This window comes from Streptacidiphilus sp. MAP12-33, assembly GCF_041261265.1.
Taxonomy (GTDB): domain Bacteria; phylum Actinomycetota; class Actinomycetes; order Streptomycetales; family Streptomycetaceae; genus Streptacidiphilus.
In genome coordinates, this window is record NZ_JBGCCA010000015.1 from 110,601 (window position 1) to 167,509 (window position 56,909).

Annotated in this window: 52 protein-coding genes and 1 pseudogene (2 of these 53 cut by a window edge); 25 read left to right on the top strand and 28 right to left on the bottom strand. The window is 71.9% G+C overall.

Annotated features, from left to right (window positions below):
• The 4 genes from ABH931_RS17050 to ABH931_RS17065 all read right to left on the bottom strand — a co-directional run.
• On the bottom strand, positions 1-133 hold the start of the coding sequence (locus tag ABH931_RS17050; RefSeq protein WP_370114018.1) for an SGNH/GDSL hydrolase family protein. Its footprint begins 674 nt before the window's first position; 133 of the gene's 807 nt are visible here — the first part of the coding sequence; it begins with the start codon at positions 131-133; its stop codon lies beyond the left edge, outside the window.
• Between the two features lie 180 nt (positions 134-313).
• Positions 314-730, bottom strand: a complete 417-nt coding sequence (locus tag ABH931_RS17055; RefSeq protein WP_370114020.1) for a YjbQ family protein — start codon at positions 728-730, stop codon at positions 314-316.
• A 59-nt stretch (positions 731-789) separates the two neighbouring features.
• Positions 790-2,124: an MFS transporter gene (locus ABH931_RS17060; RefSeq protein WP_370114022.1), complete on the bottom strand. Its 1,335-nt coding sequence runs from the start codon at positions 2,122-2,124 to the stop codon at positions 790-792.
• Between the two features lie 84 nt (positions 2,125-2,208).
• On the bottom strand, positions 2,209-2,577 hold the full coding sequence (locus tag ABH931_RS17065) for a BlaI/MecI/CopY family transcriptional regulator (RefSeq protein ID WP_370114024.1): 369 nt from the start codon (positions 2,575-2,577) through the stop codon (positions 2,209-2,211).
• Between the two features lie 133 nt (positions 2,578-2,710).
• Between ABH931_RS17065 and ABH931_RS17070 the strand changes: the two genes are divergently transcribed.
• Both ABH931_RS17070 and ABH931_RS17075 read left to right on the top strand, forming a co-directional pair.
• On the top strand, positions 2,711-3,364 hold the full coding sequence (locus tag ABH931_RS17070) for a DedA family protein (RefSeq protein ID WP_370114026.1): 654 nt from the start codon (positions 2,711-2,713) through the stop codon (positions 3,362-3,364).
• A 17-nt stretch (positions 3,365-3,381) separates the two neighbouring features.
• The gene (locus tag ABH931_RS17075; protein ID WP_370114028.1) at positions 3,382-3,996 is read left to right on the top strand and encodes a phosphatase PAP2 family protein; all 615 of its coding nucleotides are present in this window, start codon (positions 3,382-3,384) and stop codon (positions 3,994-3,996) included.
• Between the two features lie 10 nt (positions 3,997-4,006).
• Here the strand turns inward: ABH931_RS17075 and ABH931_RS17080 are convergent, their stop codons facing one another.
• The 4 genes from ABH931_RS17080 to ABH931_RS17095 all read right to left on the bottom strand — a co-directional run bounded on the left by ABH931_RS17080 (position 4,007) and on the right by ABH931_RS17095 (position 7,722).
• Positions 4,007-4,639, bottom strand: a complete 633-nt coding sequence (locus tag ABH931_RS17080) for an MBL fold metallo-hydrolase (RefSeq protein ID WP_370114030.1) — start codon at positions 4,637-4,639, stop codon at positions 4,007-4,009.
• A gap of 32 nt (positions 4,640-4,671) precedes the next feature.
• On the bottom strand, positions 4,672-5,847 hold the full coding sequence (locus ABH931_RS17085; RefSeq protein WP_370114032.1) for an alpha/beta hydrolase family protein: 1,176 nt from the start codon (positions 5,845-5,847) through the stop codon (positions 4,672-4,674).
• Between the two features lie 130 nt (positions 5,848-5,977).
• Positions 5,978-6,301: a P-II family nitrogen regulator gene (locus ABH931_RS17090; protein ID WP_370114034.1), complete on the bottom strand. Its 324-nt coding sequence runs from the start codon at positions 6,299-6,301 to the stop codon at positions 5,978-5,980.
• Positions 6,298-7,722, bottom strand: a complete 1,425-nt coding sequence (locus ABH931_RS17095) for an ammonium transporter (RefSeq protein WP_370114036.1) — start codon at positions 7,720-7,722, stop codon at positions 6,298-6,300. Before ABH931_RS17095 ends, ABH931_RS17090 begins: the two co-directional genes overlap by 4 nt.
• Before the next feature lie 123 nt (positions 7,723-7,845).
• On the opposite strand from ABH931_RS17095, the gene ABH931_RS17100 reads away from it, so the two are divergent.
• Complete coding sequence (locus tag ABH931_RS17100; RefSeq protein ID WP_370114038.1) at positions 7,846-8,322, top strand: N-acetyltransferase family protein; 477 nt, start codon at positions 7,846-7,848, stop codon at positions 8,320-8,322.
• 150 nt (positions 8,323-8,472) lie between these two features.
• On the opposite strand, the gene ABH931_RS17105 is transcribed toward ABH931_RS17100, so the two are convergent.
• The 3 genes from ABH931_RS17105 to ABH931_RS17115 form a co-directional block, all read right to left on the bottom strand.
• Positions 8,473-9,567, bottom strand: a complete 1,095-nt coding sequence (locus ABH931_RS17105; RefSeq protein WP_370114040.1) for an ROK family glucokinase — start codon at positions 9,565-9,567, stop codon at positions 8,473-8,475.
• Positions 9,568-9,670: 103 nt separating this feature from the next.
• A complete protein-coding gene (locus ABH931_RS17110) occupies positions 9,671-11,236 on the bottom strand; it encodes a PucR family transcriptional regulator (protein ID WP_370114042.1) in 1,566 nt (521 codons plus the stop codon).
• Between the two features lie 254 nt (positions 11,237-11,490).
• Positions 11,491-13,515: a M3 family metallopeptidase gene (locus ABH931_RS17115; RefSeq protein ID WP_370114044.1), complete on the bottom strand. Its 2,025-nt coding sequence runs from the start codon at positions 13,513-13,515 to the stop codon at positions 11,491-11,493.
• A gap of 256 nt (positions 13,516-13,771) precedes the next feature.
• On the opposite strand from ABH931_RS17115, the gene ABH931_RS17120 reads away from it, so the two are divergent.
• From ABH931_RS17120 to ABH931_RS17150, 7 genes are all read left to right on the top strand, one after another.
• Entirely contained in the window at positions 13,772-14,677 is a 906-nt protein-coding gene (locus tag ABH931_RS17120) for a xanthine dehydrogenase family protein subunit M (RefSeq protein ID WP_370114045.1), read from the top strand.
• Complete coding sequence (locus ABH931_RS17125) at positions 14,674-15,162, top strand: (2Fe-2S)-binding protein (RefSeq protein WP_370114047.1); 489 nt, start codon at positions 14,674-14,676, stop codon at positions 15,160-15,162. Before ABH931_RS17120 ends, ABH931_RS17125 begins: the two co-directional genes overlap by 4 nt.
• The gene (gene pucD, locus ABH931_RS17130; RefSeq protein WP_370114049.1) at positions 15,159-17,516 is read left to right on the top strand and encodes a xanthine dehydrogenase subunit D; all 2,358 of its coding nucleotides are present in this window, start codon (positions 15,159-15,161) and stop codon (positions 17,514-17,516) included. The genes ABH931_RS17125 and pucD overlap by 4 nt, the downstream gene beginning before the upstream one ends.
• Positions 17,517-17,839: 323 nt before the next feature.
• Positions 17,840-19,315: an NCS2 family permease gene (locus tag ABH931_RS17135; RefSeq protein WP_370114051.1), complete on the top strand. Its 1,476-nt coding sequence runs from the start codon at positions 17,840-17,842 to the stop codon at positions 19,313-19,315.
• A gap of 81 nt (positions 19,316-19,396) precedes the next feature.
• Entirely contained in the window at positions 19,397-20,557 is a 1,161-nt protein-coding gene (locus ABH931_RS17140) for an XdhC family protein (protein WP_370114053.1), read from the top strand.
• Between the two features lie 123 nt (positions 20,558-20,680).
• Positions 20,681-23,077 carry an RICIN domain-containing protein gene (locus ABH931_RS17145; protein WP_370114055.1) on the top strand — a complete coding sequence of 799 codons (2,397 nt, stop codon included), beginning with the start codon at positions 20,681-20,683 and terminating at the stop codon, positions 23,075-23,077.
• 86 nt (positions 23,078-23,163) lie between these two features.
• On the top strand, positions 23,164-24,837 hold the full coding sequence (locus ABH931_RS17150) for a peptide-N4-asparagine amidase (RefSeq protein WP_370114057.1): 1,674 nt from the start codon (positions 23,164-23,166) through the stop codon (positions 24,835-24,837).
• Positions 24,838-24,890: 53 nt separating this feature from the next.
• On the opposite strand, the gene ABH931_RS17155 is transcribed toward ABH931_RS17150, so the two are convergent.
• The 3 genes from ABH931_RS17155 to ABH931_RS17165 all read right to left on the bottom strand — a co-directional run bounded on the left by ABH931_RS17155 (position 24,891) and on the right by ABH931_RS17165 (position 28,942).
• Positions 24,891-26,414, bottom strand: coding sequence for a glycoside hydrolase family 3 protein (locus tag ABH931_RS17155; protein ID WP_370114141.1), 1,524 nt, complete (start codon positions 26,412-26,414; stop codon positions 24,891-24,893).
• Positions 26,415-26,569: 155 nt separating this feature from the next.
• Entirely contained in the window at positions 26,570-27,445 is an 876-nt protein-coding gene (locus ABH931_RS17160) for a carbon-nitrogen hydrolase family protein (RefSeq protein WP_370114059.1), read from the bottom strand.
• 6 nt (positions 27,446-27,451) lie between these two features.
• On the bottom strand, positions 27,452-28,942 hold the full coding sequence (locus ABH931_RS17165) for an APC family permease (RefSeq protein ID WP_370114061.1): 1,491 nt from the start codon (positions 28,940-28,942) through the stop codon (positions 27,452-27,454).
• Between the two features lie 124 nt (positions 28,943-29,066).
• Between ABH931_RS17165 and ABH931_RS17170 the strand changes: the two genes are divergently transcribed.
• Complete coding sequence (locus tag ABH931_RS17170) at positions 29,067-29,708, top strand: TetR/AcrR family transcriptional regulator (protein ID WP_370114063.1); 642 nt, start codon at positions 29,067-29,069, stop codon at positions 29,706-29,708.
• Here the strand turns inward: ABH931_RS17170 and ABH931_RS17175 are convergent.
• From ABH931_RS17175 to ABH931_RS17215, 9 genes and pseudogenes are all read right to left on the bottom strand, one after another.
• Positions 29,698-30,447: an IclR family transcriptional regulator gene (locus tag ABH931_RS17175; protein WP_370114065.1), complete on the bottom strand. Its 750-nt coding sequence runs from the start codon at positions 30,445-30,447 to the stop codon at positions 29,698-29,700. The genes ABH931_RS17170 and ABH931_RS17175 overlap by 11 nt on opposite strands.
• An 85-nt stretch (positions 30,448-30,532) precedes the next feature.
• Positions 30,533-31,321 (bottom strand): VOC family protein, encoded by a 789-nt coding sequence (locus ABH931_RS17180; RefSeq protein WP_370114066.1) that lies wholly within the window; start codon positions 31,319-31,321, stop codon positions 30,533-30,535.
• Between the two features lie 134 nt (positions 31,322-31,455).
• Positions 31,456-32,916, bottom strand: coding sequence for a catalase (locus ABH931_RS17185; RefSeq protein WP_370114067.1), 1,461 nt, complete (start codon positions 32,914-32,916; stop codon positions 31,456-31,458).
• Positions 32,917-33,272: 356 nt separating this feature from the next.
• Positions 33,273-34,298: pseudogene (gene alc, locus ABH931_RS17190) on the bottom strand (allantoicase); the annotation flags it as partial.
• Positions 34,295-35,629 (bottom strand): allantoinase AllB, encoded by a 1,335-nt coding sequence (allB, locus tag ABH931_RS17195; protein WP_370114068.1) that lies wholly within the window; start codon positions 35,627-35,629, stop codon positions 34,295-34,297. The gene allB and the pseudogene alc, both read right to left, overlap by 4 nt.
• Before the next feature lie 267 nt (positions 35,630-35,896).
• On the bottom strand, positions 35,897-37,012 hold the full coding sequence (locus ABH931_RS17200; RefSeq protein WP_370114070.1) for a glycerate kinase: 1,116 nt from the start codon (positions 37,010-37,012) through the stop codon (positions 35,897-35,899).
• Between the two features lie 152 nt (positions 37,013-37,164).
• Positions 37,165-38,940: a glyoxylate carboligase gene (gene gcl, locus ABH931_RS17205; protein WP_370114071.1), complete on the bottom strand. Its 1,776-nt coding sequence runs from the start codon at positions 38,938-38,940 to the stop codon at positions 37,165-37,167.
• 2 nt (positions 38,941-38,942) lie between these two features.
• Positions 38,943-39,836, bottom strand: coding sequence for a 2-hydroxy-3-oxopropionate reductase (locus ABH931_RS17210; RefSeq protein WP_370114073.1), 894 nt, complete (start codon positions 39,834-39,836; stop codon positions 38,943-38,945).
• Between the two features lie 29 nt (positions 39,837-39,865).
• Complete coding sequence (locus tag ABH931_RS17215; RefSeq protein WP_370114075.1) at positions 39,866-40,720, bottom strand: TIM barrel protein; 855 nt, start codon at positions 40,718-40,720, stop codon at positions 39,866-39,868.
• A 121-nt stretch (positions 40,721-40,841) separates the two neighbouring features.
• Here ABH931_RS17215 and ABH931_RS17220 point away from each other — a divergent pair, with 121 nt between their 5' ends.
• The 7 genes from ABH931_RS17220 (at position 40,842) to ABH931_RS17250 (ending at position 46,091) form a co-directional block, all read left to right on the top strand.
• Positions 40,842-41,105: a thiamine-binding protein gene (locus ABH931_RS17220; protein ID WP_370114077.1), complete on the top strand. Its 264-nt coding sequence runs from the start codon at positions 40,842-40,844 to the stop codon at positions 41,103-41,105.
• A complete protein-coding gene (locus tag ABH931_RS17225; RefSeq protein WP_370114079.1) occupies positions 41,102-41,482 on the top strand; it encodes a helix-turn-helix domain-containing protein in 381 nt (126 codons plus the stop codon). The genes ABH931_RS17220 and ABH931_RS17225 overlap by 4 nt, the downstream gene beginning before the upstream one ends.
• Positions 41,483-41,607: 125 nt before the next feature.
• Positions 41,608-42,123, top strand: a complete 516-nt coding sequence (gene uraD / locus ABH931_RS17230) for a 2-oxo-4-hydroxy-4-carboxy-5-ureidoimidazoline decarboxylase (RefSeq protein ID WP_370114081.1) — start codon at positions 41,608-41,610, stop codon at positions 42,121-42,123.
• 53 nt (positions 42,124-42,176) lie between these two features.
• On the top strand, positions 42,177-42,491 hold the full coding sequence (uraH, locus tag ABH931_RS17235; protein WP_370114083.1) for a hydroxyisourate hydrolase: 315 nt from the start codon (positions 42,177-42,179) through the stop codon (positions 42,489-42,491).
• A 3-nt stretch (positions 42,492-42,494) separates the two neighbouring features.
• Positions 42,495-43,409, top strand: coding sequence for a factor-independent urate hydroxylase (pucL, locus tag ABH931_RS17240; protein WP_370114085.1), 915 nt, complete (start codon positions 42,495-42,497; stop codon positions 43,407-43,409).
• A 106-nt stretch (positions 43,410-43,515) separates the two neighbouring features.
• Positions 43,516-44,901 (top strand): 8-oxoguanine deaminase, encoded by a 1,386-nt coding sequence (locus ABH931_RS17245; RefSeq protein ID WP_370114087.1) that lies wholly within the window; start codon positions 43,516-43,518, stop codon positions 44,899-44,901.
• A 236-nt stretch (positions 44,902-45,137) separates the two neighbouring features.
• The gene (locus ABH931_RS17250; RefSeq protein ID WP_370114089.1) at positions 45,138-46,091 is read left to right on the top strand and encodes a zinc-binding alcohol dehydrogenase family protein; all 954 of its coding nucleotides are present in this window, start codon (positions 45,138-45,140) and stop codon (positions 46,089-46,091) included.
• A gap of 236 nt (positions 46,092-46,327) precedes the next feature.
• Here the strand turns inward: ABH931_RS17250 and aceB are convergent, their stop codons facing one another.
• Positions 46,328-47,950, bottom strand: coding sequence for a malate synthase A (gene aceB, locus ABH931_RS17255; RefSeq protein WP_370114091.1), 1,623 nt, complete (start codon positions 47,948-47,950; stop codon positions 46,328-46,330).
• A gap of 151 nt (positions 47,951-48,101) precedes the next feature.
• On the opposite strand from aceB, the gene ABH931_RS17260 reads away from it, so the two are divergent.
• Entirely contained in the window at positions 48,102-48,923 is an 822-nt protein-coding gene (locus ABH931_RS17260; RefSeq protein ID WP_370114093.1) for an IclR family transcriptional regulator, read from the top strand.
• Between the two features lie 18 nt (positions 48,924-48,941).
• Here ABH931_RS17260 and ABH931_RS17265 read toward each other — a convergent pair whose 3' ends face one another.
• Positions 48,942-49,619 (bottom strand): class I SAM-dependent methyltransferase, encoded by a 678-nt coding sequence (locus ABH931_RS17265; RefSeq protein ID WP_370114094.1) that lies wholly within the window; start codon positions 49,617-49,619, stop codon positions 48,942-48,944.
• A gap of 74 nt (positions 49,620-49,693) precedes the next feature.
• Between ABH931_RS17265 and ABH931_RS17270 the strand changes: the two genes are divergently transcribed.
• A complete protein-coding gene (locus ABH931_RS17270) occupies positions 49,694-50,689 on the top strand; it encodes a helix-turn-helix transcriptional regulator (RefSeq protein ID WP_370114096.1) in 996 nt (331 codons plus the stop codon).
• Here the strand turns inward: ABH931_RS17270 and ABH931_RS17275 are convergent.
• Together ABH931_RS17275 and ABH931_RS17280 are read right to left on the bottom strand one after the other, a co-directional pair.
• Positions 50,619-51,626, bottom strand: coding sequence for a MerR family transcriptional regulator (locus tag ABH931_RS17275; protein ID WP_370114098.1), 1,008 nt, complete (start codon positions 51,624-51,626; stop codon positions 50,619-50,621). The genes ABH931_RS17270 and ABH931_RS17275 overlap by 71 nt on opposite strands.
• Before the next feature lie 34 nt (positions 51,627-51,660).
• The gene (locus ABH931_RS17280; RefSeq protein ID WP_370114143.1) at positions 51,661-52,230 is read right to left on the bottom strand and encodes an NTP transferase domain-containing protein; all 570 of its coding nucleotides are present in this window, start codon (positions 52,228-52,230) and stop codon (positions 51,661-51,663) included.
• A 139-nt stretch (positions 52,231-52,369) separates the two neighbouring features.
• On the opposite strand from ABH931_RS17280, the gene moaA reads away from it, so the two are divergent.
• The 4 genes from moaA (at position 52,370) to ABH931_RS17300 (ending at position 56,340) form a co-directional block, all read left to right on the top strand.
• A complete protein-coding gene (gene moaA / locus ABH931_RS17285; protein WP_370114100.1) occupies positions 52,370-53,380 on the top strand; it encodes a GTP 3',8-cyclase MoaA in 1,011 nt (336 codons plus the stop codon).
• 178 nt (positions 53,381-53,558) lie between these two features.
• Positions 53,559-54,347 carry a hypothetical protein gene (locus ABH931_RS17290; RefSeq protein ID WP_370114102.1) on the top strand — a complete coding sequence of 263 codons (789 nt, stop codon included), beginning with the start codon at positions 53,559-53,561 and terminating at the stop codon, positions 54,345-54,347.
• A gap of 90 nt (positions 54,348-54,437) precedes the next feature.
• The gene (locus ABH931_RS17295; protein ID WP_370114104.1) at positions 54,438-55,211 is read left to right on the top strand and encodes a hypothetical protein; all 774 of its coding nucleotides are present in this window, start codon (positions 54,438-54,440) and stop codon (positions 55,209-55,211) included.
• 163 nt (positions 55,212-55,374) lie between these two features.
• A complete protein-coding gene (locus ABH931_RS17300; protein ID WP_370114106.1) occupies positions 55,375-56,340 on the top strand; it encodes a DUF2637 domain-containing protein in 966 nt (321 codons plus the stop codon).
• Here the strand turns inward: ABH931_RS17300 and ABH931_RS17305 are convergent.
• The gene (locus ABH931_RS17305) at positions 56,331-56,627 is read right to left on the bottom strand and encodes a hypothetical protein (protein ID WP_370114108.1); all 297 of its coding nucleotides are present in this window, start codon (positions 56,625-56,627) and stop codon (positions 56,331-56,333) included. The genes ABH931_RS17300 and ABH931_RS17305 overlap by 10 nt on opposite strands.
• Before the next feature lie 117 nt (positions 56,628-56,744).
• Here ABH931_RS17305 and ABH931_RS17310 point away from each other — a divergent pair, with 117 nt between their 5' ends.
• Positions 56,745-56,909, top strand: partial view of a TetR family transcriptional regulator gene (locus ABH931_RS17310; RefSeq protein WP_370114110.1) — the 5' end (the start) only. The gene runs 438 nt beyond the window's last position; only the first 165 of its 603 coding nucleotides appear in the window; the start codon lies at positions 56,745-56,747; the stop codon falls past the right edge of the window.

The following is a 56,909-nucleotide window of genomic DNA, read 5'->3' on the forward strand; positions in this document are numbered from 1 at the left end:
AGTAGGAGTCGCCGAGGGCGACGTAACCGCCGGTCGTGGCCTGGGCGCTCGGGGCCAGGGCAAGGCCGCCCGTGAGCAGGGCGCCTGCGGCGAGGGTGCTCGCCAGAAGTCGTCTGGGCGCGGGCATGCGCATGGAACCTCCACTTGTGGTGGTGGTGCTCGACTGTGGGGTGGGGCACAGGTGAACGCGCGTCACGCACTTGTGTACCAGTCGGTAACCACTGCGGGAAGTGTCCATGCCACAGTTGTGACACGAACGGCCGAATCCGCCGGGTTCTTTGACAGACCGTCGGGTGAATGTGCGTCAGACGGGTCAGCCGAGGAAGGAGAGACGCACGGTCCTGGTGGGGTTGTCGAGGTTGGTGTCGACCAGCACCACGGACTGCCAGGTGCCGAGTGCGAGGCGGCCGTCGACCACCGGCAGCGTGGCGTGCGGGGCGACCAGCCCCGGCAGGACGTGGTCGCGGCCGTGCCCGGGCGTGCCGTGCCGGTGGCGCCAGCGGTCGTCCGCCGGAAGCAGCTCGCGCAGCGCGGCCAGCAGGTCGTCGTCGCTGCCGGCCCCGGTCTCGATCACCGCGACGCCCGCCGTGGCATGCGGGACGAAGACGTTCAGCAGGCCGCCACCGCCCGCGGCCACCTCGTCGAGGAACGCCTGGCAGCGGTCGGTCAGATCGACGGTGGTCTCACGGTGCCCGGTCGTGAGGCGGAAGGTGCGCGTACTGAAGGTCATACGACAGGGTTCTACCGCACGTACGCTCGACGGCCTGTTCCCGACCCGCAGGCGAGGCGCTACCCGGCCAGGGAGCCACCAGGTGCGGCCGCACGGAAGTCGCGTGCGCCGACCAGCAGCAGCGTCGGGGCGAGCACCACCGCCGCCGCGCACAGAAGCGCGCCCCGAAGGCCCAGCACCGCGCCCAGCGCACCGCCCGCCAACAGGGCGACGAGCCTGGCGCTCGCTCCCATCGACCGGATCACCGCGTTCACCCGTCCACGGACCGCCGCCGGCGTGAGTTCCTGGCGCAGCACGCTGTTGGCGGCGTTGTAGGCGCTGGCGACCAGGATGAGCAGGGCCCACGCGGCACCGACCACCACCGGCCCGAGGGGGCCGGGCGGCGCGAAGGCGGGCGCCGCGAGGGCCGGGCCGTAGGCCGGCAGCGTGCCGGCCATGACGCGGGCGGGGCCGAAGCGGCGGATGAGCCGGACCGAGAGCCAGCTCCCCGGCACACCGGCCGCCACGGGAAGGCCGTAGACGATGCCGACGGCGAAGGCGGAGGCGTGCAGGTCCTGCACGAGGAACAGCATCTCAACGGCGACGGACAGCGACAGCGCGAAGGAGATCCCCGTCCCCGTCAGCGCGAGGACGCGGAGGCTCCGGTTCTCCCACAACTGCCGGACCCCGAAGGCCAGGTCCCGCCGGCCCAGGTGTCCACCCGTTTCGTCCGCCGCGGCGGGGTACCGGGGGTTGGGGCGCCTGACCGCCCCGAGCGTGGCCGCGCTGACCAGGAACGAGGCCGCGTCGACGAGCAGGGCCCGGCCCGCGCCGACCGCCGCCACCAGGACGCCGCCGATCGCGAAGCCCACCGTCAGCGCCCCGAACCTGCCCGTCCCCAGCTGGGCCGTCCCGGACACGCGGTGACGCTCCTCCAGCAGGTCCGGAAGGTGGCTCTGGAACGCGATCGAGAAGACGGAGTCGAACAGTCCCATCGCCAGCGCCGCGGCCAGCAGAACTGGGTAGGAGAGCTGCCCGGCGAGCGCGCCGACGGCGACCAGGCACGTCAGCAGCAGGCGCGCCAGGTCCGTGCCGATCATCAGCCGCCGTCGGCGCAGCCGGTCGACCAGGACGCCGAGCGGCAGCACGAACAACCCGGCCACCTGCTCGGCGGCCCGCAGGGCACCGTTCTGCCAGGCGGTGACGTGCAGCGTCTCGATCGCCAGCAGCGGCAGGGCCACCGAGCTGACCGCGTCACCGACGCTGCTCGAGCTCTGCCCCCACCACAGCAGCAGGTAGTCCCGGCTCCGACGGAGCGGCCGGTCGGCCTCGGGGCTCAGCTCGGCGCTCGACTCGGCGCTCGACTCGGTCCGCCGCTCGGCGGTGCTGCTGTGATGATCATGTCGCTCGGCCACGGCGAGGCATCCTGCCAGACGCCTCCGACACGCAGACGCCTCGGACACCCGGACGCCTCCGACACGCCGACCGCAGCGCCCGCGTCAGCCGCCCAGCAGGCGGCGCAGGTGTTCCTCGTCCTCGTCGCTGAGCCCGGAGACGAAACGGGCCAGCACGGCCTCGCGGTCCTGCTCCTTCTCCAGCTCGCTGCGCATCCGGCGCGCCGCGAGCCCGGGTGCGTCGGCGGCCTCGCGGGCCGGGGCGTAGGCGAAGGCGCGCCCGCTGCGGGACCGTTGGACGACCCCCTTCTCGTGCAGCCGCGAGAGGATGGTGTTGACGGTGGTCCGGGCCAGGCCGCCACCCAGCGCGCGCTGGATCTCGGCCGGCGTCATCGGGCCCGACGCGGCCCACAGGACGGAGAGCACACCCGACTCCAGCTCGCCCGGATGCCGCCGCTGCCCCTCCGTCGCCACCTCGGAACCACCTTTCGTCGTCTTCGCGATTCCACAGTCCCATCCACTACAGTGGCCGGAACGACTACACGTATGTAGACGATAAACGATTCGACGTGACCCCGTTGCCACTATCGCAGGAGGATCGAATCCCATGGCCCCGGACCCCACGGGCATGCACCAGCTCGCGGTGAACATCCTCGATGCGAACTCGCTGCTCGCCGCCTTCGGCGCGATCGGCATCATGGTCGTGCTCTTCGCCGAGACCGGCCTGCTCGTCGGTTTCTTCCTGCCCGGCGACTCGCTGCTGTTCACCGCCGGCCTGCTCTGCACCACCAGCAAGAACGGCGTGCACCTGAACCTCGGCGCGGTGCTGGTCTGCGCCGTCGTCGGCGCGCTGCTCGGCGCCCAGGTCGGCTACCTGATCGGGCAGAAGGGCGGCAAGGCGCTGCTCGCCCGCTCCAAGAACAAGCACCTGCTGCGGGGCGCGGAGCGCGCCGAGGAGATCCTGGCGAAGTACGGCTACGCCAAGGCCATCGTCCTGGCCCGGTTCATCCCGGTCGTGCGCACCGTCCTCAACCCGATGGCGGGCGCACTGAACGTGCCGGTGAAGACGTTCACGCTGTGGCAGGTCGTCGGCGGCCTGCTCTGGTCCGTCGGCGTCACGCTGGCGGGCTACGCCCTCGGCTCCAGCATCCCGAGCATCGACAAGTACCTGCTGCCGATCATCGGCCTGATCGTCGTCGTCTCCGTGATCCCGATCGGCCTCGAACTGCTGCGCTCCCGCAAGAGCGCCTCCGCGGAGTGACCACACCCTTGAGCACCGTGAACACCCTCGCACTGAACGGGGCCTCCGTCGACGGCGGCCTGTACACCTGGTTCACCCGGCAGGCGCAGAGCGCGCCGCACTGGCTGGACGACGTGGTCTCCTTCTACGCCACCATGGGCCTGGCCTTCTTCGCCCTGCTGATGGTCGCGGGCTGGTGGCAGGCCCGGCAGGCGCGCAGCGCCGCGGCGATGGCGACGGCGCTGGCGGTGCCGGTCGCCGTCGTCCTCGCCTACGTGGTGAACGACCTGCTCAAGAGCGTCTTCACCGAGGTCCGACCGTGCCAGGCGATCGCCCACACGGTCACCCTCCAGCCGTGTCCTGGCGTCGGTGACTGGTCCTTCCCCAGCAACCACGCCACCATCGCGGCTGCCTCGGCCGCGGCGCTGTGGGTGCTGGACCGCAGGCTCGGGATCGTCGCCTCGGTGCTGGCCCTGTTCATGGCCTTCGCCCGGGTCTGGGTCGGCGCGCACTACCCCCACGACGTGGTCGTCGGCCTCGTCGTCGGTGTCGCGGTCGCCGTGCCGGTGACGCTGGCCGCCCGCCGGTTCGCCCCGCCGCTGGTGGTGCGGCTGCAGAGCGGGATGCTCCGCCCCCTGCTGACGGCCGGCTGACGGCCCGCGCTCACAGTTCCACCGAAGCCCCCGGCTCCAGGCGCTCGTACGCCGTGCCGGGGGCGATCTCTTCCAGCGCGTAGGCGGCCGTGCCCAGCCCGATCGCGCTGAGCCCGCCGTCGTGCACGGCGAAGGCCCGCCGGGCGCCGACGGCGTTGGTGTAGTCGACCACCTCGCCGAGCTTGGACCAGGGCGCGTGCACCGGCAGCAGCAGCGTGCCGACCGGTTGCTCCGGGACGGTCAGCGCGTCACCGGGATGGAAGACGCCCTCGACCAGGAACCCGGTGTTGGGGACGCGCTCCCACTGCGGGTGCACGACCGCGTGCCACTCCCCGTGCGCCTGCACCTCGAATCCGCCGGCGGTGAAGGCGTCCCCGTGCCCCACGACGGTGACCCGGCCGCCGCCGACCCCGTCCAGTTGTGTGGCGACGGCTCCGACGGTCCACACGCGCAGCCCCGGATTGGCCTCCAGCGCGCCGCGGAGCGCGGCCTCGTCGAAGTGGTCCTGGTGCTCGTGGGTGATCAGGACGGCGTCGGCCCCGTCCATCGCCACCGGGTCGCTGAACGTCCCCGGGTCGATGACGAGGACCGCGCCGTCGCGCTCCAGGCGGACACAGGCATGGCCGAACTTGGTCAGCTTCATGATCACGAGCCTAGTCCCGGCCGCCCCGGGGTTCACTTCTTCTGGAAGACGACCTCCGGGTAGGCCGCGGAGGGTCCGTCGAACAGCGGCTGCGGTACGCCCTTCAGCTGGAGGTCGAAGAAGGCGGCCACATACGCCAGGGTGACGGCCGTCGACCGTGCCCCGGAGATCTGCGCCCCTGGGGTCGGGTAGCCGACCTCGTCCCCCAGGAGCGGCAGGTCGGTGAAGTTGAGGTGGGTCGCGCCGGTCACGGTCAGCCACCGCTTCCAGCCGTCCAGCTGCGGCCAGGCGTCGGACCAGCTGCCTTCGCCGCCGCCCACGGAGTGGTCGAGCGGGTTGCCCAGCAACAGGAACGGCCGGTGGTGGAGATCACCGGTCGGCAACCCGGCGACGATCGCGCCGTCCAGGTCCACCCCGGCCCGCACCCGCCGGTCGGTGGCCATCACCGGGATGGCGGCCATGCCCCCGAGGGAGTGACCGGCCATGCCGATCCGCCGCGCGTCGATGAGACCCGCGTGACGCCAGGCGGGCCGAGGGCCGGTGAGCTGGTCGAGGACGAAGGAGACGTCCTTGGCCCGGCTGTCGGCCGCGGTCACCGCGTCGAGGGGTCCGTCGCACACGGCGCAGGTGAGGGTCCGGCCGTCGGGGAAGGTCGTCCCGGAGTCCTCGTAGGTGTGGTCGACCAGCGCGACGACGTAGCCGTGGCTGGTCAAGCCCACCGCGAGGGCGGTGAGGGTCTGCCGGGGCAGACCGAAGCCCGGCGAGAGCACGACGAGCGGGTAGCGGCCTTGGTCCGGGCGGGCGTCGGTGAAGGCGTAGGTACGGGTGTCGGCGAGGAGCTGCGCGGGCAGGCCGGAGCCGGGCGCGCGCTGGTCCAGCAGCAACTGCGCCTCGGTCGCGTCCATGTAGGGCGCGGGCCGGCCGGTGCCACGCCGGGCCGGGTAGAACATGGACACCATGAGCTGGCGGGGCCCGGCGCTCGGCACCCAGGGGTCCTGGCGGTGCACGTCCACAAGGTGGAGCACGTCCTCGCCGACCGCGTACGGGCCGGTGGGCCGGGGCAGGGTGAGCTGGAGTGCGGCCCGCTGGGCGGACGGCGCGGCGACGGTCGCGGGCGAGGGGACGGCCTGGGCGGCTCCCACGGCGACGACCGGCAGAGCGAGGGCGAGGACGGCGGTCGCGGCCGCGGTACGGATCCTGGAGGTCATGCCGAGAAGGCTAGGCAGCCGCTGCGCCCCGGCCGTCGTCGTCCGGGCGGAGGCCGACCCTGGCTCCTCCCCGGGCTCCACGGAGTGTCACCCCGTAGTACTCAAGAGCCAGTTGGGCGTCCGGGCCGACTCACAGCGCCGCCTCGCCCCACTCCCGGGTACGGATCCGCACCGCCCGCTCCACGGGCGTGACCCAGACCGTCCCGAGCACGCCCGCGACGGCGATCACGTGAACGACGTCCGCCGCGTCCGCGTCCGCGGCGAGCAGGTCGAGGCGGATCGCGGGCTGTAACTCCACCCGGCGCCGCGTTCCCCGGTAGACCTCGTCGTGGACCCGCCCGACACCCCGGGCGAACACCGTGGTGACGGTGACGCCCGGGATGCCGAGGGTGCGCAGCGCCTCGTGGACCCGTTCGAAGCCCGAGGCGGGCAGCACGGCGGTGATCAGCTTCACGGCTCGGCGGCGGGTTCGGCCACCGGCCGGGTCGTCGGCTCGGCGACCACCGCCGCCTTCGCCTCCGACGCGCCGACCACGGCCAGACCCTCCTCGCTGGGGTACGCCTCCTCGTCGTGCACCGCGAGGTCGCCGATCTCCAGCACCTCGTCCGGGGCGCGGAGCTTCACGAACAGGCCGATGGCCCTGAGGATCACGAAGGTCATCAGCGCGTCCCAGACGATGATCGTCCCGGCCGCGCCGAGCTGCAGCAGCAGCTGCTTGGCGTGGCCGTGGAACAGCCCCGCGACAGAGAAGACGCTGCCGTCCTTGTTGTAGTAGACCGCCATCGCCGGGTCCGCGAACAGGCCCACCAGCAGGCCGCCGACGAGTCCGGCGACGCCGTGGGTGTGGACCACGCCGAGCGCGTCGTCCACCTTCTGCATGAACCTCAGCTTCCCCAGCTTGTTCCAGGAGAGCCAGACGATCACCGAGGCGATCAGACCCACCAGGATCGCGCCGACGCCGGTCACGAATCCCGCCGCCGGGGTGATCGCGACCAGGCCGACGATCATGCCGTTGATCGCGCCGAGGAACGTCGGCTTGCGCTGCGGACCGGCGAACATGTCCAGCAGTAGCCAGGTCAGCAGGGCCACCGCGGTGGCCAGGTTGGTGTTGAGCACGGCGGCGGCCGCGTTCTGGCCGCCGAAGTACATGTCGCCGCCGTTGAACCCGTTCCAGCCGAGCCAGAGGATGCCCGCGCCGATCGCCACCATCGGCAGGTTGTTCGGCACGGCCTTGGCCCGGTCCCGGGCCAGCCGGGGCCCGATCACCGCCGCCGCGACGAAGCCGGAGGTCCCGGCGGCGAGGTGGATCACGTACCCGCCGGAGTAGTCCAGCGCCCCGGCCTGCGCCCACCAGCCGCCGCCCCACAACAGGAAGGCGTTGACGGAGTAGACGATGCCGGACCAGAGCGGCACGAACAGCAGCCAGGCCTTGAAGTTCATCCGCCCGATCACGCTGCCGAGGAACAGCAGCGGCGTGATCGCCGCGAAGGCGAACTGGAAGTAGGCGAGCGTGGACTGCGGAAATCTGAAGTCCGGCATGGCACCGGTCCCGCTGACGAGCGGGATTCCCGCCTTTCCGATCTCGGAGCCCGCACTCGTGATCGTGCCGGGCTTTCCTACCGCCGAGTTCAGAATCCCGGGACCCAGGTGGAGTGGTGAGCCGAAGCTCATCTTGAACTCGTAGAGCACCCACGCCACCAGGACGATGGAGAAGGCGCTGAAGGCCATCAGCATGGTGTTGACGGCCCATTTGCGCTGAACAAGTCCGGCGTAGAGCACGGCGATGCCGGGGATGCTCATCAGGCCCACGAGCGTGGCCGCCACCAGCTGCCACGTGTTGTCGCCCGCGTTGAGCCAACTAGGGTAGGGAATCACGCGATCGTGCCTCCCGTCGTGGGAATCGTTTCTCCGGACGGTGGGCTCGCCGTGTTGCCCTGACGTTTCGTCAGCATTTCCCGACGGCAAAAACCTTCATCCGCAGGAGAGGAATCCGACCCGGTGATCCGTCCCGCCGAATCCACCGATCTCGCGGCCGTCGCCGCGATCTACGCCCACTACGTACGGGAAACCGTGATCACCTTCGACGAGAACCCGCCGAGCGTGGCGGACTGGGCGGCGAAGGCGGAGACCTTGTCGACTTTCCTGGTGGCCGAGATCGACGGCGAGATCGCCGGTTACGCGTACGTGAGCCAGTACCGTCCCAAGGCGGCGTACCGCCACACGGGCGAGGACTCGATCTACCTCGCACCGGGCCGCACGGGGCTGGGCCTCGGAAGCGCACTCCTCGACGCCCTGGTGACGGCGTGCCGGAAGACCGAGCTGCGGCAGTTGGTGGCGGTCATCGCCGACGGTGGGGATGCCTCGGTGGCCCTCCACCGCCGCCTCGGCTTCGAGCCCGTCGGCACGCTCAGGGCCGTGGGCTTCAAGCACGGCCGGTGGATCGACACCGCCCTGATGCAGTTGACCCTCTCCTAGGGCATCCGGGCCCTCAGCACGTCGTACCCGCAACCCGGTGACGACGGGTCGAAGCGGTCGCGCGCCCGGGGTGGGCGACGACGACCTCGACCTCGACCATGGCCGCCCTTGTCCAGGGGCGGCCGGCCGACGTCGCCGGCTTTACGGCGCTCAGCGCTCCAGCGGGGTCCACCACTGGGTGCGGCGGCGGCCGACGCCCGTGCGGGTCGCCGCGCGCTCCACGCGGGCGCGTTTGACCGTGCGGAAGCGGCGGGCGCGGCCGCGGGCGAGGTCGGCGGCGCCGATGAGGCCGGCGGTGTTGCCGAGGCGGGCCTCGAAGATGTCCGCCTGCGGGCGGAAGCCGCGGCCGGTGAGGTTGCGGCGGTAGGCCTCACGGGCCGGGCCGAGCAGCAGCTCGCCCGCCGCGGAGACGCCGCCGCCGATGACGAAGCGGCCCGGGTCGAGCGCGGCCGCGAGGTTGGCGAGGCCGAGGCCCAGCCACTGGCCGATCTCCTGCAGGAGCTCGACCGCGCACGGGTCGCCGTCCTGGGCGGCCTCGGTGACCAACGGGCCGGTGATCGCCGCGACGTCGCCCTCCACGCGGTCCAGCAGCGGCTGGGCCACCGGCGACTCCGCCGCCGCCAGCTCGCGCGCCTCGCGGACCAGCGCGTTGCCGGAGGAGTACTGCTCCCAGCAGCCCCGGTTGCCGCAGGGGCAGCGGTGGCCCCCGGGGACGACCGTCATGTGGCCGAACTCGCCCGCCATGCCGTAGCGGCCGCGCTCCAGACGCCCGCCGCGCACGATCGCGCCGCCGATGCCGGTGCCGAGGTTCACCATCACCAGGTGCTCCTCCCCCGCGCCCGCGCCGAAGCGCCACTCCGCCCAGGCGGCGGCGTTGGCGTCGTTCTCGACGATGACCGGCAGCTTCAGCCGGTCCGTCAGCGCCGCCTGGAGCGGCTCGTTGCGCCAGCTCAGGTGCGGTGCGAAGAGCACCCGTGCCCGCTGGGCGTCGACGAAGCCGGCGGCGCCGATGCCGACCGCGTGGACGTCGTGGCGGTCGGCGAGGTCGAGCACCAGCTCGGTGATGACGTCCTCGACGACCTTGGGGCTCTTGCTCTTGTGCGGGGTCTCGGTGCGCAGCTGCTCCAGGATCCGGCCCTCGCCGTCGACAACCCCGGCGGCGATCTTCGTGCCGCCGATGTCGATGCCGACGGTCGGCAGGCGCAGGGCCGTCCTGCGGACGTACTCGGCGTAGTCGCTGCTCAACTCGGGGTCCGATCCGATCCGTGTGCGCGCTGGTGGGTGGTCCCATCCTGCCGTCTGGAGGGTGCCCCGCGCGATTCGGGATCAGCTCGGGATCAGCCCGATATCAGCTCAGTTCGAGGGCGAGGAAGAAGTCCACCCGGTCCTCCAGGCGGGACAGGTCACGCCCGGTCAGCTCCTCGATCCGGCCGATCCGGTAGCGCAGCGTGTTGACGTGCACGTGCAGCGCCGCCGCGCAGCGGGTCCAGGAGCCGTCGTAGCGCAGGAACGCCTCCAGGGTGCGGACCAGGTCCGCCTGGTGCTCCAGGTCGTAGCCGATGACGCGGTCCAGCAGGCGGGAGCGGAAGGCGCGGCGCACCTCGTCGGGTACGGCGGCCAGCAGCAGCACGTGCGAGGCCAGCTCCTCCGGTCCGGCGACGCAGAGCCGGCCGAGGCGGGCGGCGGCGATCCGGCGGGCGTGCCGGGCCTCCTCCAGCGCGCCGCGCAGGCCGCCGACGCCGTCGGCGGGCGCGCTGACGCCGACGGTCAGCCGGCCCTCCGGGCCGAGGCCCGCCTCCAGCGGCGCGAGCAGCTCGGCGAGCACCTCGGAGGCGGTCGCCTCGCCCTGCGGCTGGGGCAGCAGCACGACGGCGGCGTCGCCGTCGTCGCCGACCAGCGCCCGGTCGTCCAAACCGGTGAGCGCCTCGGCGACGGCCTCGCGGGCCTCCCCCTCGGCGAGGGCCTGCCCCGCGACGGAGACCACGACGAACGTCTGCGGCAGCGGCAGCTCCGGCCGGTTGCTCATCGCGTGCGCAGCCTCCAGGGCCCGCAGCAGCTCGTCGGGGGCGGCGTCGCGCTGCAGCAGCGTGATCATCTCGTCGGCAAGGCGCGCGCGCAGCGTGCGGCCGTCGTCGCGGCGGACCCGCTCGGCGGAGACGAGCCGGGCCAGGTTCTCGGCGAGCTGGCGGCGCTTGGCGGTCCAGTCGGTGATGTCGCCCTCGACGGCAAGGAGCCACTGCGCGAGCGGCGTGCCGCCGGGCACCGGCAGCAGCGAGAACTGGCGGTCGCCGACGCGGGTGCGGCTGGCGGGCGTGCTGCGGCGGCGCTGGGCCTCCAGATGGGCCCGGACCAGCGCCTCCCGCTCGACGGCGTCGAGCCCGTCGACGGGCCCGGCGACGAGTCGGCCGGTCGGCGTGAGCACCCAGCTCTCCAGGTCGACGTCCCCGCCCAGGAGCTGCAGGACCGCGTCCAGTCCGGCGCCGCTGGCGGCGGAGACCAGCATGCGGTGGCGGTCCACGAGCGCGGAGAGGTCCGCGGCGCGGTCGGCGGAGACCTGCCGGTTGACGTACTCGGCGACGGAGCCGAAGGCGACGTCGTCCGGGACGGCGAAGAGCGGCAGGCGGTGCCGGTCGCAGGCGTCGACGAGGTCCTGCGGCACGGGCCCGACCTCCGCCTCCCCGGCGGCGAGGCCGGCGGCACCTCCGGAGGCCAGATGGCGCACGAAGCGCTCGGAGTCCTCCGGCTCGTACCGCCACAACATGCCGGTGAGGACGAGCTCCCCGCCGTGCAGGTACCGACTCGGATCCCGCAGGTCCGTGGTCATCACACCGGTCACCACACGGTCGAGCTCTTCGCCCCCCGCGAGCAGCCGCATCGGCGGTGCGGTGGGAGCGAGCAGCGCACCGATCCGCACGTCGGGTACCTCCGAAACTCGGCAAAAGGGATGGGCTTCCGGGAGACGGTACCCGACCCACCAGCGGCGCGAGGAATTGCTCCGAGCTGTGATTGCACTATCTCAAGGGGCGCGGGGAACTGCGCGAGCAACCGCCGTGTGCGGACGGCCCTGCTCGCCGAGCGACCCCCACGTGGGTGGCTTGTCGCACAGCCCCGCGCCCCTGACGTGCTACGACAACCTGCGGCAGCACACGTTGCAGCCCACTGTAGGTTCTAGCCCTCCAGTCCGCGCCGCTTCAGCAGCGGCTGGAGCTCCGGGGCGCGGCCGCGGAAGGAGGCGAAGGCGGCCATGGGGTCCACGCCGCCGCCGGGCGAGAGCAGGACGCGGCGGAAGATCTCGCCGCTCTCGCGGACGGAGCGCTCCGACTGCCCGAACCACTCCACCGTGTCCGCGTCCAGGACCTCGGACCAGATGTAGCCGTAGTAGCCCGCCGCGTACCAGCCCCCGGCGAAGACGTGCGCGAAGTAGCCCGTGCGGTAGCGCGGCGGGATGGACGGGTGGGCCAGGCCGTAGCCCTGGAGCGCCGCCGTCTCGAACGCCTCCGCGTCGACCTCGCCGCCGGGCGTCGCGCTGTGCCAGGCCCAGTCCAGCAGGGCCGCGGCCAGGTACTCGACCGTGCGGAAGCCCTCACCGAAGTTCTGCGCCTCGCGCACCCGCTCGACCAGCTCGGCGGACATCGGCTCGCCGGTCTCGTAGTGGCGGGCGTAGTTCTCGAGGACCTCGGGCCATTCCTGCCACATCTCGTTGACCTGGGAGGGGTACTCGACGAAGTCGCGCGGCACCTCCATCCACTGCGAGGGGTAGCGCACGTCGGAGAAGAGCCCGTGCAGCGCGTGGCCGAACTCGTGGAAGAGGGTCCGCACCTCGTCCCAGCTCAGCAGGGCCGGCTCGCCGGCCGGGGGCTTGGCGATGTTGAGGTTGTTGACCACCACCGGGCGCTGCCCGAGCAGGTCGGACTGCTCGACGACCGCGTCCATCCAGGCGCCGCCGCGCTTGGACTCGCGGGCGAAGAAGTCTCCGATGAACAGGCCGATCGGGCGGCCGTCCGCCTCCCGCACCTCGAAGACGCGCGCGTCGGGGTGGTAGGCGACCAGATCGGGCCGCTCCTCGAAGGTGATGCCGTAGACCAGGCCGGCGGCGTGGAAGACGCCGCGCCGCAGCACCGACTCCAGCTCCAGGTAGGGACGCATCTGCGCGCCGTCCACCGCGTAGCGCTCCTTGCGCACCTGCTCGGACAGGAACAGCCAGTCCGACGCGGGGACGCGGTCCACGCCCGCCGCCGCGGCCAGCGCCGTGCCCTCGCGGTCGGCGTTCGCGACGGCGGGGGCGACCAGGCCGCCCAGCATCGTCTCGACGGCCTCGGTGGTGCCGGCCGTCTGGTCGGCCACCACGTAGGCGGCGTGCGAGGGGAAGCCGAGCAGCGCGGCGCGCTCGGCGCGCAGGGCCGCGAGGCGGGCGGCGAGCGGACCGTTCTCCTGGACGCCGCGGCCCAGCGAGGCGTCGAGCAGGCGGGCGCGCAGTCCGGGGTCGGCGAGCGAGGCCAGCTCGCTCTGGTTGGTGAAGCTCTTCAGGCTGAGCACGTACTTGCCCGGGTGGCCGAGCGCCTTGGCGTTCTCCGCGGCGGCGGCGATCGCGCCGGCCGGGAGGCCGTCCAGCTCCTCGGCGGTGTCCAGGACGAGGGCGGCGGCGCGGGTGGCGGTGAACAGGTTCTGTTCGAAGGTGGTGCCGAGCGTGGCCAGCTCGGCGTTGAGCTCGCGCAGCCGGGTCTGGCCGGTCGCGTCGAGGCGGGCGCCGCCGCGGACGAAGCGCGTGTGCCAGTACTCCAGCAGCCGCAGGTCTGCCTGGTCCAGACCGAGCTCCTCGCGGCGCTCGTGGACGGCGTCGACGCGGGCGAACAGGGCCGGGTCGAGCTGGATGGCGTCGGTGTGCGCGGCCAGCCGCGGGCTGATCTCCGCGTCCAGCTCGCGCAGCGCGGGCGTGGAGTCGGACGCGGCCTTGTTGAAGAACACCAGGTGCACCCGGCGCAACAGCTGACCGGTGCGTTCCAGAGCGACCAGGGTGTTCTCGAAGTCGGCGGGCTCGGGGTTCGCCGTGATGGCCGCGATCTCGTCGAGCTGCTCGGCCATGCCGGCCTCGAAGGCGGGCAGGTAGTGGGCCTCCTCGATCTCCGCGAAGGGCGGGAGCGCGAAGGGAAGCGTGCTGGGCTGCCGGAACGGGTTCGTCGTGGGCTGAGTCACAGCCACGACACTACGCCCGGGGGTGGCAGCCCCGCGTCGCTCTTTCGCGCCAGGAGAACAGCCACCCGGCTCCATCCCCCCGCCGCGTTCCGTTCGCCGACCGTTGGAGAAAAGTACAGCCATCCGGGTGAGCTCAGCGGCGCGGCTCATGCCATCAGTGACTGACGGCACAACCCGTGCGACTTGTGTACTGCTCACACCTCCCCATGTACCTCCCCACGCAAAACTTGCCGTACCCACCGAAGGAGTCACCCGCATGGAGTTCCTGCGGCCCGCCACCTGGGACGAGGCACTCGCGGCGAAGGCCGAGCAGCCGTCCGCACTGCCGATCTCCGGCGGTACGGACGTGATGGTCGAGCTCAACTTCGACCGTCACCGCCCGTCCGCCCTGTTGGACCTGAACCGGATCAGCGAGCTGACCGCGTGGGAGTCCGGCCGTTTCGAGGGCCAGGAGGGCGAGGTGATCCGGCTCGGAGCCGCGGTCCCCTACGCCCGCATCACCCGCGAGCTGAGCCGGGAGCTGCCCGGTCTCGCCCTGGCCGGCAACACTGTCGGCTCCCCGCAGATCCGCAACCGCGGCTCCGTCGGCGGCAACCTCGGCGGCGCCTCGCCCGCCGGCGACGCGCACCCCGCGCTGCTCGCCGCCGGACGTGACGTCCTGGTCGAGGCCGAGTCCGTCCGCGGCACCCGGCTGATCCCGATCGACGAGTTCTACGTCGGCGTCAAGCGCAACAGCCTGGAGCCCGACGAGCTGATCCGCGCCGTCCGCATCCCCGTGGCCGACGGCCCGCAGCAGTTCTCGAAGATCGGTACCCGCAACGCGATGGTCATCGCGGTGTGCGCCTTCGGTCTCGCGCTGCACCCCAAGAACGGCACGGTCGGCACCGGCATCGGCTCCGCGGCCCCCACGCCGCGCCGTGCGGTCGAGGCCGAGGAGTTCATCGCCGGCGAGCTGGCCGAGCGCGGCCTGTGGGAGTCCGGCGCCCTGATCGGCCCGGCCGCGATCCAGCGCTTCGGCGAGCTGGTCACGGCCGCCGCGTCGCCGATCGACGACGTCCGCGGGACCGCCGCCTACCGCCGCCACGCGCTGGCGGTCATGGCCCGGCGGACCCTGACCTGGACCTGGAACGAGTACACGCAGTCCCTGAGGAGCGCAGCATGAGGGTGACCTTCACCGCCAACGGCCGCGAGGTCGAGGCGGACGACGTCTGGGAGGGCGAGAGCCTCCTGTTCATGCTGCGCGAGCGTCTGGGCCTGCCGGGCTCCAAGAACGCCTGCGAGCAGGGTGAGTGCGGCTCCTGCACCGTCTACCTCGACGGCGCCCCGGTCTGCTCCTGCCTGGTCGCGGCCGGCCAGGTGCAGGACCGCGAGGTCCGCACCGTCGAGGGCCTGGCCGACCCGGAGACCGGTCTGGACGACGTCCAGCAGGCCTTCGTCGACGCCGGCGCCGTGCAGTGCGGCTTCTGCACCCCCGGTCTGCTGGTGCAGTCGCACGACCTGCTGGAGCGCAACCCGCAGCCCAGCGACAACGACATCCGCGAGGCCCTCTCGGGCAACCTGTGCCGCTGCACCGGTTACGAGAAGATCATGGACGCCGTCCGCCTCGCCTCCGCCCGCAAGTGTTCGCACTCGGAGGTGTCGCAGTGAGCCAGATCCGTACGGAGAAGAACCTCCAGAACATCACCACCGCCCACCCGGACGGCATCGGCGGCTCGCCGCTGCGCCCGGACGGCATCCTGAAGGTCAAGGGCGAGTTCGCCTACTCCTCGGACATGTGGCACGAGGACATGCTCTGGGGCATGGCCCTGCGTTCGCCGCACGCCCACGCGCGCATCCTCTCCGTGGACACCTCCGAGGCCGTCAAGCACCCCGGCGTGTACGCGGTGATGACCTACGACGACATCCCCGGCGTCAAGTTCTACGGCCTGGAGATCAAGGACCAGCCGGCGCTGGCCACCGGCAAGATCCGCTACCACGGCGAGGCCATCGCCATCGTGGCCGCGGACCACCCGGAGACCGCCCGCCGCGCGCTCGCCAAGATCAAGGTCGAGTACGAGCTGCTGCCGACGATCACCACCGAGGAGCAGTGCCTCGACCCGGAGACCTACGGGTACGTGCACACCCCGGACGAGTACAAGGGCCACGCGTCCGGCAACATCGTCCACTCGCAGAAGGTGGTCTCCGGTCTCGGCGTCACCGACGAGGTGCGCGCGCTGGCCGACGTCGTCATCAAGGGCGACTACGTGGTCGGCATGCAGGACCAGGCCTTCCTCGGCCCGGAGTCCGGCATGGCGGTGCCCGCCGAGGACGGCGGCATCGACCTCTACATCGCCACCCAGTGGCTGCACGTGGACCGCGAGCAGATCGCGCCCGTCCTCGGCCTGCCGGAGAACAAGGTGCGCCTCACCCTCGCGGGTGTCGGCGGCGCCTTCGGCGGTCGCGAGGACCTGTCCATGCAGATCCACGCCTGCCTGCTGGCGCAGCGCACCGGCAAGCCCGTCAAGATCGTGTACTCCCGCGAGGAGTCCTTCTTCGGGCACGTGCACCGCCACCCGGCCAAGCTGACCTACGAGACCGGCGCCACCCGCGACGGCAAGCTGGTCTACTGCGACGCCCGGATCGTGCTGGACGGCGGCGCCTACGCCTCCGCCTCCCCCGCCGTCGTCGGCAACGCCGCCTCGCTGGGCATGGGCCCCTACGAGATCCCGAACGTCAACATGCTGGCGGTCGCGCTCTACTCCAACAACCCGTCCTGCGGCGCCATGCGCGGCTTCGGCGCGGTCCAGGCCTGCTTCGCCTACGAGGCGCAGATGGACAAGCTGGCCGCCGAGCTGAACATGGACCCGGTGGAGCTGCGCCAGCTCAACGCCGTGGAGCAGGGCTCGATCATGCCGACCGGCCAGGAGATCGACTCCCCGGCCCCGGTCGCCGAGCTGCTGCGCCGCGTCAAGGCGCTGCCGCTGCCGCCGGCCCTGGACACCACGCACCTCGACGTCCGTGACATCCCGGGCGCGCTGTCCAACACCTCGCACGGCGAGGGCATCGTGCGCGGCGTCGGCTACGCGGTGGGCATCAAGAACGTCGGCTTCTCCGAGGGCTTCGACGACTACTCCACCGCGCGGGTGCGCCTCGAGGTCATCGGCGGCGAGCCGGTCGCCATGGTGCACACGGCCATGGCCGAGGTCGGCCAGGGCGGCGTCACCGTCCACGGCCAGATCGCCCGCACCGAGCTCGGTGTCGAGCGGGTCACCATCCACCCCGCCAACACCGAGGTGGGCTCGGCCGGTTCGACCTCTGCCTCGCGCCAGACCTACATGACCGGCGGCGCCGTCAAGCTCGCGGCCGAGGCCGTGCGCAACGAGCTGCTGGCCCTGGGCCGCAAGCGCTACGGCTGGGACTACAACGACCTGTCGCTGGTCGGCGGCAAGGTCGTCTCCGCCTCCGCCGGCGCGCTGGTCCCGATCGCGGACCTGCTCGGCGACAGCGCCATCGACCTGACCCGCGAGCACCACCACCGCCCGACCGTCCCCTTCGACAAGGAGACCGGGCAGGGCTTCGGCCACGTGCAGTACACCTTCTGCGCGCACCGCGCCGTGGTGGACGTGGACGTGGAGCTGGGCCTGGTCAAGGTCGTCGAGCTGGCCGCCGCCCAGGACGTGGGCAAGGCCCTCAACCCGCTCTCCGTCGTGGGCCAGATCCAGGGTGGTTCCACCCAGGGCCTGGGCCTCGCGGTCATGGAGGAGATCGTCGTCAAGGACGGCAAGGTCAGGAACCCGTCCTTCACCGACTACCTCATCCCCACCATCCTGGACACCCCGCCGCAACCGGTGGACGTCCTCGAACTCGCCGACGAGCACGCCCCCTACGGGCTGCGCGGTGTCGGCGAGGCGCCCACCCTCTCGTCGACGCCGGCGGTCGTGGCAGCGATCCGAGCGGCCACGGGTCTCGCGCTGAACCGGGTCCCGGTTCGCCCCGAGCACCTGACCGGCACCGGCGAGTAAGGCCTGGACACAGGCCCACCGAACCACCCCGGGGCGAGGCACTCCATGTCAGGTCTTCCCGCGCCCCGCCCCGGGGTCGCACCACCAGCACCACCAGCCCCACCGCTCCACCCTCACAGCTCCACCCAGCACCGCCGCTCCACCTAGTGCAGAAAGTCTCCGATGTACCCCGCACCAACCGGCACGACGCCTTCGCCGAGGCACGTGAACCCCGGAAGCACCTGTAGAGAAGCGCGCCGCACCGTCCCCTGTTTCCCCGCCTAGAGGGTCACCCAGGCCGGCCGCTCCACCCCAACCCCCTTCGAAACTTGGGAGTGGAACCCGTGACCCAGATCTCCACGGAATCCAGCGTCTCTTCGGACCCCAACAGAGGGTCCGAGCCGAAGCCGAAGAACGCCATCGACGCGTTCTTCAAGATCTCTCTCCGAGGGTCCACCCTCGGGGGCGAGGTCCGAGGTGGTCTGACCACCTTCATGGCGATGGCGTACATCCTGCTGCTGAACCCGATCATCCTGTCCGTACCGGACGTGAACGGGGCCCACCTCAGCCACGCGCAGGTCACCACCGCCACCGCCCTCGCCGCCGCCGTCACCACGATCCTGCTCGGTGTGGTCGGCAACGCGCCGCTCGCCGCGGCCGCCGGGTTGAGCGTCTCCAACACCCTCGCAGCGGTGATGGTGCCTCATATCACCTGGCCCCAGGCCATGGGCCTCTGTGTCATCTACGGCGCCGCCATCGTGCTGCTGGTCGTCACCGGCCTGCGCGAGAAGATCATGAACGGCATACCGATGGCGCTCAAGCACGCCATCACCATCGGGATCGGCCTGTTCATCGCGCTGATCGGCCTGGTCAACGCCGGCTTCGTGTCCCGTGTCCCGGACGCCGCGCACAGCGAGACCCCGCTGCAGCTCGGCGTCAGCGACAACCTGCAGGGCTGGCCGGTGCTGATCTTCTCGATCACGCTGCTGACCATCTTCATCCTGCAGACCCGCAAGGTCCCGGGCGCGATCCTCATCGGCATCGTCTTCGGCACCGTGCTGTCGCTGATCCTCCAGGCCGCGCTGAACCTGCCGGACTCCGTCTGGGGCCTGTCGGTGCCGAAGTGGCCCGGCAACCCGGTCTCCTCGCCCGACTTCGGCCTCTTCGGCCACATCGACCTGTTCGGTGCGTTCGGAAGTCACGGCATGGGCGCGCTGAGCGCCGGCTTCGCGGTCTTCGCCCTGGTGCTGGCCGGCTTCTTCGACGCCATGGCCACCATCATCGGCATCGGCACCGAGGCGGGCCTGGCCGACGAGCAGGGCCGGATGCCGGGCCTGTCCAAGGCGCTGTTCGTCGACGGCACCGGCGGCATCATCGGCGGTGTGGCGGGTGCGTCCGGCCAGACGGTCTTCATCGAGTCGGCGACCGGCGTCGGCGAGGGGGCCCGCACCGGCTTCTCCTCGGTCGTCACCGGCCTGGTCTTCGCCGCGATGCTGTTCTTCACCCCGCTGGCCGGCATGGTGCCCGGTCAGGTCGCGGCGGCCGCGCTGGTCGTCATCGGCTCGATGATGCTGGCCCAGGCCCGCCACATCGAGTGGGCCGACCGCGAGGTGGCGATCCCCGCCTTCCTCACGATCGCGCTGATGCCGTTCACTTACTCGATCACTGCCGGTGTCGGCGCGGGCGTCATCGCCTACTGCGCCATCAAGGCCGGCCGTGGCCGCTGGCGTGAGCCGGGTGTGCTGATGTGGGGTCTGACGGCGGTCTTCCTCGTTTACTTCGCGCTGCATCCGATCAAGCTCTGGCTCGGGATCCACTGAGCCCCCGCCGGGCCGTTCCCCTCGTGGGAACGGCCCGGCACCATCCGTATCTCGACTTCGCTGTTGCAAGGAGCACCTCCGATGCAGGACATCGCCGAGCAGCTCGCCGCCTGGCACTCCGCCGGGCGCCCCTTCGCCGTGGCCACCGTCGTCGCCGTGTCCGGGAGCGCCCCGCGCGACCCGGGCGCCGCACTGGCTGTGGACGCGGACGGCGAGGCCGTGGGCTCGGTCTCCGGTGGCTGCGTCGAGGGCGCCGTCTACACGATGTGCGAGGAGGCGCTGGCGAGCGGCGAACCGGTGCTGCACCGCTTCGGCTACAGCGACGAGGACGCCTTCGCCGTCGGCCTGACCTGCGGCGGGATCATCGACGTCTTCGTCCAGCCGGTCCGTCCCGGTGCGGACGCGGGGCTGGACGCGGGCGTCGCCTACATCCACTCCGGCACGCCCGTCGCCCTGGTCCGCTGCATCAGCGGCCCGGCACACCTGCTCGGCGTGACGCTCGCCGTCACCGGCGACGCGCACCACGGGACGATCGACACCCCCCTGCTGGAGGCCGCCGCCGTCCGCCAGGCCCGCGCCATGCTGGACGCCGGCCGTACCGGGCAGCTCACCTTCGCCCTCGACGGCCGCCCGTGCGACCCGAACTCCGAGGCGGCGGCGGTCTTCTTCGTCGAGTCCTACGCGCCCGCCCCGCGCATGATCGTCTTCGGGGCGATCGACTTCGCGGGCGCGGTGGCCCGGGTCGGCAAGTTCCTCGGCTACGACGTGACCGTCTGTGACGCCCGTCCCGTCTTCGCCACCGAGCGGCGCTTCCCCGAGGCGGACCGGGTCGTGGTCGAGTGGCCGCACCGCTACCTCGACGCGGAGGCGGCGGCCGGCCGCCTGGACGCACGAACCGCGCTGTGCGTGCTGACTCACGACGCCAAGTTCGACATCCCGCTGCTGGAGCGGGCGCTGCGGATGCCGCTCGGCTTCGTCGGCGCCATGGGCTCGCGCCGTACCCACCACGACCGGCTCGACCGTCTGCGCGGGGTCGGCCTGACCGAGGTGGAGATCAACCGGCTGCGCTCCCCCATCGGCCTGGACCTCGGCGCCCGCACCCCGGAGGAGACGGCCGTGGCGGTCGCCGCCGAGATCGTCGCCCACCGTCGTGGCGGCGGCTGCCTGCCGCTCTCCGCCCACAACGGCCCGATCCACCACGACCACCGCGGGGCGGCCGAGGAGCCGCGCCGCATCGCGTGAGCGCGTGAACTCCTGATCTGACGGATTGACGCCTTGTCAATCCGTCAGCGCGTTGATGTCAGTGCCATTTCACATAACTATGGTACCGAGGCGTCGTCCCCCTTCCTCCGAGGAGAGACCTCCATGCCTCTCGCACGTACCCTGCCGGTGGCCCTCGCCCTGCTCAGCGCACCGGTCGTCGCCGTCAGCCCGGCGCAAGCCGCCACCGCCGACGGCGCGGTGAGCGGCAGCAGTTACACCATCAGCTCGCCCCTGACCGGGCAGTGCCTCGGGACCCGCTACGCGCAGCTCGGCGCGGGCACGGCCGTGGTCCGGGCCCGCTGCGAGGGCCTGCTGACCCAGCACTGGAAGCTGTGGCAGGTCAACGCCGACTCACCCGCCCGCTACATGCTCATCGACGTCGCGAGCCAGCGGTGCGCGGTGGTCTCCGGCGACGGGACGAAGGCCGGGGCACCGGTCACCACACAGGACTGCGGGAACGTGCCCGCCGCCGCGCAGTTCGAGCTGCGGCCTCTCGGCACCCGTCAGTACGCCCTGGTGGCACAGAGCGGCGGCCAATGCCTGACCTTGCCCTCCGGCACCGCGACCGAGGCCGCCCTGCGGCAGGAGCCCTGCGACGGCGGCCCGGGGCAACGCTTCGCGCTCACCGACGCCGACCCGCTGGAGTTCACCAACCCCGGTTTCGAGCGCGGGCGTTACGGCTGGACCTTCGGCGACCACACCGGCATCGGCACCAACTACCCGCACTCGGGCACGAGTGCGGCCTACCTCGACGCCGGCACCGGCTACACCGTCAGCCAGACGGTGACCGCGACGCGGGCCGGGTCCTACGACCTGTCCGCGTGGGTCGCCACCGGCGCTGCCGGCGGCACGCTCACCGTCGCCGTCGACGGCCGCACCGCGCAGACGCTCCCGCTCGCCGACCACTCGCTGTACGTGAAGTACACGGCGCCGTACCTGAAGGTGGTGCCGGGCGACACGGTCACGGTGACCATCGGCTCCTCGCCCACCGGCTGGGTCAACTTCGACGACGTCACGCTGGTGCCCTCCGCGCCGAACGACCCGCAGATCACCTCGTCCGACCCGACGGTCGTCTCCATGTTCGACTGGGCCAAGGTCAAGGCGAACAGCTGGGTCTCGGCGACCGGCGCGAACGGTGTCGTCAACATGGACGAGAACAACGTCGCGGGAGCCGGCACCGCCCCCTACGCGACGACCTACTGGGCGGGCTACCCGTTCCGCTCCGACTTCTACATCCGCGACTTCGCCCACCAGATGGTCGGCGCCCACCTGCTGGGCCTGGACGCGCAGAACAAGACGATGCTGCGCGCCTTCGCCGCCTCCGCCAACAGCACCAACGGCGACTTCCCGGTCTGGTCGGTCAACATGGACGCGAAGACCTGGGGCAACATCGACTACCACAGCCCGAGCTCCTTCGTCCGCGAGCTCCCGGCCCCCTTCGAGCTGGTCCAGAAGACCGCCGAGGCCTACGCCTGGACCGGCGACCAGGACTACCTGAAGGACCCGGTGCTGAACGGCTACGTGAAGAACACCCTCGGCCCCCTCATCACCCGCGAGACCGGCCCGCTGGCGGCAGGGCCGGTGCCGGTGCCGCAGGCGACGAGCAACGACATCTTCGCCGGGATCGCCAGCTACGCGGAGAACGGCAGCACGACGTACGCCGAGGCCGGCGACGAGCTCGCGTCCCAGTACCAGGCCTACCTCGGCGCGGCCGAACTCGCCGCCGCCAAGGGCCAGAAGGCACAGGCGGCCACCTACGCCAAGGACGCGACGGCGCTGAAGGCGTGGTTCAACTCCACCTGGAGCGTGGACCCGAAGAACCCCGGCGCGGTCGTCCACGCCTACGACACGGCCGGGAACCCGATCAGCGACTGGGGCTACGAGACCAGCGTGCTCATCCCGATGAAGAACCTGCTCGACCCGGGCCCGCGCCTGACCGACTACCTCTCCTTCATCGACCAGCAGGACTCCGGCCCGAACCGGTCCGTGAACGAGGAGGGCTTCACCTACCTCCCGGACGCGTTCTTCGCCGGCCACGACGGCGCGACGGCGTGGAAGTGGATGCAGAGCATCTACGCGAGCGTCGACCAGGTCCACGTCGGCGGCACCCTGCTGAACGGCGACTACCCCGAGATCCCGTTCACCCTGCTCTCCCAGACCGTCCAGGGCCTCCTCGGCGTCCAGCCGGGCCCGAACGCGTCCTCCCTGGTGACCGCCTCCCAGCTGCCCGCGTCCATCGGCTGGCTCCAGGTCGCCTCGATCCCGGTCGGCGACGGCACGGTGACCCTCCGCCAGGACGGCCGGACCCGCAGCTCCCTCACCAACACCGGCCCCACCCCCCGCCACTGGCAGGCCCGTTTCACCGGCGTCCACACCACGATCACCGTCAACGACGTCACCCGCCCGGCGCGGACCGTGACCGAGAACGGGTTGACCTACACGTACGCGGACGTCACGGTGGCTCCGGGCCAGACGGCCACCGTCGCGGTCAACGGGTAGACCCCGACGCCCTCTTGTGTCTCCCCGCGTAGGGGTGCCAGGGTTCCCTCCCGTACCACCCAGTCAAGATCGACGGGAGGGAACCCATGCGGATCGTAGGCATCCTCGGCGCAGCCGCGGTGCTCTGTGCGGCACTGCTCGGGTCGGGAACGGCCCAGGCCGACTCGCCGGGCATCGAGACCAACTACCAGAACCCGGTCACCGCGCTACCACCCATCAGCGCGCCCGACACTCCTCACTGCACGGTCACCGCCATGCAGAACGACTTCGGCAACACCATCTCCTCCCCCGCCTGGAGCGGCACGCTCACCCCGCCCGCCGCATGCGCGGGGCCGTGGAACAAGGTCGTGCTGACCTGGTCCGGCAGTGTGCAGGGCCGGCAGTACGACCGGCTCGCGGGCGTGTGGATCGGCGGGGCCGAGGTGCTGCGCACCAGCACGCCGGAGCCGACCACGCAGGGCATCAGCTGGTCGCTGCAGAAGGACGTCAGCGAGTTCATCCCGCTGCTGCGGCAGGCGCAGCCGATCGCGGTCTCGCTCGGCAACGTGGTCAACTCCACCTACACCGGCGTCTACCACATGAAGCTGACGCTGACGTACTACCAGGCCGACCGCCACCACCCGGCCGCGCGCACCGCCGACGAGGTGCTGCCGCTCTCCGCCTCGACCACCGACGCGGGCTGGACCTACCTCAACCCCGGCCAGTCCTCCTCCAGGACGGTCACGCTCCCGCGCAACCTCACGCACGTGAGCATGGAGGTCTACGCCCGCGGCGGCGGCTGCGACGAGCAGTGGTTCACCTCGGCGCCGGACGACCTGGCCGCCAAGTACCCCAACTACCTCTGCGGGGGCGGCCCGTACCGCGAGGTGCAGGTCTCGGTGGACGGACGGCCCGCCGGGCTCGCGCAGCCGTACCCGGTCGTCTACTCCGGCGGCATCGTGCCGACGCTGTGGCGGCCGATCCCGGCCGTGGACCAGTTCGTCACCCAGGCCTACGGGCTGGACCTGACGCCCTTCGCCGGGCTGCTGGTGGACGGCAGGCCGCACACCTTCACCGTCACCCCGTACGGCGCGGCCGACGGCTGGACCGTGGACTCGACGCTCTTCCTCGACACCGACCACCACGCCGCGCAGACGTCCGGCGCGCTCACCGAGGACACCCTCTCGCTGACCCCGAACGTCACCACGACGGAGACTCCGGGCGCCGGCGACCTCGTCAACGTGCGCGTCAGCGCGCACCGCGACTGGACCACGGCGGGCTGGCTCGACACCTCCGCCGGGCGGGTCCGCACCACAGTGAGCCAACACGCGAGCTACCTGAACACCGACGCGATCTCCGGCGGCGGGCAGCAGCAGGTCGTGGCGCAGCGCGAGCAGGGCGCCACCACCGTCACCACCGACCCGCAGCACGGCCGCGCCACGGCCACGCGCCACAGCTGGGACTACCCGATCACGGTGGACTCCGACGTGCCGGTGTTCACGGACGGGAACAACTACTCCCTGTCCGCCACCGTCCACCAGGGCCGCGTCATGACGGACAGCGTCCAGCAGGGCGACCACTGGCGGACCGTGGACTCGACCCGCGACGTCGTCGACGCGACCGGCGTGCTGGCCCGCACGAACGGCGTCGTCACCGCCGCCGACGGGCGCGACGCCGAGCACTGGAGCGGGACGACGGACACCGGCGCCTGCTACGACCACCTGATCCGCGCCGCGCACGGCTACGTGACGCAGGACCGGGTGAGCCACGACTGCGGCTGACTCCGGTCTCCGGTCTCTGCCCTCCCCCCGGAGGGCAGAGACCAGGGGCGCCGCTAGGCGGACCGCCGGGCGAGCAGGGTCTCCGCGGCGGCCACGCCCGAGGCGGTCGTGGCGCCGTGGGTGACGATGTGGACCGCGCCGGGGCGGGCCGTCCCCGGCAGGCCCATCTCGACCACGATGGCGTCGGGACGGGCCCGGACCAGCTCGTCCAGGGCGGCGCTCATCCAGGCAAGGCGCGAGGCGTCGCGGACGACCACGACGAGCGGACGGCCGACGGCGGGCTTCAGCACCAGCTCGTCCAGGACCGGACCGGCGGTGGCGAGCTGGTCCTCGTGGACGCGGACGAAGGTCGTTCCGGGCATCCGCTCACGCAGCGGCGTGGCGACGCCCCAGGGGGTCTCCTTGCCGATGGCCAGGTTGGTCGTCGGCACCAGCTCCACCACGTGCGGGGCGGCGGCGATCGGCAGGACCGAGTCGGCGGAGCCGGTGAGCCGGATCGCCCGGCGGGCGGCGGCGAAGCCGATGTCGCCGCGGATCGCGTCGGTCGGCACGGTCCGGCCGAGGGCGGTGGACCAGGCGGCGAAGGAGCGGACCCGCCCGGCCGCCTCGCGCAGCCGGCCCTCCGGCAGCCTGCCGTCGGCGACGGCGTCCAGCAGCGTCCCGGACAGCAGCGCGACCATGCCCTCGTCGGCCCGCTCGCCACCGGTGCAGACGGCGTCGCAGCCGGCGACGATCGCGCCGGTGGCCGCACCGCCGAGGCCGTACCGGTCGGCGACCGCGCCCATCTCGATCGCGTCGGTGACCACCAGCCCGTCGAAGCCGAGCTCGCCACGGAGCAGGTCGTTGATGATGCTCCGGCTGAGTGTCGCCGGGTGCTCCCGGTCGTAGGCGGGGACGAGCAGGTGACCCGTCATCACCACCCGCACGCCCGCCTCCAGGGCGGCGCGGAAGGGCGGCAGGGCGGTCGCCGCGATCTCCGCGACGGTGGCGTCGTAGCTGGGCAGGCCGTGGTGGGAGTCGACGGCGGTGTCGCCGTGGCCGGGGAAGTGCTTGGCGCAGGCCGCCACCCCCGCGTCCTGGAGGCCCCGGATCCAGGCGGCGGTGTGCCGGGCCACCAGGTCCGTGCCGGCGCCGAAGGAGCGGACGCCGATCACGGGGTTGCGCGGGTTGGAGTTGACGTCGGCGCTGGGCGCGTAGTCCAGACTGACCCCGGCGGCGTGCAGTTCGCGGCCGATGTCGCGGGCGACGGACTCGGTGAGCTCCACGTCGTCGACGGCCCCGAGAGCGAAGTTGCCGGGGCGGGTCGAGCCGGTCCACGACTCCAGCCGGGTGACGTCGCCCGCCTCCTCGTCGATCGCGATGATCAGCTCGGGGTTCTCCGACCGCAGTCGGGCCGCGAGCCGGGCCACCTGCTCGGGCGTGGCGATGTTGCGGGCGAAGAGCACCACGGATGACAGACCGTCACTGATGGCGCGCAGCAGCCAGTCAGGCGCCTCGGTGCCCTCGAACCCCGGCTGGAGCACGGAGAGCGCGAGGCGCCGCAGCTCCGGATCGGCCTTCACTTGGCTGCTGTGCATCATCGACAGGCCCTCCCGCTGCAACACGCCGAAAGCGTCCCGCACACCCACTCGACTTGGTACGGACCAAATGGATATTGGCTTAGACCAATCCTGGGTGTCAAGGGCGGTGCAGGGCCGGACCGGCCCCGCCACCTGGCTGTTTCCGCGCCCGCTCAGTCGTGCCGCGCCACCCACTCCGGGACCTTGAACCCACCCCCGTACATCGGCAGCCGCACGCCCTCCCCGTACCGGGCCAACTGGGCCCAGGGCCGGTTGATCCCGGCCGAACCGTGGCGGCGGACCCGGTCCACCGCGTCCAGGTCCAGCACGTCGACCAGGACCTCCTCCCCCGACCCCGCCTGCTGCCGGATGATCCCCTCGGGGTCGACGATCGCGCTCTGGCCCACGCCGGCCGGGTCCGAGGCGTTGAGGTTGACGACGTAGAGCTGGTTGGTCCAGGCGTTGGCGCGGGCACAGACCAGCTCCATCTCCCGGTCCCTGGTGGTGGTCAGCGTCGGCTGGATCACCACCTCGGCGCCGAGCCAGGCCAGTTGGCGCACCGTCTCGGGGAACGAGCCGTCGTAGCAGATGGCGAGGCCGATCCGGCCCTTGCCCGGGATGTCGAAGACGGTGAACTCCTGCCCCGGCGCGGCCTGCTCGTAGGGCTGCCAGGGGAAGACCTTGCGGTAGCGCGCCGCGATCTCCCCCTGCGGCGAGATCGCCAGTGCGGTGTTGTGGACGCGGCCGTCCTCGGCCCGCTCGAAGACGGTCCCGGGCACCAGCCACAGACCTGTCTCCCGGGCCAGCCCGGCCAGCCGGTCGGTCAGCGGACCGGGCACGGGCTGCGCGACCGACTCCATCCACCCCTCGGGCGCCGGCTCCAGCAACGGTCCCTCGGCCGCGAGGAACAGCTCGGGCACCACGACGAGTTCGACGTGCGGGAACAACGCCCGCACACTGCGCACCCGCTGGGCGAACCGCTGCCAGCTGGCCTCGGTGTCGTAGGGGACGGGCGCGGTCTGCACGGCGGCGACGGCGAGAGTACGCATGGGGATTCAGACCTCCGTGGTCGTGAGTTCGTCGGTGACGGTGAGGGCGACGACCGCGTCGCGACCCTCGGTGAAGAAGGGCCGGAACCGGGCCCGGACCAGCAGCACGACCGGAACGCCGAGCACGATCGAGCCGACGCCGAGCAGGAAGACGCCGCCGACGCCGTGGAACGAGGTGCTGCCGTAGGACGGCGCGAGCATGTCGTGCGCGCTGCGCGCGAACGCGGCCAGCATCATCAGGCCGCCGAGCAGCGGCATGACGCCCTTGAAGAACAGGTCGCGCACCGAGTGGCGCAGCCGCCGCCGGAAGTGCCAGACGCAGGCCAGCGCGGTGACGCCGTAGTAGCAGGCGATCAGCAGGCCGATGGAGAGGATCGCGTCGCCGAGGAACCGGGTGGACACCGCCGACAGCACCACCAGCAGGGCGCCGCCTGCGGCGCCGAAGAAGACCGTGCCGAACGCGGGCGTGCGGTGCCTCGGGTGGATCCGCGCGAAGGCGCGCGGCAGGGCGCCGTGGGCGGCCATCGAGAGCGTGCCGCGGGCGCTGCCCACGACGCAGGTGAGCAGGGCGGAGACGGCCGAGACGCAGACCGCGAGCTGCATCACCTTGGCCAGCGTCGCGCCCAGCACCGGCGGGCCGAGCGTGGCCAGCACGTCCGCGGTGTTGGCCGGGTCGCCGAGCCCGAGCCCGGTGCCGCCCGTGCCGGCGAAGGAGATCGCGGCGACGGCCGTGAAGACGTAGGTGCCGAGCAGCACCACGGTGGTGATGACGGCGGCCTGGCCGGGGATGCGCTCGCTGTCCTTGGTCTCCTCGTTGACCGTGATCAGCGCGTCCCAGCCCCAGTAGATGTAGAGGCAGAGCAGCACCGCCTCCGCGAACGGGCCGAAGCCGCCGAACCCGAAGGGGTTGAGCCAGGCGAGCGAGGGACGCGCGGCGCCGTGCCGCAGCAGCGCCGCCGCGCCGAAGCCGAGCAGCGCCAGCAGTTGCAGCGCCACCAGCACGTACTGCACGCCCGCCGCGATCTGCAGCCCGCGCCGGGCGACGACCGTGACGGCGGCGAGCAGCACAAGCGCGGTCGCGGTGACGGCGGTGGTGTTGCCGGCGAGCGAGGTCAGGCCGAGCAGGTCCAGCAGGTAGGTGGCGCCGACCTGGGCCAGGGCGGTCATCGCGATGAGCGTCGCCACCTGCACCACCCAGCCGCCGGCCAGCCAGCCCGCGACGGGACCGAAGGCGCGGGTGTTCCAGACGAACGTGGTGCCGCAGTCGGGCATCTCCCGGTTGAGCTCCCGGAAGGCGAAGGCGGTCAGCAGGATCGGCACGAACCCGACCAGCAGCGCGGCCGGGGCGAGGTGCCCGACCACCAGCGTCACCAGTCCGAGCGTCACGGCGATCGAGTAGGCGGGCGCGACGGACGCGAGCCCCAGCGAGACGGCGGCGAGCAGGCCCACCGTGCCCTGCCGCAGCCCTTTGCCTCCGGCGGGTGGATCGGTCGACATGGGTCCTCCTGGAGTGGCCGGGTTTGTTAAACGCAGATTTAAGAGCCACGGCACGGAGGCGTCAAGAGCTGGGGCGGTAGGATTAAATCCAGCGAGAACAATCGACCAGATCGGGAGGGCGTGGATGGCGGCCAGGAAGGGCAGCGACAAGGAGGCCCGCCGCGCGGAGCTGAGCCGGGCCGTCCAGCAGGCGTTGCTGACGCGCGGGCTGGAGGGGCTCCGGCTCAAGGACATCGCCGAGGCAGCCGGGGTCACCCCCGCCGCCGTGCTCTACTACGGCGACCTCGACGCCCTGGTCCACGCGACCTACCAGCAGGCGATCGAGCGCTACAGCACCGGCCGCGAGCAGGCGGCCGACCGCTTCGAGGACGCCCGCGACAAGCTGCGCGCCTGCATCGACGAGGGCGTGGCCACCGGCCCCGACGACGCGCTGACCCGACTGCTCTTCGAGTACTGGCCCCGCTGCCTGCGCGACGCCCGTGCGGCCGCCCTCGACAGCGCGCTGACGGAACGCCAGATCTCGGTCTACGCGGGCATCCTGGTACTCGGCCAGGCCCAGGGGCACTTCCGGCTGACCGACCCGCCCCGGCTGCTCGCCGCCAACTTCGTGGCCATGGAGGACGGCTACCAGATGGACATCCTGGCCGGACGGCGCCGGCGCGAGGAGGTCGTCGCCGCGCTGCGCAGCCACGCCCGTGCCGTCACCGGCCACGACCTCTCGGTGGCAGCCTCCGCGGACCCGGCGGCAAAAGGGGTCAGACCGTGAGGGCCAGCAGTACCGGCGCGGCCTTGGCCGCCATCGTCTCCGCCGTCTCCTTCAGGCGGTAGGCCTCCTCGACCGGCAGGGAGAAAGCGAGGCAGCCCACCGTCGTACCTGCCGTGACCGGGACCGCGGCGCAGACCGTGCCGATGGCGTACTCCTGGAGATCGAGCATCGGCACCGTGGTGGGGTGCCGGTCCAGGCGCTGGAGCAGGGCACCGGTGTCGATGTTGGTGCGGGAGGTGAACCGCGCGGCCGGGTGGCGGGCGAGGTGGTCGCGGCGGCCCTCGTCGTCGAGCTGGGCCAGCAGGCACTTGCCGATCGCGCTCGCGTGGCCGGTCGCCCGGAAGTCCACCCACTCGTGGACGCCCGGCGCCATCGGACCGTCGACGACGGCCTGGACGCTGACCTCGCCGTCCGCGTAGCGGCTGAAGTAGACGGCCGCGCCCAGCTCGTCACGGAGCGAGGTCAGCTTGGCGACCAGCCGGGACTGCACCAGCTGCTCCCGGTTGGCCTGCCCGAGCATCGCGAGGGCGCCGCCGAGCACGTAGGCGCCGTCCTCCAGCCGCTCCAGGTAGCCCTCGCGCACCAGCGAGCGCAGCAGTCGCCGGGCGTGGTCCGCCGGCAGCTGGACCTCCTCGGCCAGCTCGTCCGCCCTGGCGCCGAAGCCCCGTCTGTCGACGGCCTCCAGCAGTCTCAGGGCGCGTTCCACGGAGCTCCGGGGGTTGTGGTTCCGCGCAGCCATGCCCACCAGACTAGCCGTCAGCGAGCCTGGTGAGCATGGGTTGCGCAGTGTTCGAGCGGTGTGCGGACCCGCCCTCACCGTGGTGTCAGGAGGGCTGGACCGCCAGCTTGAGCACGCAGAACACCGCTCCCCAGGGGTCCTGGATCGCCGCCATCCGGCCCGGCGGAATATCCATCGGCGGGACGACGACGGTCGCCCCGCGCTTGACGGCCGCGTCGACCGTCGAGTCGGTGTCGTCGACGCAGAACCACGCCATCCAGTGCGGCGGCACCTCCGCCGGGAAGTTGCTGCCCATGTCCTGAAGGCCGCCGACCGTGCGGCCCTCGACCTCCAGGCCGAAGTAACCGGGCATCTGGTCCATCGGCACGGCCTTGACGCCCAGCGCGGCGTCGTAGAAGGCGGCCGCGGCCGGTACGTCGCGGGTGTTGCACTCGTTCCAGCACAGCGAGCCCGGCTCGTTGACGGCGACGGCGCCGAAGAACTCCTTGTGACCCCAGACGCCGAAGACCGCGCCGGTCGGGTCGGCCGCGATGAGCATCCGGCCCAGACTGCCGACGTCCATCGGCTCGAACATCAGCGTGCCGTGCGCGTCCTGGATCCGCTTCGCGGTGGCGTCCGCGTCGTCGCTGGCCAGGTAGGTGGTCCAGACGTGCGGCGGCTCGGGCATGCCCTCCGGGGCCATCGCCGGGCCGATGCCGCAGACGGGGCGGCCGCCCAGCTCCATGACGGCGTAGCCGCCGAACTCCTGCGGGCCGGGCTCACCCGCCCAGCCGAAGACGTCCTTGTAGAAGTCGAGCGCGGCCTGCTGGTCCTTCGCCATGAGGTCGACCCAACACGGGGTGCCGGGCGCGTAGGGCTTGGTGGTCGTGGACATGCCTCTCCTCCGAAGCGTGACACCCCCCTGCGCCGCTCACTCTTCTACCAACGCACGCGCGCCGCCACCGGAACCGGTGACGGCGCGCGCAGAGGGTGACCGCAGCCCAGTGCTGTGCCCTCCAAAGACCCAGATCAGCCCTCGTCGTTGTTGCGGATGGCCTTCACGGCCGCCTCGAGGCGGCGACCGTAGTCCGCGTCGGCGGCGTGGAAGAACGGCAGGACGCGCTCGACCACGTCGTCACGGCTGACCGAGCCGATGGAGCCGGCCAGGTTCGCGATCAGACGCTCCTGCTCGCCCTCGGACATCAGCCGGAACAGCTCACCGGCCTGGAAGAAGTCGTCGTCCTTGGCGTGCTGGGCGGCGCTGTGCGTGCCGGTCCAGCCGGACACGGCGGTCGGCGCGGCCAGCGGCGCGTCGGTCTGACGCGGGCCGTCGTACGAGTTGGGCTCGTAGTTCTTGGCCCGGCCGCCCGCGTTGACCGCGCTGTAGCCGTCGCGGCCGTAGTTGTTCGCCTCGGTCGCCTTCGGCGCGTTGATCGCCAGCTGGGTGTGGTTGACACCCAGGCGGTAGCGGTGCGCGTCGGCGTAGGCGAACAGACGGCCCTGGAGCATCTTGTCCGGGGAGGCGCCGATGCCGGGCACGAAGTTGTTCGGCGAGAACGCGGCCTGCTCGACCTCGGCGAAGACGTTGTCGGGGTTCCGGTTCAGCACCAGGCGCCCGACGCGCTGCAGCGGGTAGTCCGCGTGCGGCCAGACCTTGGTCAGGTCGAACGGGTTGAACTGGTAGTTCGCGGCCTCGGCGACCGGCATCAGCTGCACGTGGACGGTCCAGCTGGGGTAGATCCCGCGCTCGATGGCCTGGTGCAGGTCACGCTGGTGGCTGTCCGGGTCCTGGCCGGCCAGCTCGGCGGCCTGGCCGGCGTCCAGGCTGCGGATGCCCTGGTTGGTCTTGAAGTGGTACTTCACCCAGTAGGCGGCGCCGTCCTCGGCGACCCACTGGTAGGTGTGGGAGCCGTAGCCGTTCATGTGACGGTAGGACGCCGGGATGCCGCGGTCACCGAAGAGCCAGGTGATCTGGTGCAGCGACTCGGGCGAGTAGGACCAGTAGTCCCACACGTTGTCCGCCTCGCCCATGCCCGTGAACGGGTCACGCTTCTGCGAGTGGATGAAGTCGGGGAACTTGATCGGGTCCTTGATGAAGAACACCGGGGTGTTGTTGCCGACGAGGTCGTAGTTGCCCTCCTCGGTGTAGAACTTCAGCGCGAAGCCGCGCGGGTCGCGCACCGCGTCGGCCGCGCCGAGGTTGCCGGCCACGGTCGAGAAGCGCAGGAACACGTCCGTGCGCTTGCCGACGGTGTTCAGGAACGCCGCCCGGGTGAACGGGGTGACGTCGTCGGTGACCTCGAAGTAGCCGTGCGCGCCGGAACCACGGGCGTGCACGATGCGCTCCGGGATGCGCTCCCGGTTGAACCGGGCCAGCTTCTCGATCAGCTGCTGGTCCTGGATCAGCACCGGGCCGCCGATGCCGGCCTGGGCGGAGTTCTGGTTGTCGGCGACGGGCGCGCCGGACTCGGTGGTCAGGATTTTCGACATGGAGGTACCTCGGACCGGGTGGATGAGAGGGAAAGTTGCACGGCCTCAGGGGCGCGGGGCTCTACTGATTTGCGGCTCCGCCGCGTGGGCGCGCCCCAGTGGTGGTTAACGGCAGCTGCTGGGAGGAAAGCCGTCGGCGGGCGTCAGACTCCCAGCAGCCGCCAGATCGCGGCCCGGCGGCGCGAGGACTCCGCGCCGTCCGGGGTGTCGGCCGGCTGGAGCGCGGCCTCGGTGGCACGGGCGGCCGCCGCATCGGCCAGCGGGCGGGCGGCAGCCACGGTGCGGGCCTCGCCGACCGTCAGGCCGGCCTCGGTGAGGGCCTGCTCGGCCTCGACCGCCGGGACCAGGTTCAGCCAGCGCAGCGCGTGCGCGGCACGGCCCGCCTCGGTCAGGCGGCCGGTGAGCCGCAGCCGGGCGATACCGCCGTCCGGGTAGACGTCCAGGCGAGCGGCGGTGACCGCCTCGCTCGGGGCGACCCGGTAGCGGTGGCGGGTGTCCGGCTGGAGCCGCGTGCGCGGCAGCAGCTGGATCCACTCGCCGGTGGCGGCGGAGCGACCGGAGACGGACGCCCAGCCGGGGCAGTTCGCGACGAAGTGGGTGGTGTCGATCTCGACGGCCAGCACCTCGCCCTCGCCGACCAGGTCGAGCTCGACCCAGTCGTTGTCCTTGTTGCGGCGGCGCCGCGTCTCCCAGCCCTCACCCATCACGGCCGCCCGGCCCAGGGAATTGAGGTTGTGCGGGGAGGAGAAGTACCGGTCGGAAGCCCCGGTGGCGACGCCGCCGAACTCCTGGGCGGCCAGATCGAAGGTGAGCCCGTCCAGGTCGCGCGGGTCGGCGACGACCTCGCCGTGCACGCGCAGACGGGCGACACCGCCGTCGGGCCATATGTTGAGCCGTACGTGGGTGAAGCGCTGCTCGACGTCGACGGCGAACTCGTGCGCGGTGTCGCCCTTGAGCGCGGTGCGCGGCACGATCTCGGTCCACTCGGCGGCCTCGACCTCCTCCGGGGAGGGGTTGCCGGGGATGGACGCGGCCTCGACGGAGCCGGCCTCCGGGTAGTTGCCGGTGAAGTGCGCGGTGTCGACGACGACACCCCGGATCACGCCCGGGACACCGAGGCGAATCAGCGCCCAGTCGTGGTCGTCGTCGGTCGGGTGCGGCTCCTCGGCGCCGGCGCCGCGACGGCGGCGGGTCTCCCAGCCGTCCATGATCTGGCCCTTGTGGCCGAAGGTGTGCGGCCGGAACTCGGCGGGCTTGGCGACGAGGAGGTTCTCCTTCTCGGCGAACAGCTCGTCGTTGGCGGCGATCACGCCCGCGCCCAGGGACCGGGCGGCGAGATTGACCAACTCGGTGAAGGCGGCGGGCTTCTGGGTGTCGGTCACTTCTCTCCTCGGGTCAGCAGTCGGCCGGCCGGGGTGCCGTTCACGTCCACCGGCTCACCGCGGAGCCAGGTGGTGCGGACGACGCCGGACAGCGAGCGGCCTGCGTAGGGGGTCACGGGGTGGCGGTGGTGCAGCCCGGCGGGGTCCACGGTGAACGCGGCGTCCGGGTCGAAGGCCACCAGGTCGGCGTCCATGCCGGCGGCGATGGCGCCCTTGGTCGAAAGACCGACGAGCGAGGCGGGGCCGGAGGCCATCCAGCGCACGACGTCGGAGAGGGTGTTGCCGCGGCGGCGCGCCTCGGTCCAGATGGCGGGCAACCCGAGCTGCAAGGAGGCGATCCCGCCCCAGGCGGCGGCGAAGTCGCCGTCACCGCCGAGGCTCGGCAGGTGCTTGAGCTCGGGGGTGGAAGGCGAGTGGTCGGACACGATCCCGACGAACTCGCCTGCGGCGAGCGCCTGCCAGAGCAGGTCGCGGTTGGACTCGCTGCGGATCGGCGGACAGCACTTGAAGGCGGTGTCGCCGACGGGAACCTGCTCGGCGGCGAGGGTGAGGTAGTGGGGGCACGTCTCGGCGGTCACCTGGACGCCGGCCGCGCGGGCCTCGCGCAGCAGCGGCAGCACGCCGGCGGAGGAGACGTGCAGGATGTGGACGCGGGCGCCGGTGCGCTGCGCGATCTCCAGCAGGGTGGAGACGGCGACGGCCTCGGCGTCGTCGGGCCGCGACGCGAGGAAGTCCGCGTACTGCGGGCCGGGCGTGTGCGGGGCCTCGTCGAGGATCCGGGGGTCCTCGGCGTGGATGATCGCCAGCGCGCCGATCCGGGCCTGCTCGGCGAGCGCCTCTTCGAGCTGCTCGCGGTTCAGGTGCGGGAACTCGTCGACGCCGGAGGGGGCGAGGAAGCTCTTGAAGCCGAAGACGCCGGCGTCGTGGAGCGGGGCGAGGTCGCCGGTGTTGCCGGGGATCGCGCCGCCCCACAGGCCGGTGTCGACGAAGAGGCGGTCGGCCGCGACCTTGCGCTTGGCCTCCAGGCCGTCGACCGTCGTGGTCGGCGGGATGGAGTTGAGCGGCATGTCGACGATCGTCGTCACGCCGCCGGCCGCGGCAGCCCGGGTGGCGGTGGCGAAGCCCTCCCACTCGGTGCGACCGGGCTCGTTCACGTGGACGTGGCTGTCGACCAGACCGGGGAGGAGTACGAGCTCACCGAGGTCGACGACCTCGCCCTCGCCGGCGCCGTAGGCCAGGACCTCGACGATCCGCCCCTCGCTCACAACCACGTCGGCGGCTCGCTCGCCGTCCGGGAGGACGGCGCGTCGGGAACGGAACACCTTGGTCAACTGGGGCCTCCTGATCGGGTTGCCGTGAGATTAGGCTTCGCTTCAACAAAACGTCAACGGTTTGATTCAACCAGTTGTTGAAGCGCGCAGAGGGGATCGATTCGGTCGAACGTACGGAGCCACCAGGGGCGCGAGGAACTGCGCGAGAACCACGGGCCTGCGGACGGCCCTGCACGTGCGGGGCTCTACGTCCCAGGGTGGCCTGTCGCGCCCTGCGGCGCAGCCGCCTGACGACAGAGCCCCGCGCCCCTGGGTCGTGCAACTACCTCATTCCGCGCCGAGGAAGCTGCGCGCGAGCCGCTCCCCAGCCAACTCGGCCAGTTCCCCGGCGCGGGTGAGGCTGTCGCCGTCAGGGCCGGCCAGTTCCACGAGCGAGAGCACGGCGGCGAACCCCGCGGCGCGCCACTGCGTCTCACTCAGTTCCAGCAGGCCGCACACCGCCGCGACCGGGACACCATGCCCGGCCGCCGCGTCGGCGACTCCGGCGGGCGCCTTGCCGTGCAGGGTCTGCACGTCGAGGCAGCCTTCGCCGGTCACGACCAGGCGGGCTCCCCGCACCGCCTGGTCGAAACCCAGAAGTTCCAGCAGAAGCGCGATCCCGGGCCGCAGGGACGCTCCGAGCAGGGCGATGGCCCCGAAACCCAGACCGCCCGCCGCACCGGCACCCGGCGTCTGCCGAAGATCGTTGCCGGTCAGCCCGGCCACGTGGTCGGCCCAGTGGGCCAGCGCGGCGTCCAACTCGGCCACGTTCTCGGGCGTGGCGCCCTTCTGCGGGCCGTAGACCGCAGGCGCGCCGCGCTCCCCCAGCAGCGGGTTGTCGACGTCGCTGGCGACGACGACCTCCACCCCGTTCAGCGTGTCCGCGAGCGGGCCGGGGTCGATCGACGCCAGCCGGGCCAGCGCGACACCGCCGGGCGGAAGCTCCTCGCCCTCCTCGTCGAGGAGCCGCATGCCCAGCGCCTGGGCCATGCCGGCCCCGCCGTCGGTGCAGGCCACTCCCCCGAGGCCGAGCACCAGCTTGCGGCAACCCAGCTCCAGCGCCTTGCGGACGAGCTCGCCCGTCCCGTAGCTGGAGGCGGTCAGCGGCGCCTTGACGCCGCCCGGCAGCAGTTGCAGGCCACTGGCCTGGGCCGCCTCGATGACCGCCGTCTCCCCCTGCACGGCGATCACCGCCTCGACCGGCTCGCCGGTGGGGCCCTGGGCCTTCACCGGCACGGCGCGGAACCCGGCCGCGATCGCCGCGGCCACCGTCCCCTCGCCGCCGTCGGCGACGGGCAGGGCCCGGACCTCGGTGCCCGGCGCGGCGCGCCGAATACCGGCCGCGATGCGCTCCGCGGCCTGTGCAGCGGTGAGGCTGCCCTTGAACTTGTCGGGTGCGACCACGACATGACCTTGGTTGTCCGACACTGACAGCCTCACCTTCTGCTTCACGAATGCCTCCCGGCGACGCGGGCACGACCGGATAGTCCCCAACATTTCTGGGGCGCGCCGCCGGGAGGAGACTATGACCCGCTTTCACGGGTCGACCGGGAGGGTCAGGCGCCCAGCAGGGCGGTGGGGGCGTCGCCGGGCTCGGTGGCCAGGTCCTCCCACTCGTTGACCTTGTCGATGTCGGCGCCCGCCATGGAGACGTTGGTGATCCGCTCCAGGATGACCTCGACGATGACCGGCACCTTGAACTCGGCGACCAGCTTCTGCGCCTGCTCCAGGGCGCCGGCGATCTCGCCGGGCTCGGTGACCCGGATCGCCTTGCAGCCCAGGCCCTCGGCGACCTTGACGTGGTCCACGCCGTACCCGTTGACCTCGGGGGCGTTGATGTTGTCGAAGGACAGCTGGACGCAGTAGTCCATGTCGAAGTTGCGCTGCGCCTGACGGATCAGACCCAGGTAGGCGTTGTTCACGACCACGTGGACGTAGCCGATGTTGAACTGCGCCCCGACCGCCAGCTCCTCGATCATGAACTGGAAGTCGTAGTCGCCCGAGAGCGCGACGACGGTCTCGTCCGGCACCGCGGTGGCGACACCGAGCGCGGCCGGGACGGTCCAGCCCAGCGGACCCGCCTGGCCGGCGTTGATCCAGTGCCGGTCCTTGTAGACGTGCAGCAGCTGCGCGGCCTGGATCTGCGAGAGGCCGATGGTGGTGACGTAGCGGACGTCGCGCCCGAACGCCTTGTTCATCTCCTCGTACACGCGCTGCGGCTTGACCGGCACGTTGTCGAAGTGCGTCTTGCGCAGCAGCGTGGCCTTGCGCTCCTGGCAGGAGGCGGCCCAGGCGCTGTAGTCCTTCAGCGTCTGCGCGGCCTTGCGCTCGCGCGCCACCTCGACGAACAGCTGGAGGGCGGCCTTGGCGTCGGAGACGATGCCGTAGTCGGGGGCGAAGGTGCGCCCGATCTGGGTCGGCTCGATGTCGACGTGGACGAACTTACGGCCCGCCGTGTAGACGTCGGTGTTGCCGGTGTGGCGGTTGGCCCAGCGGTTGCCGATGCCGATGACGAAGTCCGACTCCAGCAGCGTCGCGTTGCCGTAGCGGTGCGAGGTCTGCAGGCCGACCATGCCCGCGGTGAGCGGGTGGTCGTCCGGGATGGTGCCCCAGCCCATCAGGGTCGGGACGACCGGGACGCCGGTCAGCTCGGCGAACTCGACCAGCAGCTCGGCCGCGTCGGCGTTGATGACGCCGCCGCCGGAGACGATCAGCGGGCGCTCGCTGGCCTGGAGCAGGTCCAGGGCCTTCTCCACCTGGGCACGGGTCGCGGACGGCTTGTAGACCGGCAGCGGCTCGTAGGTGTCGATGTCGAACTCGATCTCGGTCATCTGGACGTCGATCGGGAGGTCGATCAGGACCGGGCCGGGACGGCCGGAGCGCATCAGGTGGAAGGCCTGCTGGAAGGCCCCCGGCACCTGGGCCGCCTCCAGCACGGTGACGGCCATCTTCGTCAGCGGCTTCGCGATGGACGCGATGTCGACCGCCTGGAAGTCCTCCTTGTGCAGCTTGGCCACCGGCGCCTGGCCGGTGATGCACAGGATCGGGATCGAGTCGGCCTGGGCCGAGTAGAGCCCGGTGATCATGTCCGTCCCGGCCGGGCCGGAGGTGCCGATGCAGACACCGATGTTGCCGGCCTTGGCCCGGGTGTAACCCTCGGCCATGTGGGAGGCGCCCTCGACGTGGCGGGCCAGCGTGTGGTGCAGGCCGCCGCGCTTGCGGATCGCGGAGTAGAAGGGGTTGATCGCTGCGCCGGGCAGGCCGAACAGGTTGGTGACGCCCTCGCGCTTGAGGATCTCGACGGCTGCTTCAGCCGCGGTCATGCGAGCCATGTTCAGGCGACCTTTCCGGACAGGCGCTCCAGGTTGCGCAGCAGGGCGGAGTGGTCCAGCCCGCCGTCACCGGCGTTGCGCATGGCGGTGATGAAGTCCGCGACCAGCGCGGCGGTGGGCAGCGGGACCTCGACGGCACGCGCGGCGGACAGCAGGTTGCCCATGTCCTTGTGGTGCAGGTCGAGGCGGAAGCCCGGCGCGAAGTCGCGCTTGAGGAAGTTGTTCTTCTTGCGGGTCAGCACGGTCGAGCCGGCCAGACCACCGTTGAGGACGTCGAGCGCGACCTCCAGGTCCACGCCGGACTTCTCCAGGAAGACCACGGCCTCGGCGCACGCCTGGATGTTGACGGCGACGATCAGCTGGTTGGCGACCTTGACGGTCTGGCCGGAGCCGGACGGGCCGACCAGCGCCACGGTGGTGCCCAGGGCCTTGAGGATCGGCTCGGCCTCGTCGAAGTCGGCGCGCTCGCCACCGACCATGATCGAGAGCACGCCCTCGATGGCGCCGGCCTCACCACCGGAGACGGGGGCGTCGATGGAACGCAGACCCTTCTCCTTGGCGGCGGCGGCGACGCGCTGCGAGATCTGCGGCGTCACCGAGCTCATGTCGATGAGGAGCGCACCAGCGGCGGCGTTCTCCAGCACGCCGGCCTCGCCGAAGTAGACGGCCTCGACCTGCGGGTCGGCCGGCACCATCGTGATGACGATCTCGGCGTCCTTGACGGCCTCGGCGATCGACGCGGCGCCCTTGCCGCCGTCGGCGATCAGCTTGTCGATCGGCGCCTGGACCAGGTTGAAGCCGGTGACGGTGTGGCCTGCCTTGACCAGGTTGGCGGCCATCGGGCTGCCCATGATGCCGAGCCCGATGAAGGCGATACGGCGGGGGGTCGTGCTCATCAGTATCTCCTTGGGAGGTGTCAGGAAAGTCAGCGAGTGCTGGCGCGAAGCTCGCGCGGCAGCCACTCGAAGGAGTCGGCCGAGGCAACCCCGGCAACCGGCTTGTACTCCAGGCCGATGTAGCCTTCGTAGCCAGCGGCATCCAGCTGCGACAGCAGCGCCGGGAAGTCCAGCTCACCCGAACCCGGGTAGTTGCGGGCGGGCGCGTCAGCGATCTGCACGTGGCCGATCCGGTCCGCGTACTCGCTGATCACGGCGGACAGGTCCTCGCCGTTCCGCGCCAGGTGGTACAGGTCGCAGAGGAACTTCGTGTTCCCGAGGCCCGTGGCCGCGTTCACCGCGTCCACCACCGCCACCGCGTCCTTCGAACTCAACAGTCCGTACTGCGGCGCCTCCGGCGCGTTCAGCGCCTCGACCAGCAGGATCGCGCCGATCCCGTGCGCGGCCTGCGCGGCCAGCGCGAGGTTCTCCAGCGCGAGGGCGTCCTGCTCGGCGACCGGTACGTCCTCGACCCGGTTGCCGTACAGGGCGTTCAGCGCCTTGCAGCCCAGGGACTCGGCGAGGCCGACCGCCACCGCGATGTTCTCGCGGAACCGCTCGGAGTCGGCGGGGCGCGACAGCAGGCCCTTGTCGCCACCGGCCATGTTGCCGGCGTCGAAGTTGAGGCCGGTCAGCTGGACACCGGCGGCGCGGAAGGCGTCGGCCAGGGCGTCCAGCTCCGCCTGCGGCGGGGTGGGACCGTCGAGGGTCCACCACAGCTCCGCAGCGTCGAAGCCCGCGGCCTTGGCCGCCGCCGGACGCTCCACGAGCGGGAGCTCGGTGAAGAGGATCGAGAGGTTGGCGGTCCAGCGCTGGTTGAGCCAGCTCTGCGTCGCGGCGGTCATGCCATCACCTGTGTTCCACATTGCGGAAGATGTTTTCTGCTTGACGAAACTATCGCACGTCGCTTCAACAGTTTGTCAAGCACCTCTCGGATCCTGGCCGTTCCCCGGATACGCTTCGGACGTGCGATTGAAGGTGGAGTTCACGACCGAGCCGTTCGAACTGGACGGCTTCCCGGAGCATGCGCGCACAGCGCGCCGCGTCGTCGACGAGGCCGGGCTCAGCGTCGACGTCGGCCCGTTCGGCACCACAGCCGAGGGCGAGGCCGAGCAGACGCTGACGGCGATCGACCGACTGGTCCGCGAGACCCTGGCGCACGGCGCCACCCGGATCTCGCTCCAGGTCAGCGTCCTCGACGGACTGGAGGAAGGGGAGGGATCCGGATGAGCGGCGAGCAGCACCCGCTGGCCATAGCCATCAAGCCGCTGCTCGACGCCGTCGGCGCCAGCGCGGTGAGCCTGGACGAGGTCCAGCCGAACGACGTCACGCTCGAGTGGGAGGGCAGGCCGGCCGTCGCCGTGCGCCTGCCCGGCCTGGAGAGCGCGCTGGACCGGCTGCTGAACGAGATCCGCCGCCAGTTCGGCGGCGCGGACCTCGCCACGCTGGACCGGGTCGACAAGCAGCGGGTGGTCGCCCTGCTGGAGGAACGCGGGGCGTTCACCATCCGGCACGGCGTGGAGAACGTGGCCGCGGCGCTCGGCGTCAGCCGGTTCACGGTCTACAACTACCTCAACCGCCAGCAGGCGGCGGGCAAGCAGACCTGACACGCAACCCAACAGCCGATTGCAACACTGGGCTCGTTTCAACGCTGGGCACATTTCAACAAAGTGTTGACGTTCGGGGTCGGCGGATCTACTTTTCTCGTGGCACCCACTTTCGGAGGTCACGAGTGACCCAACCCGCCACCCCGACGGACATCGTCCTCGACCGCGTCAACGCGATCGACGACGAGGTGCTGGAAGAACTCCTGAAGGAGATCTGCTCCAGCCCCACCTGGGCGACGCTCGTACGCCTCGCCCGCCCCTACCGCGACCGGATCGCCTTCCACGCCGCCAACGCGACCGCGATGGAAGCCCTGTCCGCAGCGGACCTGAACGACGCGATGGCCGGGCACGCCCGGATCGGCACCCCCAAACCGGGCGACGCCACCTCGGAGCGCGAACAGGCCGGCGTCCAGGGCGCCGACGACGCGCTCCTGGCCGACCTGGCCGCCGCGAACGCCTCCTACGAGGAGAAGTTCGGCCACGTCTTCCTGATCTGCGCCACCGGGCGCACCGCCGCGACCATGCTCGCCGCGCTGCGTGAGCGCCACCCCAACGACGCCGCCACCGAGCGGGAGATCGTCCGGGGCGAGCTCCGCAAGATCAACGACATCCGCATCGACCGCCTGCTCGACGAGAGCTGACGAGCCGGCGGCACCGCACGCACGCTGTGACACAGAACTGCGCGAGGACTTCCATGACCTCCATCTCCACCCACGTGCTCGACACCAGTCTCGGCAAGCCCGCCGCGGGCATCCCGGTCGAGCTGGCCCAGCAGGTCGCCGGCGAGTGGAAGGCCCTCGGGTCCTCCGCCACCGACGCCGACGGCCGCTGCAAGGACCTGCCGGTACCGGACCTGAGCGCCGGCACCGTGGTCCGGCTCCGTTTCACCACCGACGGAGCCTTCTTCCCCGAGGTCGCCATCGTCTTCGACGTCGACCCGGCCCAAGCCCACTACCACGTACCCCTGCTGCTGAACCCGTTCGGGTACTCCGTCTACCGAGGGAGCTAGACCATGGCCCACCAGCTCGGCCAGAACCAGTACGGCAAGGCGGAGAACCGCGTCGTACGGATCACCCGCAACGGCAACCGCCACGAGATCCGGGACCTGAACGTCTCCGTCGCCCTCTCCGGCGACCTCGACGACGTCCACCTGACGGGTTCCAACGCGCACTGCCTGCCGACGGACACCACCAAGAACACGGTGTTCGCCTACGCCAAGAAGTTCGGCATCCAGTCGCCCGAGAACTTCGGCATCCTGCTCGCCCGCCACTTCGTGGACGACACCCCGCCGATCCACCGCGCGCGGATCCGGGTCGAGGAGTACGTCTGGGACCGCATCGAGATCCCGGACAACAAGGCCCGCTTCATCGGCTCCGAGGAGATCGGCCACTCCTTCGTCCGCCGCAACACCGAGGTCCGCACCTCCGAGATCGTCTACGACGGCACGAACGTGCAGGTCATCTCGGGCCTGAAGGACCTGGTCGTGATGAACTCGACCAACTCGGAGTTCTGGGGCTACATCAAGGACGAGTACACCACCCTCAAGGAGGCGTACGACCGGATCCTGGCCACCCAGGTCACCGCCCGCTGGAAGTTCGGCTTCACCGGCGCCGAGGGCGAGCAGGAGCCCAACTGGGACCGCTCCTACGCGCAGGTCCGCCGCCACATGCTGGAGGCCTTCGCCGAGACCTACTCGTACTCGCTTCAGCAGACCCTCTACGGGATGGGCACCCGGGTGCTGAACAACCGCCCCGAGGTGGACGAGGTCCGCCTGGAGCTCCCGAACAAGCACCACTTCCTCGTCGACCTCGAGCCCTTCGGTCTGGAGAACGACAACGAGGTCTACTACGCTGCGGACAGGATGTACGGTCTCATCGAGGGCACCGTGCACCGCGACGGCGTGACCCCCGTCATTCCGGTGGCCTAACGCCCAGGTTTCACCCCGCTCGACCCCAGGGATTCTCTCCGCCGTCCCGCCCTGGGCCGCACCAGACGGCGGTACTCTCACCAGTCCGCTGTCAGGAGCACGAGCCATGGCACTTGAAGCAACCCCAGGTCCCGTCGAGCGCATCGTCATCGAGAACGCCGCGATCGCGACGGTCGACGCCCTGGACACCGAGTACAAGCGCGGCCACGTCGTCATCGCCGGCAACATCATCGAGTCCGTCGGCGAGGGCCCCGCCCCCGCCTGGCTGGAGAACGTGGCACGGCGGATCAACGCCGAGGGCCATCTGGTCACCCCGGGCCTGGTCAACACGCACCACCACTTCTACCAGTGGATCACCCGCGGCCTGGCGCAGGACAACATCCTGTTCGACTGGCTGGTCGCCCTCTACCCGACCTGGTCGCGGATCGACGACAAGCTCGTCCACGCCGCCTCCCAGGGTTCGGCGGCCGCGCTGCTGAAGTCCGGCTGTACCACCGCCTCGGACCACCACTACGTGTTCCCGCAGGGCGGCGGCGACATCCTCGGCGCCTCCATCGAGGCCGTCTCCGAGCTGGGCATGCGCTTCACCGCGCTGCGCGGCTCGATGTCCCGCGGCAAGAGCGACGGCGGCCTGCCGCCGGACCACGCGGTGGAGAAGACCGAGGACATCCTCATCGCCTCCGAGGCGGCCGTGGACAAGTGGCACGACGCCTCCTTCGGCTCGATGCTGCACGTCGCGATCGCGCCCTGCTCGCCGTTCTCGGTGACCACGGACCTGATGAAGGAGGCGGCCGAGCTCGCCCGCCGCAAGGGCGTGCGCCTGCACACCCACGGCTCGGAGACGGCCGAGGAGGAGCAGTTCTGCAAGGAGCTGTTCGGAATGGGCCCGACCGACTACTTCGAGTCGGTCGGCTGGCTGGGCGAGGACGTGTGGATGGCGCACTGCGTCCACATGAACGACTCCGACATCCAGAAGTTCGCGGAGACCGGGACCGGTGTCGCCCACTGCCCGTCCTCCAACGCCCGCCTCGCCGCCGGCATCGCCCGGGTGCCCGACATGCTGGCGGCCGGCGTCCCGGTCGGCCTCGGCGTGGACGGCACGGCCTCCAACGAGTCCGGTGAGCTCGGCACCGAGCTGCGCAACGCGCTGCTCATCAACCGCCTCCACGGCCGTCCGGACGCGCTGACCGCGCGTTCGACGCTGCGCCTGGGCACCATGGGCGGCGCCCGGGTGCTCGGCCGCCAGGCCGAGATCGGCTCGGTCGAGGTGGGCAAGCTCGCCGACCTGGCGCTGTGGAAGGTCGACGGCATCATGCACTCCTCGATCGCCGACCCGGTCGCGGCGCTGGTCATGGGCGCGCTGCCGCCCCTGTCGCTGCTGCTGGTCAACGGCCGTCCGGTGGTCGAGCACGGCCACCTGACCACGGTGAACGAGGACCGCATCGCGAAGGCCTGCGCCGACGCGGCCAAGGAGCTCGCTTCTCGCGGCTAGCCCTCCCGTCGCCCGCCGCCACCCTTCTTGGGACGCGCTGCGCGCGACACCTCTTGTGACTCCGGGCGCGCACTGGGACGGTGTGCCGCCCGGACTCCTCGGCGCGCCCGCGCGCCGCAGGGGCCGAAGCCCCGGACCCACGGCGAGGGTCCGGGGCTTCGGTGTTCCCTTTGGGCATACTGGCCAGTATGTTGTGCGCAACAGGTTATACCGGTGAGTAGCTAGGAGCCGCGCACATGAGGGCGATCCAGATCACGGAGTTCGGCGGGCCCGAGGTCCTGCGCTTGGCCGAGGTCCCCGACCCCGTTCCACAGGCGGGCCAGCTGCTGATCGAGGTCGACGGCGCCGGCGTCAACTACGCCGACACGCACGCCGTCGAGGACTCCTACCTGTCCCGCTCCTCGCTGCCGATGATCCCCGGCGGCGAGGTCGTCGGCCGCACGGGCGACGGTCGTCGCGTCGTCGCCCTCACCGCCACCGGCGGCTACGCCGAGCGCGCCTGCGCATGGGCCCCCATGGCGACGGACGTCCCCGACGAGGTCTCCGACGCGGCGGCGCTGGCGCTGGTCGTCCAGGGCCTCACCGCGTGGAACCTGCTCCGCACCTCGGCGCGGATCGCGCCGGGCGAGTCGGTGGTCGTCCACGCCGCGGCCGGCGGCACCGGGTCCCTGGCGGTCCAGCTCGCGAAGCGGTTCGGCGCGGGACGCGTGATCGCGACGGCCTCGACGAAGGAGAAGCGCGAACTGGCGCTCTCGCTCGGCGCGGACGAGGCGGTCGACGGCGACGCGGACGGCCTCAAGGACCGCCTCGTCGAGGCGAACGGCGGCAAGAAGGTCGACATCGTCCTGGAGATGACCGGCGGCCCGGTCTTCGACGCGTCACTGGCGGCGCTGGCGCCGTTCGGACGGCTGGTGACGTACGGCATGGCCTCGCGGCAGGAGCCGTCGCCGCTGGGCGCGGCGAAGCTGATGGGGCACTCCACGTCGGTGGTGGGCTTCTGGCTGATGCACGCGCTGGGCCGCGCGGACCTGCACACCGAGCCGATGCGTGAGCTGCTCCAGCTGGTCGCCACGGGCGAGCTCACCCCGCAGATCGGTGGCACCCACCCGCTCGCCGAGGCCCGCGAGGTCCACGAGGCCCTGCGCGCCCGCAAGACCACCGGAAAGCTCGTGCTGGACCCCCGGCGTTAGTTGCACCCGCCAGCGGCGCGGGGAGGACGTTGCCGCCGCCGTGGGCGAGGGTGTTGCCCGACGCGGCGGCTGCCCGTCCCGTCGCGTGGGGGGCGTACTGGTGCTGTTCGTGGGACCGCGACGCCAGTGGGCTGACGCCGTGCGTTGGCTCGGGGCAACGTCAAGCGGCGCCCCACGCGGACCTCCCCAGGTTGCGTGAGACGCCGCCAGCCTTCTCCGGGCGCGACGCGCGAGCGTTACAGCAGCGCGTAGCCCGGAAGTGTGAGGAAGTCGACGAACTCGTCGGCGAGCGCCACCTCTTCGAAGAGGCGTGCGGCCTCGTCCCAGCGGCCGTCGGTCTCCTTCAGCGCGGCCAGCTCGGTCGCGACGATCCCGCGGACCAGCGCCGTGGTGACCTTCTCGCCGGTGTCGGCCAGCACGACGGAGTTGTTGACCCACTGCCAGACCTGCGAGCGCGAGATCTCGGCGGTGGCGACGTCCTCCATCATGTTGAAGATCGCCACCGCGCCGAAGCCGCGCAGCCACGCCTCGATGTAGCGCAGGCCCACCTGGACGGCGTTCCGCAGCCCGGTACGGGTGCAGCTGCCGCCCGCCGAGGCCACGTCGAGCAGCTGCTCGCCGCGGACCTCGTCCGCGGGAACGACCTGCTTCTGGTTCGGCGCGTCCCCCAGAACCGCGTCGAACGAGGCACGGCAGACCGGGACCAGGTCCGGGTGGGCGACCCAGGAGCCGTCGAAGCCGTCCCCGGCCTCGCGGTCCTTGTCGGCGCGGACCTTCTCCAGCGCGGCCGCGTTGACCTCCGGGTCGCGGCGCGAGGGGATGAACGCGGCCATGCCGCCGATCGCGTGGGCGCCGCGGCGGTGGCAGGTGCTGACCAGCAGCCGGGTGTAGGCGCGCATGAACGGCGCCGTCATGGTGACGCTGTTGCGGTCCGGCAGCACGTACTTCTCGCCGCCGTCACGGAAGTTCTTGACGATCGAGAAGAGGTAGTCCCAGCGGCCGGCGTTGAGGCCCGCGGCGTGCTCGCGCAGCTCGTAGAGGATCTCCTCCATCTCGAACGCGGCGGTGATCGTCTCGATCAGCACGGTCGCGCGGATGGTGCCGCGCGCGATGCCGAGCGCCTCCTGGGCGTGGACGAAGACCTCGTTCCAGAGCCGCGTCTCCAGGTGGCTCTCGGTCTTCGGGAGGTAGAAGTAGGGCCCGGAGTTGGGGTCCTGCTCGCCTCGGGCGATCAGCGTCGCCGCGTTGCGGAAGAAGTACAGGCCGAAGTCGACGAACGCGCCGGCCACCGGCTCGCCGTCGACCAGCAGGTGCCGCTCGTCCAGGTGCCAGCCGCGCGGGCGCACCACGATGGTCGCCAGCTCCGCGTCCGGCTTGAGCTTGTACTCCTTGCCCTCGGGCGAGGTGAAGTCGATCTCACGCGCCAGCGCGGCGGTGAGGTTGAGCTGGCCCTCGACCAGGTTGCTCCAGCTCGGCGCGGTCGCGTCCTCGAAGTCGGCCAGCCACACCTTGGCACCGGAGTTGAGCGCGTTGATCGCCATCTTGCGGTCCGTCGGACCGGTGATCTCGACCCGGCGGTCGTTCAGCGCCCGCGGCGCGGGGGCGACCTGCCACTCGGCCGCGCGGATCGCGGCGGTCTCGGGAAGGAAGTCCAGGCGGCCCGTGCGGGCGATCTCGGTACGGCGCTCCTTGCGGAGCGCCAGCAGCTCGTTGCGGCGGGCACCGAAGCGGCGGTGGAGGTCGGCGACGAAGGCGAGCGCGGCCGGAGTCAGCACCTCGTCCCCGCGATCCACCACCGGTCCGATGATCTCGACCCCGGTGGGAAGCGGCTTGCTCCCGGTTTCCTGCGCTGCACCCATGGAACCCTCGTCAGTCAGATTCAGAAGATACGGATGATCGATGCGCACTGTGCGGTGCGCGTCGCTTCTGTAAGGTGGAGGCTAGTTTCCGCGATACAGAAATTCAACACTTTGTTGAGTCGGCTTGCCGGACCCTGCCAGGAAGGCTGTTGTGGTGACGTCATCCCTGTCGTCCGACCCCCGCACCACCGGGGGTGCGGGTGCCGACCGCGCCGGGGGCGTGCAGTCGGTCGAGCGTGCCTTCCAACTGCTGGAGGCGCTCGCCGAAGCGGGCGGCGTCAGCACGCTCAGTGATCTTGCCACGGCCTCCGGGCTGCCGATGCCGACCATCCACCGCCTCGTTCGCACGCTCGTGCAGCAGGGTTACGTCCGTCAGGACACCGCTCGACGCTACACCCTGGGCCCGCGGTTGATCCGTCTCGGCGAGACGGCGGGTCGCCTGCTCGGCAGTTGGGCCCGTCCGTTCCTGGCCGAGCTGATGGAGGCCACGGGCGAGACGGCGAACCTGGCGGTCCTGGAGGCGGGCGAGGTCGTCTACGTCGGCCAGGTGCCCTCGCGGCACTCGATGCGGATGTTCACCGAGGTCGGCCGGCGCGTCCAGCCGCACTGCACCGCCGTCGGCAAGGTCCTGCTGGCCCAACTCCCGCCCGCGGAGGCCCTGGCGGCCCTCGGCCACGGGCCGCTCCCCGCCCACACGGTCCACACGGTCACCACCGCGCAGGAGCTGCTGCCGCAGTTCGAGACCGCGCGCGGGGTCGGCTACGCGGTGGACGACCAGGAGCAGGAGATCGGCGTCCGCTGCATCGCCGTCGTGGTCCCCGGCGCCCCGACGCCCACCGCCCTGTCCATCTCCGGTCCCGAGGCGCGCGTCCGCGCCCTGGAGACCCGCACGGGCTCCCGCGCGCTCATCCCGCAGATGCAGGGCATCGCGGAGCGCCTGGGCGAGGCGCTCGCCTCCTCGGCCGCGGAGTAGCCCCGGAAAGGCCACCTGTCAGGGGCGGGTGGCCCGGTAGAAGGTGACCTCACCCAGCACCGGGTGGCGGCGCGTGCCGAGCACCTCGCAGGCGAAGCCCGCCGCGTCGAGCAGGCGGACCGGGCCGCCGTCGGCGTTGTCGGCCAGGTGACCCGCCCTGGCCATGCGCCGGGTCAGGGCGCCGTGCAGGCCGGCCTGCGATCCGGCGAAGTCGACCACGTGCAGGGACCCGCCCGGCCGCAGGACCCGCAGCAGCTCCGCGGCGGCCGCCACCTTGGTGTCGCGGTCGAGGTGGTGCAGCATCAGCGCGGAGAACGCCCGGTCGAAGGAGCCGTCGGCGTAGGGCAACTCCTGCGCGTAGCCGCCCTCGAAGCTGATCTGGTCGAGACCCCGGGCCTTGCGCCGCGCACGGGCCAGCGCGAGCGGATCGGGGTCCGAGCCGACCACCTCGACACCCGGACGGGTCCTCCTGGCCAGCAGGGACAGGTTCCCGGTCCCGCAGCCGATCTCCAGCAGGCGCTGCCCCTCGGCGAGGTCCGCCTGCTCGATCAGCGTGCGATGCAGCCCCGGGACACCCAGCAGCGCGGTGAACCGGTCGTAGAACGGCAGGAGGATGTCGCGCCCGGCCGCCGGGAGGTAGTCGTGGGGCTCCGCGGTACGTCGCGCGGAGGATGCGATGGGAGGATGTTCGGTCATGCCCTCCATGCTGAGTGCATGACTGTTCCGGCAGTTGGTCGATTCTCGCCGGAACCAGGACTATCTTCGGTGCCATGACCGAGTCGGCGAGGGCGGTGCGCCTCCAGGCCGGGGTGCCCGTCTACCAGTACCGGACGGACCCGGAGGCACCTCCGGTCTCCGTGCTGCGGTTCGGCCCGGACTCCCATCCGGGCCACGGGCAGCGCCACATCCACGACTTCCCGGTGCTCATGTACGTCGAGCGGGCCGCGCCCTCGTCGTCCGACGCGCCCCCGGACCCGTTCCTGGACGGCGACCTGTTCGTGGTCGCCCCGGGCGCCGTGATCGACCCGCGGACCGTCTCCGCCTTCGCGGCCGGGACCGGACTGTTCTTCGACCCGACCGCGCTCGGCGTCGGCGAGCAGGGACCGTTGTCGACCTGGCGGGCCCATCCGCTGCTGCTGCCGTTCCTGCACCGCATCCCGGGCGGCCTGCTGCGCGTCCGGGTCCCACCCGCGCGCAGGCCCGTGTGGACGGCGACCATCGACGCCGTCGAGACGGAGCTCGCGGACCGGCAGGAGGGCTACCGCCAGGCCGTCCTGGCCCTTCTGACGCTGCTCCTCGTCGACGTCGGCCGACTGGCCACCGACGTGGTCGGCGACCTGCGCCGCAGCAGGGAGCCGCTGCTGGCCGAGGTCTTCGAGGTGATCGAACGGCGCTTCGCCGAACCGCTGTCGCTGCGCGAGGTGGCCACCGACGTGGGGATGACGCCCGGCCACGTGACCACGGTGGTGCGCCGCCGCACGGGCCGCACCGTCGTCGAGTGGATCACCGAACGCCGCCTCACCGAGGCCCGCCGGCTGCTGGCGGACACCGACCTGCCGATCGCCGAGATCGCCCGCCGCGTGGGCCTGCCCGACCCCGGCTACTTCGCCCGCGTCTTCCGCGCCCGGCACGCCGCCACCCCGCGCGAGTACCGCACCCGCACCCGCACCCGTCTCGCGGCCGCCGGGTCCGGCCTCACGCCCTCAGCGCCCGGACGAGCCAGGAGTGCACCGGGACCAGCCCCGGAACCACCTGCCAGCCGTTGACGATCCAGACCAGTCGCCAGTACCGGTCGACCTCCGGGTCCTGCTCCTCCTCGAACCTGCGGGCCAGCCACTCCCGGAACTCCCTGTCGGGCGTGCGCCCGAACGCCTCGCCGAAACGCCGCACGAGCTCCTCGACGACGGGCGCGGCCCTGTCGGTCAGCGGGTCGACGCCGCACTCCAGCGCATCGGCCACCCGCTCACGGGTGACCGCCATCAGCTCCTCGCCGGCCTCGACCTCGACGGCCGGCGGGTGCCCGGCCGACAGGCGCAGGGTCGTTCGCCGCATCCGCTCCCGGAACGCCTCGTCGCCCACCAGCGCGGCGAGCTCCACCCAGGCGGCGACCTGCTCGTCGGAGGGGTCGTCGGGGAGCGTGGGAGTGGCGGCACGCACCATCGCCTCCGCGGACCCGGCCCGGTCCGCGGAGCCGGACGGACCGGACGGACCGGACGTGCCGGACGTGCCGGACGGGCCGGACATGCTGGACGTGCCGGACGTGCCGGACGTGCCGAAGGTGCCGTCGACGAAGTCGTCGATCAGACGTCGGCGCTCCTCGTCGGACAACTGCATGAGCCTGTGCATGATCGCGGTCTCCTCGGGATCGGATCCACGCCTGGCCACGACCCGCAGCAGGGTCCGACGCAGTCGCAGCGCCTGGATCTGGGCGTCGAGGGCGTCGGCGTGCACCGCCGCCACCTCCCCCAGCGAGAGCCGGCGGTCCAGTACCTGCCGGCTCGTGGCCAGGTCGAGGCCCAGCTCCCGCAGGGTGCGCAGGAGTTCCAGGCGAACGAGTGCGTCGAGGTCGTAGAGCCGGTAGCCGGCGGGACTTCGCGTGGTCGGCGCGACCAGCCCCTCGTCGGAGTAGAACCGGATCGTCCGTACGGACAGACCGGTCCGGCGGGCCAGCTCCCCGATCGGGTAGAGGTCGGTCGCTTCCATGGCCCCCACCCTGCCCCCTCCAGTCACTGGAGACTCAAGACCGCGCGCGCAGCCGGGCCAACTGCTCGGGCGTGTCCACGTCGTCGGGCGAGGCCACGTCGCCGCACTCGACCAGGCGCAGCTCCCCCGCGTGCGCGCGCAGCAGCGCTCGCGCGCCCGCGTCCCCGACCGCTCCCTCGCGGGCCTCCGCGAAGTGGCGCGAACCGATCAGGACCGGGTGGCCACGCTCGCCCCCGTAGCTCGCGGCGGCGAGGTCCGCGCCGGAGGCGATCACCCTGGCCACCGCCTCCGGCGTGACGCCCGGTGTGTCCACCAGGCCGACCAGGGCCGCGTCGGCGGTCAGGCCCGCCAGTCCGGCCCGGAGCGAGGAGCCCATCCCGGACGCCCAGTCCGGGTTGACCACCACCTCCGCGTCGCCCAACTCCGCCGTGGCCAGCACCTCCTGCGCCGCCGCGCCGAGCACCACCCGCACCCGCGCGCACCCGCCCGCCCGCAGCACGCCGAGCGCGTGCTCCACCATGGGCCGCCCGCGGAAGTCCAACAGCGCCTTGGGTCGATTCCCCATCCGCCGCCCGCCACCCGCGGCCAGCAACAGTCCGATCACGTCGTCCACGGTCCCAGCATGGCCCGGACGCCCGCACCCTGTACTTGGAGAAACACACAAGCCGCCCACGGGGACCTGCGGCGTTCACCGGGGCTTCACCCGCTGGACCGTCCCGCCCCCCGGCCGTTCTACTGGCCGGATGCAGCCACGCACCGCCCCTCCGCGCCCGCTCCTGGACCGCTTCGGCCGGGTCCACACGGACCTGCGGATCTCCCTCACCGACCGCTGCAACCTGCGCTGCACGTACTGCATGCCCGCCGAGGGGCTGGACTGGCTGCCCAAGCCGGACCTGCTCACCGACGAGGAGCTGTTGCGGCTGGCCCACGTCGCCACCACCCGGCTCGGCATCCGCTCACTCCGCCTGACCGGCGGCGAGCCGCTGCTGCGCAAGGGCCTCCCGGACCTCGTCGCCGCCTTCGCCTCGCTGCCGGACGCCCCCGAGCTCTCGCTCACCACCAACGGCATCGGCCTCGCCCGTCAGGCCGAGCCGCTGCGCGCCGCCGGGCTGGACCGGGTCAACGTCAGCCTGGACACCCTGCGCCGGGACCGGTTCCGGCAGATCACCCGCCGCGACCGGCTCCCGGACGTCCTCGACGGGCTCGCCGCCGCCCACCGTGCGGGTCTCGCGCCGGTCAAGGTCAACGCCGTGCCGGTGCGCGGGGTCAACGACGACGAGATCACCGACCTCGCGGCCTGGGCGGTCGAGCACGACTACCGGCTGCGCTTCATCGAGTCGATGCCGCTGGACGCCCAGGGCGCCTGGGACCGGGCCCGGATGGTCACCGCGGAGGAGATCCTCGCCGCGCTCGGCACCGTGTTCACCCTCAGCCCCGTCCCCCGCGAGGGCAACGCCCCCGCGGAACAGTGGCGCGTCGAGGGCACCGACGCGACGATCGGCGTGATCGCCAGCGTCACCCGGCCCTTCTGCGGCGGCTGCGACCGGGTCCGGCTCACCGCCGACGGCCAGCTGCGCAACTGCCTCTTCGCCACCGACGAGTCCGACCTGCGCGCGCTGCTGCGCGGCGGCGCGGACGACGACCGGATCGAGGCGGCCTGGCGGGCCTGCATCACCGGCAAGGGCGCGGGGCACGCCATCGGCAGCGCCGACTTCCAGCGCCCGGCCCGGCCGATGTCCGCCATCGGCGGATAGGGCCGCGGACAGGACGGCGACAGATCGCGAGGACAGGTTCCGGCGGGTTTCTGGCGCGGATGAGGATTCCGCTCACCGGTGAGATCGGGGAGCATGGAACCGGGAACGCGCCCGCGGCGTAGTCTCAGGTACGACGTCCCGGCCTCGCCCCGGCCTCGGAAGGAACGGACGGTCCCTCATGTCAGGCTCACCCAAGCCCGTCCGCTGCCCCAGCTGCAGGCGGGAGCACGCCTACGAGCCGCCGGTGTTCCCGTGCCCGTGCGGGGCGGCGCTCAAGATCCCGCTGTTGCAGGGGGGCGTCCCGGTCCAGGTGCGGTTCCGCTCCTGGGAGGACTCCTGGCTCAGCATGCGGTGCCCCTCCTGCGGGCGGTCCGAGCAGTGGCCGCAGCCGGAGTTCACCTGCGGCTGCGGGGCCACGGTCCGGCTCCCCGTCGACACCACCCGGCGCCCGAGCACGGTGGGCCCCACCGGCGGCGGTCCCGCGCCGGTGCAGCCCGTCCAGCCGGTGCGTCCGATGCAACCCGGCCCGGCGCCGGTCTCGGCGGTCCGCCCGGCCCAGCCGCCGCGCGCGCTCGCACGCAAGCCGTTCCTGCCGCACCCGGTCCGCACCTCCGACGACGCGGTGCTCGCCGCCGCCCGCTACCTGGAGTGGCTCGGCTTCGGCGAGCTGGAGGTCTCCGACTCGCAGGACCGCGAGGGCGTCTGCCTGCTCGGCCCGACGATCGTCGCGCAGGTCGACACCTGGACCGAGCCCGCCGACCTGCGGGCGGTGGAGTGCCTGTGGCTCAACACTCTTCACGGTGACGAGCTGATCCCGGCGATGTTCACCCTCGCGGGTTATTCGCTGGAGGCCCGCAACCGGGCCGACCAGCTGCTGGTGGCCCTCTTCGAGCTTGATCTGACGGGCATGCCGCAGGCGGTCAACACGGCGGCACGGGAGTTGGTGCGCAACTCCTCGCGTCCATGATCTGGCGCGGGTCGCGGCCCGCGTGTTGAATGACCGTCACCGAGGGCGACCAATGGGCGGCCGACAGCGGTCGCAGTGAGGGGCGAAGGCGTGTCCTTGTCCGAGCAGCAGCGGTCCCGGGCCTCCCAGACCCCCGCGTCGGCGCACCTCCCGGAACAGCACACCGCCCGCACCGGACAGGTCTGGCTGCTGCGCTCACGCGGCTGCTGGGCCGCGGCGGCAGCGCTGATCGGCGACTCGCCGGAGGCCGCGGTGGAACGCGCGGAGCTGCTGATCGAGGCGGCGTTCTTCACCGGTGCCGACTGGGACGACGCGGAGGGCGCGCTGCGTGCGGCGGAGGCGGTGGTCCGCGACAACCGCGGACGCGCGGCGGCCGCCTGCGCGCGAGGCTTCCTCGCTTATGCCGCAACGGTGTTGAAGGTGCACGACCGCCTCGACGAGGCCCAGGCCGCGCTCGGCCGTGCCTCGGCGATGCTGCCGCCGGAGGATCCGGCCCGCCCGCTGCTCGACTTCCGCCGCGGTCTGATCGCGCACGGCCTCCTCGGCGACGGGAACGCCGCGCGCACGGCCTACCGGCGGGCCCACGCGGGCGCGGAGCAGCAGCAGGACACGCACCTGCTCTCGTACACCTGGCGCTACCTGGGGGCGATCGCCCAGGAGGACGGCAACCTCGCCGGCGCGCGCCACGGCTACGCCGAGTCGCTCCGCCTGCGCGAGGAGACGGGCTTCGCCATCGGCGTGGCGCCGGCCCTCGCGGCGCTGGCAGAGGTCTCCCCCACCGCCGAGGCCACCCAACTCCGCGCCGAGGCCCGCCGCTTGTCCCGCGCCTTCGCCGGCACCCCGATCTGGCTCACCCTGGACTGAGGGGACGTTGCACTCCGCCGGGGGCGCGGCGCTCTGGGGGTGGCAACCGGACGTTCACTCGTACAGGTGCATCCGTCCCAAATCCACATGATCGTCTCTGCTGCTCCGTCAGGATGGTCCCGCCTCCGGCGGCCTGCCGGGAGCGGGAGGAGACGAGGCGACGATGCGAGTGAGCGACGGCGCGCTGGGGTGGGTACTGACGCTCGCGGCGCTGCTGCTGGTGGTGTCCGTACTGCTGGTCGTGCTGCGGGCCCGTGCGGGGCGCACGCAGGGCGGGGACAGCTGGGAGCGGAGCGAGGAGCGCCGCAGGCGGAAGGAGACCGTCTACGGCTCGGCCTCCTACGTGCTGCTGTTCTGCTGCGCGGCCGTCGCGGCCGCGCTCTCCTTCCACGGCCTGGTCGGCTTCGGCGTCCAGAACCTCGGACTGAGCGGCGGCTGGGAGTACCTCGTCCCGTTCGGGCTGGACGGCGCGGCCATGTTCTGCTCGGTGCTGGCCGTGCGGGAGGCCAGCCACGGCGACGCGGCGCTCGGATCGCGCAGCCTCGTGTGGGCGTTCGCCGCCGCCTCGGCCTGGTTCAACTGGGTGCACGCGCCGCGCGGGATCGACCACAGCGGAGCGCCCCAGTTCTTCGCGGGCATGTCCCTCTCCGCGGCGATCCTCTTCGACCGCGCGCTGAAGCAGACCCGCAAGGCGGCCCTGCGCGAGCAGGGCCTCGTGCCGCGGCCGCTGCCACAGATCCGGGTGGTGCGGTGGCTGCGCGCACCCCGGGAGACCTACGCCGCATGGTCGTTGATGCTGCTGGAGAACGTCCGCAGCCTCGACGAGGCCGTCGAGGAGGTGCGCGAGGAGCGCCGCGCGCGGATGCACCGGCGCGAGGACGAGCGGCCGCAGCTGCACGCCCTCGGCGGCGGGCGGCGGATGCCGCAGCTGCCCCGTTCCGGCGCCGCCGCCCGGGGGGACGAGGCGAGCTCCGGGGAGCCCGCCATAAGGCCGGAGACGGCGGCTCCCGAGCGGGTCTTCGACCTGACGGCCGAGGACGACACCCTCAGCATGCCGGCGGTCCCCCGGGCCAGCGCCTGGGACTCACTGGAGAAGAAGCTCAAGGACCTGGAGAAGCTCTACGGCTGAGCGCCACGGCGTACGCGCCGGGCCCCCGCCGCGGCCGCGGCCTTGTGGTTGGCCGTGAGCAGTATCGGCACCAGCACGTAGACAACGGCGGGTACCACGATCGCCGTCATGACCAGCGTGCGCAGCGCGAGCGGCAGGTGGGCGGTGTACGGGCCCAGCAGCAGGAACGCGACCGTGATGCTGGGGTAGACGGCCAGCCAGGTGATCAGTGCACGACGGTGCACGGACGGTGCGGTGCGCTGGGCGGTGCCGGTCGTGGCGGTGCCCGTGGTGACGGTGGTGCTCATGGATGACTCCCCCTGGTGCGATGACCTACTGCCATTTCCAACCAACTGGTTGGAGTCTGGCACGACCTCGCGCCCATGTCCAACCAGTTGGTTGGATTCGGCGCTAGGGTGGTCTCCATGGCATGGGACACCGCACGCACGAAGCAGCTCCTCCTCGACGCCGCCGTCGAGGAGTTCGCCGAGCACGGCCCCGACGGCGCGCGGATCGCCCGGGTCGCGACGCGAGCGGGGGTGAACAAGGAGCGCATCTACCAGTACTTCGGGAACAAGGACCGGCTCTTC

Excerpts from the sequence above, each read along its gene's own strand:
- ABH931_RS17300 (WP_370114106.1), top strand. The coding sequence starts at position 55,375 with ATGCGAGTGAGCGACGGCGCGCTGGGGTGGGTACTGACGCTCGCGGCG.
- ABH931_RS17180 (WP_370114066.1), bottom strand. The coding sequence starts at position 31,321 with ATGTCCACGACCACCAAGCCCTACGCGCCCGGCACCCCGTGTTGGGTC.
- uraH (WP_370114083.1), top strand. The coding sequence starts at position 42,177 with ATGACCTCCATCTCCACCCACGTGCTCGACACCAGTCTCGGCAAGCCC.
- ABH931_RS17155 (WP_370114141.1), bottom strand. The coding sequence starts at position 26,414 with ATGCACAGCAGCCAAGTGAAGGCCGATCCGGAGCTGCGGCGCCTCGCG.
- ABH931_RS17245 (WP_370114087.1), top strand. The coding sequence starts at position 43,516 with ATGGCACTTGAAGCAACCCCAGGTCCCGTCGAGCGCATCGTCATCGAG.
- ABH931_RS17160 (WP_370114059.1), bottom strand. The coding sequence starts at position 27,445 with ATGCGTACTCTCGCCGTCGCCGCCGTGCAGACCGCGCCCGTCCCCTAC.
- ABH931_RS17145 (WP_370114055.1), top strand. The coding sequence starts at position 20,681 with ATGCCTCTCGCACGTACCCTGCCGGTGGCCCTCGCCCTGCTCAGCGCA.
- ABH931_RS17055 (WP_370114020.1), bottom strand. The coding sequence starts at position 730 with ATGACCTTCAGTACGCGCACCTTCCGCCTCACGACCGGGCACCGTGAG.
- ABH931_RS17125 (WP_370114047.1), top strand. The coding sequence starts at position 14,674 with ATGAGGGTGACCTTCACCGCCAACGGCCGCGAGGTCGAGGCGGACGAC.
- ABH931_RS17085 (WP_370114032.1), bottom strand. The coding sequence starts at position 5,847 with ATGACCTCCAGGATCCGTACCGCGGCCGCGACCGCCGTCCTCGCCCTC.
- ABH931_RS17250 (WP_370114089.1), top strand. The coding sequence starts at position 45,138 with ATGAGGGCGATCCAGATCACGGAGTTCGGCGGGCCCGAGGTCCTGCGC.
- ABH931_RS17120 (WP_370114045.1), top strand. The coding sequence starts at position 13,772 with ATGGAGTTCCTGCGGCCCGCCACCTGGGACGAGGCACTCGCGGCGAAG.
- pucL (WP_370114085.1), top strand. The coding sequence starts at position 42,495 with ATGGCCCACCAGCTCGGCCAGAACCAGTACGGCAAGGCGGAGAACCGC.
- ABH931_RS17215 (WP_370114075.1), bottom strand. The coding sequence starts at position 40,720 with ATGACCGCCGCGACGCAGAGCTGGCTCAACCAGCGCTGGACCGCCAAC.
- ABH931_RS17305 (WP_370114108.1), bottom strand. The coding sequence starts at position 56,627 with ATGAGCACCACCGTCACCACGGGCACCGCCACGACCGGCACCGCCCAG.
- ABH931_RS17080 (WP_370114030.1), bottom strand. The coding sequence starts at position 4,639 with ATGAAGCTGACCAAGTTCGGCCATGCCTGTGTCCGCCTGGAGCGCGAC.
- ABH931_RS17185 (WP_370114067.1), bottom strand. The coding sequence starts at position 32,916 with ATGTCGAAAATCCTGACCACCGAGTCCGGCGCGCCCGTCGCCGACAAC.
- moaA (WP_370114100.1), top strand. The coding sequence starts at position 52,370 with ATGCAGCCACGCACCGCCCCTCCGCGCCCGCTCCTGGACCGCTTCGGC.
- ABH931_RS17275 (WP_370114098.1), bottom strand. The coding sequence starts at position 51,626 with ATGGAAGCGACCGACCTCTACCCGATCGGGGAGCTGGCCCGCCGGACC.
- aceB (WP_370114091.1), bottom strand. The coding sequence starts at position 47,950 with ATGGGTGCAGCGCAGGAAACCGGGAGCAAGCCGCTTCCCACCGGGGTC.
- ABH931_RS17265 (WP_370114094.1), bottom strand. The coding sequence starts at position 49,619 with ATGACCGAACATCCTCCCATCGCATCCTCCGCGCGACGTACCGCGGAG.
- ABH931_RS17290 (WP_370114102.1), top strand. The coding sequence starts at position 53,559 with ATGTCAGGCTCACCCAAGCCCGTCCGCTGCCCCAGCTGCAGGCGGGAG.
- ABH931_RS17270 (WP_370114096.1), top strand. The coding sequence starts at position 49,694 with ATGACCGAGTCGGCGAGGGCGGTGCGCCTCCAGGCCGGGGTGCCCGTC.
- ABH931_RS17140 (WP_370114053.1), top strand. The coding sequence starts at position 19,397 with ATGCAGGACATCGCCGAGCAGCTCGCCGCCTGGCACTCCGCCGGGCGC.
- ABH931_RS17210 (WP_370114073.1), bottom strand. The coding sequence starts at position 39,836 with ATGAGCACGACCCCCCGCCGTATCGCCTTCATCGGGCTCGGCATCATG.
- gcl (WP_370114071.1), bottom strand. The coding sequence starts at position 38,940 with ATGGCTCGCATGACCGCGGCTGAAGCAGCCGTCGAGATCCTCAAGCGC.
- ABH931_RS17165 (WP_370114061.1), bottom strand. The coding sequence starts at position 28,942 with ATGTCGACCGATCCACCCGCCGGAGGCAAAGGGCTGCGGCAGGGCACG.
- ABH931_RS17170 (WP_370114063.1), top strand. The coding sequence starts at position 29,067 with ATGGCGGCCAGGAAGGGCAGCGACAAGGAGGCCCGCCGCGCGGAGCTG.
- ABH931_RS17225 (WP_370114079.1), top strand. The coding sequence starts at position 41,102 with ATGAGCGGCGAGCAGCACCCGCTGGCCATAGCCATCAAGCCGCTGCTC.
- ABH931_RS17070 (WP_370114026.1), top strand. The coding sequence starts at position 2,711 with ATGGCCCCGGACCCCACGGGCATGCACCAGCTCGCGGTGAACATCCTC.
- ABH931_RS17175 (WP_370114065.1), bottom strand. The coding sequence starts at position 30,447 with ATGGCTGCGCGGAACCACAACCCCCGGAGCTCCGTGGAACGCGCCCTG.
- ABH931_RS17150 (WP_370114057.1), top strand. The coding sequence starts at position 23,164 with ATGCGGATCGTAGGCATCCTCGGCGCAGCCGCGGTGCTCTGTGCGGCA.